Here is a 56319-nt window from a genome sequence, read left to right as displayed (position 1 = left end):
TGGCGTTGGCCGACAAGCTGGAAACGCTCGTGGGCATGTTCGGCATCGGCAACCTGCCCACCGGCGACAAGGACCCGTTCGCGCTTCGGCGACACGCGTTGGGCGTGGCGCGCATGCTCATCGAAGGCGCTTTGCCGCTGCAGTTCCATGAGCTCACGCGCCTGGCCTTCTCGGTGTTCCCGGCTGGCCGTCTGCAAGACACCGTCGTGCCGCTCGACGAATTCCTTGTCGAACGCCTCAAGGGATACCTCAAGGACGGCGGCTATTCCGCAGCCGAGGTCGATGCGGCGCTGTACGCGCAGCAACTGGGTCTGTGGTCCACGGTGCCGCGCCGACTGGCCGCCGTGCGCGAGTTCCAGGCCCTGCCCGAAGCCCCCGCGCTCGCCGCCGCCAACAAGCGCATCGGCAACATCCTCAAGAAGTCCGAGGGCGTCGGCGACTCCATCGACGCCGGCCTGCTCAAGGAGCCCGCCGAAAAGGCCCTGTTCGATGCCCTGCAGGCCACCGTGCCCGGCGCCGACGCGAAGTTCGAGGCCGGCGACTTCACCGCCAGCCTGCAGGCCCTGGCCGCGCTGCGCGCGCCGGTCGACGCCTTCTTCGACGGCGTGATGGTCAACGCCAACGACCCCGCCCTCAAGGCCAACCGCCTGGCCCTGCTGCGGCAACTGCACCGCGCGATGAACCGCGTGGCCGATCTCTCTCGACTCGCGGCATGATCGCGGCATGAAACTCCTCATCCTCGACCGCGACGGCACGCTCAACCGCGGCCGCGACGACAAGGTCGCGTCGCCGGACGAGTGGGAGCCCTTGCCCGGCGCGCTCGAGGCCGTCGCCCGGCTCAACCACGGCGGCTGGCGCGTGGTGCTGGCCACCAACCAGTCCGGCATCGGCCGGGGCCTGTTCGACATGGCCTCGCTCAACGCCATCCACCTCAAGATGCACCGGCTGATGGCCGCCGCTGGCGCGCGCGTGGAGGCCATCTTCATCTGCCCGCACGCCCCCGAGGACGCCTGCGGCTGCCGCAAGCCCGCGCCCGGACTGTTTCACCAGATCGGCGCGCGCTTCGGCGTGCCGATGACCGAGGTGCCCGCCGCCGGCAACTCGTTGCGCCACGTGCAGGCCGCCGCCGCGGCGGGCTGCAGCACGCACCTGCTGCTCACCGGCCTGTCGGCGTCGCTCAGTGGCCAATCTTCCGTGGCCATTCCCGGCCTGCCACCCGGCACCCAGGTGCACGCCGACCTGGGCGCCTTCGCCGACTGGCTGCTGGCCCAGGTTCCGCCCGCGTCCAAGCTTCCCGCCTGAGCACCCACCGCATGATCGCCGTCAACTTCCTGCGCTCCGTCCTGCATCTGCTGGTGATGGTGGTCACCGTGATTCCCTGGGCGCTCGCGGTCATCGCGGCCTCGCCCTTCGTGAGCAGCACCACGCTGTACTGGATGTGCGCGAACTGGCTGCGCGTGGCGGTGCACAGCGGCACGTTCATCCTGGGCATCCGCAACCGCGTCTCGGGGTGGGAGAACCTGCCCGTGGGCAGCACCGCCCCGGCCGTGCTGCTGCTCAAGCACCAGTCCACGTGGGAGACCTTTGCCATGCCCACGCTGATGCCGCATCCGCTGGCCTATGTCTTCAAGAAGGAACTGCTCTACGTGCCCTTCTTCGGCTGGGCCATGGGCCGGCTGGACATGATCCACATCGACCGCAGCAAACGGACGCAGGCCTTCAACAAGGTCGTCGAACAGGGCCAGCGTCTGCTCGACCAGGGCACCTGGGTGATCATGTTCCCCGAGGGCACGCGCATTCCGCGCGGCGAGAAGGGTGTGTACAAAACCGGTGGCACGCGCCTGGCCGTGGCCACGGGCGCGCCGGTGATCCCCATCGCCGTGAGCTCGGCCAAGTGCTGGCCGCGCAAGGCCTTCATCAAGCGCCCTGGCGTGGTCGACTTCGTCATCGGCAAGCCCATCCCCAGCCAAGGCCGCGAGGCCGACGAACTCATGCGCGAGGTCGAGGCCTGGATCGAAGCCGAGATGCGGCGCCTGGACCCCGAGGCCTATCGCTGAGATCACCATGAGGGGCTTCGTGCAACTCGCGTTCGATCTGTTCGGCGCCGCCGAACCGGAGCCGCCACTCCAGGCGCCCGTGGCACCGCCATCGGCCCCCGCCGTGTCGGTCGGCACCGATCACGCGCTGCCCCTGGCCGAGGTCTTCCAGCCCGGTACCTGGCATCACCCGCGCGCCAACCGTCTGGTGCGCCTGCGCGGCTGCGAGGTGGGCTACGAGTTCCTGCGCGGCAAACGCCGCACCATCGGCCTGAGCGTGGGCACCGACGGCCTGAGCGTGCGCGCGCCGCGCTGGAGCACGCTGGGCGACGTCGAGGCCGTGCTGCAGGAGAAGGCCGGCTGGGTGCTCGACAAGCTGGCCGAGGCGCGCGAGCGCGCCGAGCGTCAGGCCAGCTCGCGCATCCGCTGGGCCGACGGCGCCGAACTGCCGCTGCTGGGCGAGGCCGCGCGCCTGGTGCTCGACCCGGCGCATGGCTTCTCGGGTCGCGGCGGCGCTTTCGACGCGGCCACGCGCACGCTGAGCATCGGCCTGCCGCGCCACGCCAGCGAATCGCAGATCCGCGACGCCGCGCAGGCCTGGCTCATGCGCCACGCGCGCGCGGTGTTCACGCAGAGACTGGACCTCTTCGCGCCGCGCCTGGGCGTGCAATGGGCGAAGCTGAGCCTCTCCAACGCCGACACGCGCTGGGGCAGCGCCAGCGCCGACGGGCGCATCCGCCTCAACTGGCGGCTCATCCACCTGTCGATGGACATGATCGACTACGTGGTGGTGCACGAGCTGAGCCACCTGCACCACATGGACCACAGCCCGCGCTTCTGGGACGTGGTGGCCAGCGTGATGCCCGACCACGCCGAGCGCCGCCGCGCCCTCAAGGACGCGGCGCTGCCCTTCACCGAAGGCTGAAGCGCCAGACGCCGTCGTCGCCCCGCGTGCGCGCCAGCGTGCCCGCATGCCACAGCCGGTTCATGTGTGCCACCGCCTCACCCATGGCGAAGGTGGTCTGGTGCAAATCCAGCTGGCGCTGGAACAGCACGGGCAGCGCGTCGAAGGCGCTCAGCGGCTGCTCGCCGCAGGCCGCGGTCAGCTCGGCCAGGCGCTCCTCGTGGTGCGTGTGCAACTGCTGGATGCGCTCGTGCAGGCCGTTGAACGGCCGGCCGTGCGAGGGCAGCACCAGCGCGTCCGCCGGCAGCGGCAGGAACTTGTCGATCGAATCGAGAAAGAGCTTGAGGGAATCGGCCTCGGGCTCCTGCTCGTACACGCTCACGTTGGTGGAGATGCGCGGCAGGATCATGTCGCCGCTGATCAGCACGTTCAGTGCCTCGCACCACAGGGCGATGTGCTCCGGCGCGTGGCCATAGCCGCTGATGCAGCGCCAGTCGTGGTCGCCGATGCGAACGACCAGGCCATCGAGCAGCCGGCGCGATTGCGCGGGCACGGCCGGCACCAGGCTCGGGTAATAGCCCGCGCGCGCCCGCACCTTGCCCACGCTCTCGGGGTCCAGGAGGCCGTGGCTGGCGAAGTAGGCCGCCGCCGCGTCGCCGCCGAAGCCGGTGGTGGTTTGCGTGCCCAGGCGCGCCATCACGTAGTCGGTGGCGCTGATCCACAGCCGGCATTCATGCGCCCCCACGCTCGCGGCTTCGCCGTGTCGCTGCCCCCCGAGGGGGCTGGCCGTGGCTTGGGGCGGCCCGGCGCCACGGCCGCTCCACCTTTCGCACAGCCAGTGCGCCAGGCCGATGTGGTCCGGGTGCATGTGGGTCACGATCACGCGCAGCACGGGCAGGCCGTCGAGCTCGTTCTGGAACACCTGTTCCCACTGCGCCTTGGCCTCGTCACGCGCAATGCAGCAGTCCACCACCGTCCATCCCTCGCGACCGTCCAGCGTGTCGCGCAGCAACCAGAGGTTGATGTGGTCCAGCGCGAACGGCAGCACCATGCGGATCCACTTCACTCCCGGGGCCACTTCCAGGGCGCGCCCGGGCTCGGGCAGGGCGTTGCCCAGGGGATAGTGCAGACGGGCTTCGAGTTGATCGCGGGTAAGGCTCATGGGAACTACGTGGGGCGGAAGCCTGGATTAAGATGCGCGTCGAATTGACGTTGACGTAAACGTCAAGAAGAGGGCATTCTACGGAGTTGCCACCCGATTCCCTGTCCGCCACCCGACACCGGCACGCACTGGCACATGGCCACCAACCCCACCTACACCATCAGCGATCTGGCGCGCGAGTTCGACCTGACCACGCGCGCCATCCGCTTCTACGAGGACATGGGCTTGCTGCAACCGCTGCGCGAGGGCCCGGGCGGGCGCAATCGCGTCTACAGCGCGCGCGACCGCACCCGCCTCAAACTCACGCTGCGCGCCAAGCGCCTGGGCCTGTCGCTCACCGAGGCCAAGGACATCATCGACATGTACGACAGCCCGCGCGACACCGGGCCGCAGTTGCGCAAGTTCCTGGCCGTGCTCGCCGACCACCGCCGCCAGCTCGAGGAGCAGATGGCCGATCTCGTGGCCAACCTCGACGAGGTGAAGGTGCACGAGAAGGAAGCGCGCGCCCTGCTCACCCGCATCGACCGCAAGAGTGCCTGACCCCGTGACCTCCATGAGCACCAACTTTCAACCCCAGGACCCGAACTTCGAGTCGCGCGTGCGCGAGAGCTTCACGCGCCAGGCCGCCATGGACACGCTGGGCGCCACGCTGGCCGACGTGGCGCCGGGCCGCGTGGTCATCACGCTGCCCTGGGCTGCGCACCTCACCCAGCAGCACGGCTTCCTGCACGCGGGCATGGTGTCTACCGCGCTCGACTCGGCCTGCGGCTACGCGGGCTTCTCGCTCATGCCGGCCGACGCGGCCGTGCTCACCATCGAATTCAAGATCAACCTGCTGGCCCCCGCGCAGGGCGAAGGCTTCCGCATGGTCGGCACCGTGATCAAGCCCGGGCGCACCGTCACCGTGGCCGAAGGTCACGCCTATGCGTTGCACCAGGGCAAGGAAAAGCTCGTCGCCACCATGGGTTGCACCCTCATGGCCGTGCTCGGCCGCGAGAACGTGCGCGGCTGAACCCCCACACCATCGACACCAGGAGACACCCCATGACCTCATTGCCCGGCCTGAACTTCCAGCTCGGCGACGACATCGACGCCCTGCGCGACGCCGTGCGCGATTTCGCGCAGGCCGAGATCGCGCCGCGCGCGGCCGAAATCGACCGCAGCGACCAGTTCCCCATGGACCTGTGGCGCAAGATGGGCGAGCTCGGCGTGCTCGGTATCACCGTGCCCGAGGCCTACGGCGGCGCCAACATGGGCTATCTGGCGCACATGGTCGCCATGGAAGAGATCAGCCGCGCCAGCGCGTCGGTGGGCCTGAGCTACGGCGCGCACTCCAACCTCTGCGTCAACCAGATCAAGCGCAACGGCAACGACGCGCAGCGTCAGAAGTACCTGCCCAAGCTCATCAGCGGCGAGCACGTGGGCGCGCTCGCCATGAGCGAGCCCGGCGCGGGCTCCGACGTGATCAGCATGAAGCTCAAGGCCGAGGACAAGGGCGGCCACTACCTGCTCAACGGCAGCAAGATGTGGATCACCAACGGGCCCGACGCCGACACCTTGGTTGTCTACGCCAAGACCGAGCCCGAGATGGGCGCGCGCGGTGTCACCGCCTTCCTCATCGAAAAAGGCATGAAAGGCTTCAGCATCGCGCAGAAGCTCGACAAGCTGGGCATGCGCGGCAGTCACACCGGCGAGCTGGTATTCCAGAACGTCGAGGTGCCCGCCGAGAACATCCTGGGCGGCCTCAACCAGGGCGCCAAGGTGCTGATGAGCGGGCTGGACTACGAGCGCGCCGTGCTCACGGGTGGGCCGCTGGGCATCATGCAGTCCGTCATGGACAACGTGGTGCCCTACATCCACGATCGCAAGCAGTTCGGCCAGAGCATCGGCGAGTTCCAGCTCATCCAGGGCAAGGTGGCCGACATGTACACCGTGCTGCAGGCCGCGCGCAGCTTCGCCTACACCGTGGCCAAGAACCTGGACATGCTGGGCAGCGAACACGTACGCCAGGTGCGCAAGGACTGCGCGTCCGTCATCCTGTGGACGGCCGAGAAGGCCACCTGGATGGCCGGCGAGGGCGTGCAGATCTTCGGCGGCAACGGCTACATCAACGAATACCCGCTGGGTCGCCTCTGGCGTGACGCCAAGCTCTACGAGATCGGTGCCGGCACCAGCGAGATACGCCGCATGCTGATCGGCCGCGAGCTGTTCGCGGAAACCATGTAAGCCACCCGGTCCGCGAGGGCCACGACAATCTCTCCCCATGAGCGACGACCTTCAACACCTGCTGGAACACAACCGGCGCTGGGCGGCACAGATCGAGGCCGAACGCCCCGGCTTTTTCACCAAGCTCTCTCAGCAGCAGAGCCCCCGCTACATGTGGATCGGCTGCTCCGACAGCCGCGTGCCCGCCAACCAGATCACCGGCCTGGACCCGGGCGAGGTGTTCGTGCACCGCAACGTGGCCAACGTCGTGGTGCCGACCGACCTCAACTGCCTGTCCACTGTGCAGTACGCGGTGGACGTGCTCAAGGTCGAGCACCTCATGGTGGTGGGCCACTACGGCTGCGGCGGCGTGCTGGCCGCGCTGCGCGACACCCGCGTGGGCCTGGCCGACAACTGGCTGCGCCACATCAAGGACGTGCGCGACAAGCACATCGGCCTGCTGGGCGCCTTGCCCGAGGCGCAACGCCACGACGCGCTGTGCGAACTCAACGCCATCGAGCAGGTCGTCAACGTGGCGCAGACAACCGTCCTGCAGGCCGCCTGGGAGCGTGGCCAAGCGGTCGTCCTGCACGGCTGGGTCTACGGCCTGAAGGATGGCCTGGTCCAGGACCTCTTCATGACCGTGCGCGGCAACGACGACGTGGACCAGGCCTACCGCAAGGCCGTGGCCGAGGTCGGCACGCGCCAGCGCTGAACCCGAACCCTCTCAGAACCAGGAGCACTCCATGTCCGACCCCATTGTCATTCTCGGTGCCGCGCGCACGCCCATGGGCGCCTTCCAGGGCGACTTCACCGCGCTGGCCGCGCACGACCTCGGCGGCGCCGCCATCAAGGCCGCGGTTGAACGCAGCGGCGTCGATCCGAAAAGCGTCGACGAGGTGCTGTTCGGCAACTGCCTGATGGCGGGCCAGGGCCAGGCCCCCGCGCGCCAGGCCGCGCTCAAGGGCGGGCTGCCGCTGTCCACCGGCGCGGTCACGCTGTCCAAGATGTGCGGTTCTGGCATGAAGGCCACCATGCTGGCGCACGACATGCTCATGGCCGGCAGCGCGCAGGTGATGGTGTCCGGTGGCATGGAAAGCATGACCAACGCGCCCTACCTGCTGCAAAAGGGCCGCGGCGGCTACCGCATGGGCCACGACAAGATCTACGACCACATGATGCTCGACGGCCTGGAAGACGCCTACGAGCCCGGTCGCAGCATGGGCACCTTCGGCGAGGACTGCGCCGCGAAGTACCAGTTCACGCGTGAGCAGCAGGACGCCTTCGCCACCGCGTCGGTGTCGCGTGCCAAGGCCGCCACCGACAACGGTGCTTTCGCGAAAGAGATCACCCCCGTCACCGTGAAGGACCGCAGCGGCGAGCGCGTGGTCTCCATCGACGAAGGCCCGGGCAAGATCAAGCTCGACAAGATCCCGGCGCTCAAGCCCGCGTTCAAGAAGGACGGCACCATCACGGCGGCCTCCAGCTCCTCCATCAACGACGGCGCGGCCGCGCTGGTGCTGGCCAAGGAATCCACCGCGAAGAAGCTGGGTGCGAAGCCCATCGCGCGCATCGTGGGCCACACCATTCACGCGCAGGAACCCAACTGGTTCACCACCGCGCCCGTGTACGCCACGCAGAAGTTGCTGGCCAACATCGGCTGGAAAGTGGAGGACGTGGACCTGTGGGAGGTGAACGAGGCCTTCGCCGTGGTGCCCATGGCCCTGATGGCCGAGCTCAAGGTGTCGCACGACAAGCTCAACGTCAACGGCGGCGCCTGCGCCCTGGGTCACCCCATCGGCGCCAGCGGCGCGCGCATCCTGGTCACGCTCATCCACGCGCTGCAGGCGCGCGGCGGCAAGCGTGGCGTGGCCACGCTGTGCATTGGTGGTGGCGAAGCCACGGCGATGGCGATTGAACTGATCTGATCGACAGCACGTGGCCACGGTCCTCGTCATCGGCGCCTCGCGCGGCATCGGCCTCGAATTCGTGGGCCAGTACCGCGAAGCCGGTGACCGCGTCATCGCGACCGCACGGGACGACGCCGGCCTCGCGCGCCTGCGAGACCTTGGCGCCGAGGCGCTGCGCGTGGACGTGGCCGAGCCCGCCAGCGTGAGCGGCCTGGCCTGGCAACTCGACGGCGAGAAGCTCGACGTGGCCCTGTACGTGGCCGGTGTGTTCCCGCAGGGCAGCGCCGCGTCGCCACCCACACGCGAGGCCTTCGACCAGGCCATGCACGTCAACCTGCTGGGCGCCATGCAGGTGATTCCGCAGGTGGCCCCTCTGGTGGAGGCCGCGCGCGGGCGCTTTGCCTTCCTGTCCAGCGCCATGGCGCAGATCGCGGGCGTGTCCGACAGCCGCGGCTGGGTCTACCGCGCGAGCAAGGCCGCGTTGAACATGGCGGTGGCCTCGGCCCAGCACGACTACCCCGAGGCCATCCTCGTCGCCATCTCGCCCGGCTGGGTGCAGACCGACATGGGTGGGGCCTCGGCCCCGCTTTCGCCCGAGCGCAGCGTGGCGGACATGCGCCGCACTCTCGCGCGCCTCACGCCCCGGGAGGGCGGCACCTTCATCGACCACGACGGCCGGCCGTTCGACGGCTGGTGAGTCCGGAGCCATCCATGATCCAGACCCTCGAGCAGTTGCGCGATCTCTACGCCGCCCCGGGCGAACGCGCGCGCCGCAAGCAGCTGTCGCGCATCGACGCGCACGCCCGCCGCTTCATCGCGCTCTCGCCCTTCTGCGTGCTCGCCAGTGGCGGCGCCAACGGCCGCCTGCTCGACGCCTCGCCGCGCGGCGGCGAGGCGGGCTTCGTGAAGGTGCTCGACGAGCACACCCTGCTGCTGCCCGACTCGGGCGGCAACAACCGGCTCGACACGCTGGAGAACCTGATCGCCGATCCGCGCGTGTCGCTGATCTTCCTGGTGCCCGGCGTGGAAGAGACGCTGCGCATCAATGGCCGCGCGCGCCTGCGCGACGAGCCGGAGTTCGTGGACCGCTTCGCTCAGGAGCGCCAGCGGCCCCGACTGGTGATCGAGCTCCTGGCGAGCGAGGTTTACCTGCACTGCGCCAAGGCCTTCATGCGCTCGCGGTTGTGGGAGCCGGCGGGCTGGCCCGCGCGCGGCGCGCTGCCGACCATGAACCAGATGATCAGCGACCAGATGGGGCTCGCCGCGCCCACCGAAACCCAGGAGGCCATGCGCGCGCGTTACCTCGCGCAGCTCGCCCAGGAACGAAGCCCCGAGAAGGAATGACATGCTGTTGACCCCCGACCAGGAAGCCGTCCGCGAGGCCGTGCGCGCCTTCGCCCAGGCCGAGCTCTGGCCCCACGCCCCGAAGTGGGACAAGGAGCACCACTTCCCGAAAGACGTGCACCGCGGTCTGGCCGAACTCGGTGCCTACGGCATCTGCGTGCCCGAATCGCTGGGCGGTGCCGGCATGGACTATGTGACGCTGGCCGTTGTGCTGGAAGAGATCGCGGCCGGCGACGGCGGGACCAGCACGGCCATCAGCGTGACCAATTGCCCCGTCAACGCCATCCTCATGCGCTACGGCAGTCCGCAACAGCAAGAGCGCTGGTTGCGCCCGCTCGCGGCCGGGCAGATGCTGGGCGTGTTCTGCCTCACCGAACCGCACGTGGGCTCCGATGCCTCCGCTCTGCGCACCACCGCCGTGAAGCAGGGGGGCGACTACGTGCTCAACGGCGTCAAGCAGTTCATCACCAGCGGCAAAAACGGCCAGCTTGCCATCGTGATCGCGGTCACCGACAAGGCTGCGGGCAAGCGCGGCATGAGCGCCTTCGTGGTGCCCACCGACACGCCGGGCTATGTGGTCGCACGGCTGGAGGACAAGGTGGGCCAGCACAGCAGCGACACCGCTCAGATCAACTTCGAGAACTGCCGCATCCCGGCCGAAAACCTGATAGGCGCGGAGGGCGAGGGCTACAGGATCGCGTTGTCGGCACTGGAGGGTGGGCGCATCGGCATCGCCGCGCAAAGCATCGGCATGGCGCGCAGCGCTTTCGAATGCGCGCTCGCGTATGCGAAGCAGCGCGAGAGCTTCGGCCAGCCCATCTTCAACCACCAGGCGGTGGGTTTTCGCCTGGCCGAAATGGCGACGCAGGTCGAGGCGGCGCGAGCGCTCACCCACCACGCGGCGGCGCTGCGCGACGCCGGCCGGCCCTGCCTGAAGGAGGCCGCCATGGCCAAGCTGTTCGCCAGCGAGATGGCGGAGAAGGTGTGCAGCGACGCCATCCAGGTCCACGGCGGCTACGGCTACGTGAACGACTTCCCGGTCGAGCGCATCTGGCGCGACGTGCGCGTGTGCCAGATCTACGAGGGCACCTCGGACGTTCAGAAGATCCTGATCCAGCGCGCATTGGCTTGAGTCGACGATGCCTCCGGCGCACGGGCCCGATCGAGGATGCCGCGGATCCGGCTCCGCCGGTCCGCAGGCATCGCCCCCTGGGGGGTGACGCCGCAGGCGGCGCGGGGGGTACCATTTCCACATGAACATCATCGTCCTCGGGGCCGGCCGTGTGGGTGAGAGCGTGGCCGAGAGCCTGGTCTCCGAGCAAAACGACATCACCGTCATCGACCTGGACCCGGCCCGCCTGCGCGAGCTCGAGGACCGGCTCGATCTGCGCGGCGTGGTGGGCAACGGCATCCAGCCCTCGGTGTTGCGCGACGCTGGAGCCAAGGACGCCGACATGGTCATCGCCTGCGCCGCGATGGACGAGACCAATCTCGTGGTCTGCAAAGTGGCGCACGACGTTTTCAATGTGCCCACCACCATTGCGCGCCTTCGCTCGCCCGAGTTCGCCGAAGGCGACGAACTGCTCTCGCAGACCGGCTTCTCCGTCAGCCACGTGCTGTGCCCCGAAGAATCGGTCACGGGCTACATCCGCCAGCTCATCAGCTACCCCGAGGCCCTGCAGGTGCTGGAGTTCGCCGGCGGCCGCGCCAGTCTGATCGCGGTGCGTGCCAACCACGGCGGGTCGCTCGTGGGCCACACCATCGGCGAATTCCGCGAGCGCTACACCCGTTGCGAGATGCGCGTGGTCGCGCTCTACCGGCTCGACACCGAGATGGAGGCCACGCCCTCCACGCGCATCCTCGCGGGTGACGAGATCTTCGTGCTGGCCGACACCGACAAGATCCGCGAGGTGCTCTCGGCCATCCACAACATCGACAAGCCGGTGCAGCGTGTGATGATCGCGGGCGGCGGCAAGGTGGGGCTGCGTCTGGCGCGCAGCCTGGCGGGCCAGTGCGAGGTGAAGATCCTCGAGCGCGACAAGAAGCGCTGCGAGTACCTGGCGAGCCAACTGCCGTCCAGCATGCTGATCCTGCAGGGCGATGGCGCCGACGAGGACTTGCTGGAGGAGGAGAACGTCGGCCAGATGGACATGTTCCTGGCGCTCACCAGCGACGACGAGGACAACATCATGTCGGCCATGCTGGCCAAGCGCCTGGGTGCGGGGCGCGTCATGGCGCTCATCAACCGCCGCGCCTACGCCGACATGATGCAGGGCAGCACCATCGACATCGCGATCTCGCCCTCGCAGGCGGTCATCGGCGAGTTGCTCACCCACATCCGTCGCGGCGACGTGGCGGCCGTGCACAGCCTGCGCCGCGGCGCGGCCGAGGCGTTCGAGGGGATCGCGCGCGGCGACGTGAAGACCAGCAAACTGGTGGGGCGGCGCATCGAAGAGATCAAGCTGCCCAAGGGCGCGCGCATCGGCGCGCTGGTGCGAGGCGAAGGCCGCAACTCGGAGGTGCTGATGCCGCACCACGACCTGCTCGTCGAAGACGGTGACCATCTCATCCTCTTCATTCCGCACAAGCGCCTGGTGCGCGAGGTGGAAAAGCTCTTCCAGGTGAGTGCCACCTTCTTCGGCTGAGCGCCGGGTCCCATGCAATCCCTCTGGCTCCCCGTTCTCTCGGTCTTCTCGCGCGTGCTGCTGGCCTTCTCGCCGGCCTTCCTGGTGCCCATGGCCTGGGCCTGGTTTCTCGATCAGGAGCACCACGTGCTGATCTGGGCCTTCGGCTTCGCGGCGGCCGTGCTCAGTGGCTGGCTGCTGTCGCTGGCCACCCGCCATCACCGCCGCGAGCTGCTGCCGCGCGACGGCTTCCTGCTGGTGAACCTGGTGTGGCTGGTGCTGCCTGCCTACGCGGCGGCGCCGCTGTACTACGCGGTGCCCGAGCTGAGCCTGAGCAAAGCCTACTTCGAGGCCATGAGCGCACTCACCGCCACAGGCGCCACGGCCATCTCGGGGCTGGACTTGCTGCCCGTGTCCATCAACGTCTGGCGCTGCTTCCTGCAGCTCATTGGCGGCCTGGGCATCATGCTGCTGGTGGTGGCCGTGCTGCCGCTGCTGGGCCTGGGTGGCATGCAGCTCTACCGCGCCGAAACGCCGGGCCCGATGAAAGACACCAAATTCACCCCCCGCATCGCCGAGACGGCGCGCGGCCTGTGGGGCGTGTACGCGTTCTTCGCGGGGGCCTGCATGTTGGCGTACCGCTGGGCCGGCATGAGCTGGGCCGACGCATTCATGCACATGTGCACCACCATGGGCCTGGGCGGACTCTCGCCCTACGACGCCAGCATCGGACATTTCGATTCGGCGCGCGTGGAGTGGGTGGCCACCGCGTTCATGACCATGGCGGGCATCAGCTTCCTGCGCTACTTCGTGATGATCAAGCGCCGCTCGCTGCGCCCCATCATCGGCGACCGCGAGATCCGGACCTACCTGATGGTGCTGGCCTCGGCCATCGCCGTGGTGACCTTGCTGCTGCTGGTGCACGGGGTGTACACAGACGTGGGCACCGCCTTGCGCAGTGCGGCCTTTCACGTTGTGTCGGTGGCCACCACGACCGGATACGCGTCGGCCGACTACGCCCAATGGCCGGTGTTCGCGCCGGTGCTGCTCATCTTCCTGGGCTGCTTCGCATCCTGCGCGGGCTCCACGGGCGGTGGCATCAAGATGGTTCGCATGGTGCTTCTGATCAAGCAGGCGCGGCGCGAGCTGGTGCGCATCATCCACCCGCGTGTGGTCAATCCGGTCACACTGGCCGGCGGTGTGGTGCCACCGCAGGTGATGAACGCGGTGTTTGGCTTCATGCTGATCTACGGCGCGGCCACCGTCGGCCTGACCATGGCGCTGCTGCTGAGCGGCCTGGACGTCGTCACCGCGTTCTCGGCCGTCATCGCCACCGTCAACAACATCGGCCCCGGCCTGGGCCTGGTGGGGCCGTCGAGCAACTACGGCGTGTTGAACGACGGCCAGATCTGGGTGCTGAGCTTCGCGATGGTGCTGGGCCGGCTGGAGTTTTTGACCGTGCTCGTCCTCTTCACCGGCCAGTTCTGGAGAAAGTAGAGGACCCCCCTGCGCCGCTGCGCGGCTTCCCCCCTGGAAGGGGGGACGACACCTAAGGCCCGGCGAAGCCGGTTCCTTGGTGTCTCTGGGTCAAGTCATTTCAATCGCGGGCGGGGATGGTTAGGCCGCGTTGCACGGCGGGGCGCGCCACGAAGGCGTCGAGCACGCGCTGGACCTCGGGGAATTCGTCAAAGCCCACGATCTCGCGCGCGCCATAGAAGCCCACGAGGTTGCGCACCCAGGGGAAGGTGGCGATGTCGGCGATGGTGTACTGGTCACCCATGATCCAGCGTCGGCCCTTGAGGTGCTGGTTCAGCACGGCCAGCAGGCGCTTGCTCTCGTTCACGTAGCGCTCGCGCGGGCGCTTGTCCTCGTAGTCCTTGCCGGCGAACTTGTGGAAGAAGCCGAGCTGGCCGAACATGGGGCCGATGCCGCCCATCTGGAACATCAGCCACTGCAGGGTTTCGTAGCGCTCGCTGGTGCCGGTGGGCATCAGCTGGCCCGTCTTGCTGGCCAGATACACCAGCATCGCGCCCGATTCCCACAGCGCCAGCGGTTTGCCATCGGGGCCGTTCGGGTCGATGAGCGCGGGGATCTTGTTGTTCGGGTTGAGCGAGAGAAACTCGGGCGAGAACTGGTCGTTGGTGTCGAAGCGGACCAGGTGCGCCTCGTAGGGCAGGCCGGTTTCCTCCAGGGCAATGGAGGCTTTCACGCCGTTGGGCGTGGGCAGCGAATAGAGCTGCAGGCGGTCGGGGTAGCGGGCGGGCCACTTCTTCGTGATGGGGAAGCTGTCGAGAGCGCTCATGGTTTCTCCTGCGGTGTGGCGCGCATTGTGCGGCCACGCCCCGCGTGGCCCCAGGGTTTGCAGGGACATCGATAATCCGCTCTCCCTTGCGAGCACCGATGCCCACCTCCACCAGCGCGCCCTGCCCCTGCGGGCGCGGCCCCGCCTTTGACGCCTGCTGTGGCCGCTTCCTTGGCACTGGCGCCCCCGCCCCCGACGCCGAATCGCTCATGCGCTCGCGCTACAGCGCCTTCGTGCGTGGGGACGCGTCGCACCTGCTGGCCACCTGGCACGCCAGCACGCGGCCGGCGTCGCTGGATCTGGAGCCCGGTGTGAAGTGGCTGGGCCTGGACGTGCGCGCGCACCGCGCGATCGACGCCGACCACGCCGAGGTGGAGTTCGTCGCTCGCTCGCGCGTGGCGGGGCGCGCGACCCGCCTGCACGAACGCAGCCGTTTCGTGCGCGAGGGCGGGCACTGGTTCTATGTGGACGGCGACTTCATCACAAAGGATCGCGCATGAATTTCGAGGCCGTCTTGTTTGACTGCGACGGCGTGCTCGTCGACAGCGAGCCCATCACCAACGGCGTGCTGCGCGAATCGCTCATCGAGGCCGGCTGGGCGATCAGCCGCGAAGACTGCGAGCGTCTCTTCATCGGCCGCGCCGTGCGCGACCTGCGCGAACGCATCGAGACCGAGACCGGCAAGCCCTTCACCGATGCCTGGCTGCAGGCGTTCTATGCGCGCCGCAACACCCGCCTCATGGCCGAGCTGAATGCCATCGAAGGCGTGCACGACGCGGTGGCGCACCTGCACGCACACACCAAGGGGCGCATCGCCTGTGCCTCGGGCGCGGACCGGGCCAAGGTGGTGATGCAGCTCGACAAGGTGGGCCTGTCCCGCTTCTTCGGCGACGCCATCTTCAGCGGCCACGACCTGCCGCGCTCCAAACCCGCGCCCGACGTCTACCTGGCCGCTGCCGCGCACCTGGGGGTGGACCCGACGCGTTGCCTGGTGATCGAAGACACCGCGCCCGGCGCGCAGGCCGGGCTGGCCGCGGGTGCCACGGTGTGGGGCTTCTGCACGCAGGGCCATGGGCGCGCGTTCGACGGCCTGCCGGTGGCGCGCGTGTTCCACCACATGCGCGAGTTGCGGCTCTGAGGCTCGCGGCTCAGCCCCCGCGCCAGATGCGGCTCTGATCGATCTCCGCCAGCGTGCGGCAGCCCGTCAGCGCCATCGCCATCTCCAGCTCCGCGCGCAGCAACTGCAGCACGTGCGCCACGCCCGGCGCGCCGGCGGCGGCCAGGGCGTGCACCACGGGCCGGCCCACCAGCACGGCCGAGGCGCCCAGGGCCAGGGCCTTGAACACGTCGGTGCCGCGGCGGATGCCGCCGTCGAGCAGCAGCGGCAGGCGACCGCTCACGGCGCGCGCGATGGCGGGCAGGGCGTCGATGGTGGCGGGCACGGTGTCGAGCACGCGACCGCCGTGGTTGGAGACGACCACGCCCGCCAGGCCTTCATCGGCCGCGCGCACGGCGTCCTCGGGCGCAAGCACGCCCTTGAGCACGATGGGCAGCACGGTCTGCTGGCGCAGCCAGGCGATGTCGCGCCAGGTGAGGGCGGTCTCCACCAGCGGGCTGCCGAACAGGGGCGGCGTGCCCGGCGGCGCGGTGTGCGGCGGCAGTTGTGCCGCGCCGCGCAGGTTCACCGCGCTCAGCCCCGACGGCAGCGCGAAGCCGGCGCGCTGCTCGCGATTGCGCGCGCCGCTCACCGGGGCGTCCACCGTCACCACCAGGGCGCGGTAGCCGGCCGCTTCCACGCGGTGCACCAGTTCGCGGGTGAAGCCGCGGTCGTGCTGCACGTAAAGCTGGAACCACAGCGGCGCCTTCGCCTGGCGCGCCAGGCCTTCCAGCGGCAGGCCGGCCTGGGTGCTCACCACCATCCCCGCCCCCAGGGCCGAGGCCGCGAGCACGGTGGCCATCTCGCCGTCGGGGTGCGCCAACTGCTGGTAGGCCACGGGGGCCACGAAGACCGGGTGGTCGAAGGACTGGCCGAGCAGCGTGAGCCGCGTGTGGCCGCCGGCCAGGTCGGCCAGGACCCGCGGGGCCAGGCGCAGGCGCTGGAAAGCGGCCTGGTTCTCGCGCACCGTGATCTCGTCGGCCGCGCCGCCCTGCAGCCAGGACCAGGCGGCCTGTGTCATGCGCTCGCGCGCCAGCGGCTCGTAGTCGCTGACGGCGGCCACCTCGGGCGGGATGCGCGCCAGCGGCGGCTTGTGCTCGTTCGGCATCAGGTGTTCGCCCATTGCCGCAGCAGGTTGTGGTACACGCCGGTGAGTTTGTCCAGCGACGGGTGCCCGGGTGCGTCGCGCGCGAGTTGCTGGATCGCGGTGTCGAGCTCGAGCATCAGCGCGCGCTGGCTGTCGTCGCGCACCAGGCTCTGGATCCAGAAAAACGACGCCAGCCGCACGCCGCGCGTGACCGGCGTGACGTGGTGCAGGCTGGTGCCGGGGTAGAGCACCAGGTCGCCCGCCGCCAGCTTGGCGCTGTGCTGGCCGAAGCTGTCCTGCACGGTCAGCTCGCCGCCTTCGTACTCGTTCGGCTCGCTGAAGAACAGGGTGGCCGACAGGTCGCTGCGGATGCGGTGCGGCGTGCCCGGCACGCTGAAGATGGCCGCGTCCACGTGCGCGCCGTACTGGCCGCCCCCCTGGTATCGGTTGAAGCGCGGGGGCAAGACCTTCAGCGGCAGCGCGGCCGACATGAAGAGTGGGTGCTGACCCAGGGCCTGCAGGATCAGGTCGCCCACCTGCCGCGCGGCGGGCTGGTCGTCACCGAGCTGCTGGTTGTCCTTGACCTTGGCGGCCAGGTGGCCAGCGGTGGCGCGGCCATCGCTCCAGTCGGCGGCCTCCAGCAACTGACGGCACTGGCGCACCTGCTCGGGCGACAGCACCTGGGGAACGCGCAGCATCATGGGTCGGCAGTTAAATGAGAACGATTCCCGATTGTGACCGGCTTTGGCGGCGGTCTCGCTAGCGCCGCCGCCACTCCCCGGGGGACTGCCCGGTCCACGCCCGGAACGCGCGGATGAAGCTCTTCTCGTTGCGGAACCCCGCGGCCTCGGCCACCTGCTTGATCGGTCGGTCGGTGCGCAGCAGCCACTGGCTCGCGCGCTCGCGCCGCACCTCGTCCTTCAGCGCTTGCAGGCTGGCGCCTTCTTCCTTCAGTTGCCGGTGCAGCGTGCGGGCCGAGGTGTGCAGCAGGGCCGCCAGGTCGTCGGCGTTGTGGGTGTCCAGCGGTTGGCTGGCCAGCAGTTGGCGCACGCGCTGCACCAGCAGGCGGTCGCGCCGGTAGGAGCGCACCGTGAGCGGCAGCGCGCGCTGCAGCAACTGCGTCATGGCCGTTTCGTCGCGGCGCAGCGGCAGCGCCAGGTAGCGCGCGTCGAAGGCGATGGCGCCCTCGTCGGCGTCGAAGCGCGCGGGCGCGTCGAACAGCACCGGGTAGGCCTCGACGTGCGTCGGCGGCGCGTAGGGAAAGCGCGCCTCCAGCAGCGGAATGCGCGAATCCACGAACCAGGCTGCCAGGCCATGTATGTTGCGCAGCACCGAGACCACGCACAACTCGGTGAGCGGGCCCGGGTCGCGGCGCAGGCGCAGCACGATCTCGGCACGCTCGCCGCTCGTCTCCACGCCCAAGGCGATGGCGTTGGCGAGCAGCCCGTGGTGGCGGCACCAGCGCTTGAGCGCCACGCCCAGCGTGGGCGCGGACAGCGAGGCGCGCGCCAGCAGCCCGTAGCTGCCCCAGGGCAGGGCGCGTTCGAAGCAGCCCAGCGCTTCGTCGTCGAGCTCGCGCATGGCCGCATAGGACACGGCCTCCATCTGCGCGGCGGTGATGCGCGCTCGGGGATCGTTCAGACGAGCTGGCGGAATTTGTGCCTGCGCGAGCGCGTGCGACGGGTCCATGCCGCGCGCCCGATAGGCCAGCGCCATGGCCTTGATCAGCGCCATGGGCGTGAGGGCGGGGCCTTGCAGCAGATCGGGGTGGTCGATGGGCACCGGTGGAGTGTGCCACCGCGCTCCCGGCGTGGCGCGATTTGCAACCGCCATGGCGCCCGGCCCGGTACATCCCGGGTGTACCCTCCCCCCTCGTTCGCCCACACAAGACGAGACCGGCCATGACCATCCTGGAGACCAAGCTCAACCCCCGATCGGCCGATTTCCAGGCCAACGCCGAGGCCATGCGCGCCCAGGTGGAGGACCTGAAGGTCCAGCTCGCCAAGGCCGCGCAAGGCGGTGGCGAGGCCGCTCGCGCCAAGCACGTCAAGCGCGGCAAGCTGCTGCCGCGCGACCGCGTGCAGATGCTGCTGGACCCCGGCACCCCCTTCCTGGAACTCGCGCCCCTGGCTGCGCACGGCATGTACCACGGCGACGCGCCCTGCGCGGGCCTGATCGCCGGCGTTGGCCGCGTGAGCGGGGTCGACTGCCTGATCGTCTGCAACGACGCCACCGTGAAGGGCGGCACCTACTACCCCATGACGGTGAAGAAGCACCTGCGCGCGCAGGAGGTGGCGATGCAGAACCAGCTGCCGTGCATCTACCTGGTGGACTCGGGCGGCGCCAACCTGCCCAACCAGGACGAGGTCTTCCCCGACCGCGATCACTTCGGCCGCATCTTCTACAACCAGGCCAACATGAGCGCGCAGGGCATCGCGCAGATCGCGGTGGTCATGGGCTCGTGCACCGCCGGTGGCGCCTACGTGCCCGCCATGAGCGACGAGACCATCATCGTCAAGAACCAGGGCACCATCTTCCTGGGCGGCCCGCCGCTGGTGAAGGCCGCCATCGGCGAGATCGTGAGCGCCGAGGACCTGGGCGGCGGCGACGTGCACACGCGCCTCTCTGGCGTGGCCGATCACCTGGCGCAGAACGACGCGCACGCCATCGCGCTGGCGCGCCAGGCCGTGGCCACGCTCAACCACCGCAAGGCAGTGGCGCAGGCGCTCATCGAGCCGCGCGCGCCGAAGTACGCCGCCGAAGAGATGTACGGCGTCATCCCCACCGACGTGCGCAAACCCTACGATGTGCGCGAGATCATCGCGCGCCTGGTGGACGGCTCCGAGTTCCACGAGTTCAAGGCGCGCTTCGGCGCCACCCTGGTCTGCGGCTTCGCGCACATCGAAGGCATGCCCATCGGCATCGTCGCCAACAACGGCGTGCTGTTCTCCGAAAGCGCGCAGAAGGGCGCGCACTTCATCGAGCTGTGCGGTCAGCGCAAGGTGCCTCTGCTGTTCCTGCAGAACATCACCGGCTTCATGGTGGGCCGCAAGTACGAGAGCGAAGGCATCGCGCGCCACGGCGCCAAGATGGTGACGGCCGTGGCCACCGTGCAGGTGCCCAAGTTCACCATCATCATCGGCGGCAGCTACGGCGCGGGCAACTACGGCATGTGCGGCCGCGCCTACAGCCCGCGCTTCCTCTGGATGTGGCCCAACGCGCGCATCAGCGTCATGGGTGGCGAGCAGGCGGCGAGCGTGCTGGCCACCGTCAAGCGCGACGGCATCGAGGCCAAGGGTGGTTCGTGGAGCGCGGAGGAGGAAGCGAAGTTCAAGCAGCCGCTGCTCGACCAGTTCGCGCACCAGTCGCACCCGTATTTTTCCAGCGCGCGCCTGTGGGACGACGGCGTCATCGACCCCGCCGACACGCGCCGCGTGCTGGCGCTGGCGATGTCGGCCACGCTCAACGCGCCGATCGGCGAGCCGAAGTTTGGTGTGTTCCGCATGTGATGTGTATGATTTGAGCGTTTCATACACATTCAGGGGTGGTTCTCATGCGAACGAACATCGACATCGACGACGACTTGATGGCCGCGGCCATGGAGGCGGGCGGTTTCAAGACCAAGAAGGAGGCGGTTGAAGAAGGCTTGCGTCTCGTGCGCCGCCGCAAGGTGTACGACGGCTTGTTGGCCTTGCGCGGCAAGCTCCAATGGGACGACTCCGACGAGGGCTGGGCGCAGGCCCGTGAAGAGGGCGCAACCACGCTCATGGTGCAGGAGCCGGTGGCGCCCTATGCCACACCTGGCAAGGCCGCCTCTGCAGGCAAGGCCCAACCGGCGAAGCCAGGCAAGGCCTCGGCCCGCGCACGGAGCAAGCGCTCATGATCCTGGTGGATTCCAGCGTCTGGATCGACTTCTTCCGGGGCGGGCACAGCGCGCCGTCACTGGTGCTGACGCAATGCCTGGGGGATTCCAGCCGCGAAGTCGGCATGCCTGACCTCGTCCTGTTCGAAGTGATGCGCGGGTTCCGCGAAGGCCGCCTGATGCGGGAGGCCCAGGCGCTGATGGGCGCCTTGCCACAGGTGGAGATCGGCGGTGCGCAGAACGCGCTGCAGGCCGCCGAACGCTACCGCCGCCTGCGTGCGGCCGGCCGCACCGTGCGCAGCCCCATCGACATCCTGCTGGCGAGCTACTGCATGACGCACGGTCACGTGCTGCTGCACCGAGACGCCGACTTCGAGTCGCTCAAGGACCTGGGAGGCCTGGACACATGGCCGCAATGAGCCCCTGGCGCGGACACTTCCTCACGTTCGCGCGCTACCACGCCTGGGCCACGCGGCGCCTGCTGGACGCAGTGGCGCCCTTGAGCGACGAGGCCTACCGCCGCGACGTCGGCCTGTTCTTCAAAAGCGTGCACGGCACGCTGAACCACCTGCTGGTGGGCGAGACCTTGCTGTGGTTCCGCCGCTTCGCGCACGGCGAATCGCCCGCGCTCAAGCTGGACATGGAGGCCGAGCCCGACCGCGCGCGGCTCGCGCAGGCGGTGCTGGATGGCGCGATGGCCTGGGAAGCCGCCATCTCGGCCTGGCCCGCCGAGCGCTTCGATGGCCGCATCCGCTACACCCGAATGACGGGCGCCGTGGTGGACCTGCCGTTCGCGCCGACCCTGGCCCATGTGTTCAACCACGCCACGCACCACCGCGGGCAGATCACCGCGGCGCTCACCTTGCTCGGGCAACCTGGCCCTGAACTGGACCTCGTGTACTTCCTGCAGATGCAGGAAGCCCAGACCGGCTGAAGCCGGCACCCTCAACGGAGACAAGCCCTTGGACACCACGATCTACGACACCCCCGAGCACCAGACCCTGCGCGAGCAGGTGGCGCGTTTCGTCGCGCGCGAGGTGGAGCCGCACGCCCAGGCCTGGGAAGAACGCGGCATGGTGCCGCGCGAGGTGCTGCGCCGCATGGGCCAGGCCGGCCTGCTGGGCATCGCCTTCGAAGGCGAATACGGCGGCGGCGACGCCGACGCGCTGACCAACCTGGTGTTTGCCGAGGCGCTGTCGCAGAGCACCTTTGCGGGCTTCGTCATCACCGTGCTCGTGCACACCGACATGGCCGGCCCGCACCTGCACCACGCGGGCAACGCCGCGCAGAAGGCGAAGCACCTGCCCAAGGTCTGTGCGGGCGAATCGATCTGCGCGGTGGCCATCACCGAGCCCGGCGCGGGCTCCGACGTCGCGGGCATCCGCACCACCGCGAAGCGCGACGGCGATGACTGGGTCATCAACGGCACCAAGATGTTCATCACCAACGGCGTGCACGCCGACCTCTACTTCGTCGCGGCCAAGACCGGCCCCGGCAAGCGCGAGGTCTCGATGTTCATCGTCGAGAAGGGAACGCCCGGCTTCAGCGTGGGCCGCGCCCTGCACAAGACGGGCTGGCTCAGCTCCGACACCGCCGAGCTGGTGTTCGACAAGGTGCGCGTGCCCGCTGCCAACCTGTTGGGCGAGGAGGGCAAGGGCTTCTACGCCGTCATGAAGAACTTCCAGACCGAACGCATCGCCCTGGGCGCCATGGCCGTGGGCCACTGTCAGCGCGCACTGCAGCTCACACTGGACCACGTGCGCCAGCGCCAGGCCTTCGGCGGGCCGCTGTGGGACCAGCAGGTCATTCGCCAGCGCCTGTCCATGCTCGACGCCAAGGTGCGCGCGGCGCGCCAGTTCATGTACCACTGTGCCTGGGCCGTCACGCAGGGGCGTGACATCGTGCAGGACGTGTCCATGCTCAAAGCCCTCACGGGTGAGCTGGTGAACGAGGTGGTGCAGACCTGCCAGCAGTTCCACGGGGGCATGGGCTTCATCCGCGAGACGGCGATCGAACGCCTGTGGCGCGACGCGCGCGTGCTGGCCATCGGCGGCGGCGCGACGGAAGTGATGCTGGAAGAAGTAGCGAAGAGGTATTGAGATGAGTGACGTGATCGATGTGTCCCGCCCCAGCGCCCACGTGGCGCGCGTGTGGCTCAACCGCCCCGACGTGCGCAACGCCTTCAACGACGAGGTGATTGCCGCGCTCACGCGAACCTTCGAATCCCTGTCGCAGGACAAGGACCTGCGCGTGGTCGTGCTCGGCGCGCACGGCAAGGCCTTCTGCGCCGGCGCCGACCTGAACTGGATGAAGGCCATGGCTGGCTATTCCTGGGATGAGAACCGCGCCGACGCCCAGCGCCTGGCCGACATGCTCTGGACCCTGGACCAGTGCCCCGTCCCCGTCGTGGGGCGTGTGCAGGGCGACTGCTACGCCGGCGGCATGGGCCTGGCGGCCATCTGCGACGTGCTCGTGGCCGTGGAGGGCGCGACCTTCTGCCTGTCCGAGGCGCGCCTGGGCCTGCTGCCCGCCACGATCAGCCCCTATGTCATCCGCGCCATGGGCGCGCAGGCCGCGCGCCGCTACATGGTCACGGCCGAGCGCTTCAGCGCCGCGCAGGCCCGGGCGCTGGGCCTGGTGCACGAACTCACCACCCCCGACACGCTGGACGCCAAGGTCGACGAGATCGTCACCACGCTGGTGAACAACGGCCCCGCCGCCGCCCGCGCCTGCAAGGCCCTGGTGCGCGACGTGGCGGGCCAGCCGCTCACGGCCGAACTGCGCGCCGACACCGCGCGCCGCATCGCCGACATCCGCGCCAGCGACGAAGGCCGCGAGGGGCTGGCTTCGTTTCTCAACAAGCGCTCGCCGACCTGGCTGCCGGCGCAGGGCTGATCCAGCATGCAGGACGCGCTGAACCATCTGGGCACCCCCGAGCTGCTGGCGCTGGCCGCCGCGCTCGGCTGGGCCAGTGGCCTGCGCCTGTACCTCGTGGTTTTCCTCACCGGCCTGGCGGGCTGGCTTGGCTGGTTGCCGCTGCCCCCGGGCCTGCAGGTGCTGCAGCACCCGGCGCTGCTGGGCGCCAGCGGCTTCATGCTCTTCATCGAGTTCTTCGCCGACAAGATCCCCTGGGTCGATTCGATCTGGGACCTGATCAACAGCGTCATCCGCGTGCCCGCGGGTGCCGCGCTCGCGGCCGGCGCGCTGGGCGCCGACAGCGCCACCATGGCGTTGATGGCAGCGCTGCTGGGCGGCACCCTGGCCGCCACCAGCCAGGCCGCCAAGACCAGCACGCGCGCGGCGGCCAACGCCTCGCCCGAGCCCTTCTCCAACGTCGGCCTAAGCCTGCTCGAGGACGGATTGGTCGTCGGCGCCCTGTGGCTGGCCACGCAGCACCCGCTGGTGTTCGCCGTGCTGCTGGTGATGGCCGTGCTGGCCATGTGGGCCATCACCTGGCTGCTGTTCAAGTTCTTCCGCGCGGCCTGGCGCCGCGTGTTCCCCGCGCTCCCGAAGGAAAGCTGAGATGTTCAACAAGATCCTGATCGCCAACCGCGGCGAAATCGCCTGCCGCGTCGCCGCCACCGCGCGCCGCCTCGGCGTGAAGACCGTCGCCGTCTACTCCGACGCCGACGCGCGCGCCCGGCACGTGGCGGCCTGCGACGAGGCCGTGCACATCGGCGGCTCCGCGCCCAAGGAGAGCTACCTGCAGTGGGAGCGCATCATCGCGGCCGCCCAGGCCACGGGCGCGCAGGCCATCCACCCCGGCTATGGCTTCCTCAGCGAGAACGAGGACTTCGCCGACGCCTGCGCGAAAGCGGGCCTCGTCTTTATTGGCCCGCCCTCGTCGGCCATCGAGGCCATGGGCCTCAAGGCCGAATCCAAGCGCCTGATGGAGAAGGCCGGCGTGCCCCTGGTGCCCGGCTACCACGGCACCGACCAGGACCCGGCCCTGCTGCAGCGCGAGGCCGACCGCATCGGCTACCCCGCGCTCATCAAGGCCAGCGCGGGCGGCGGTGGCAAGGGCATGCGCGTGGTGGAGAAGAGCGAGGATTTCGCCGCCGCGCTGGCCAGTTGCCAGCGCGAGGCGCGCAACAGCTTCGGCAGCGACGCGGTGCTGATCGAGAAGTACGTGCAGCGCCCGCGCCACATCGAGATCCAGGTGTTCGGCGATGCGCACGGCAACTGCGTCTACCTCTTCGAGCGCGACTGCTCGGTGCAGCGGCGCCACCAGAAGGTGCTGGAGGAAGCGCCCGCGCCCGGCATGACGCCCGAGTTGCGCCAGCGCATGGGCGAGGCCGCCGTGGCGGCGGCCAAGGCCGTGAACTACGTGGGCGCCGGCACGGTGGAATTCATCGTCGAGCAGCCAGAGGGCTACGACCACCCCGAGGCCATGCGCTTCTACTTCATGGAAATGAACACGCGCCTGCAGGTGGAGCACCCGGTGACGGAAGCCATCACCGGCCTCGACCTCGTGGAGTGGCAGTTGCGCGTGGCCGGCGGCGAGCCGCTGCCGCTGCAACAGCACGAGCTGCGCATGACCGGCCACGCCATCGAGGCCCGCATCTGCGCCGAGAACCCCGACAACCAGTTCCTGCCCGCCACCGGCACGCTGCGGGTCTACCGCAAGCCGGCGCACGCGGCCTTCGCGCGTGGTGCGGTCCGTTTCGACGACGGCGTGCGCGAGGGCGACGCCATCAGCCCCTTCTACGACTCCATGATCGCCAAGCTCATCGTGCACGGCGACACCCGCGAGCAGGCGCTGGCGCGCCTCGACGCCGCGCTGGCCGAGACGCGCATCGTGGGCCTGGCCACCAACGTGCAGTTCCTGCGGCACGTGGTGGGCAGCGAGTCCTTCGCCAAGGCGCGCCTGGACACCGCGCTCATCCCGCGCGAGTCGGCCGTGCTCTTCCAGCAGGACCGCGTGGGCACGCCCACGGCCGTGGCCGCCGCCGTGGCGCAGACCCTGCTGGGTGAGCGCGCGCTCGAAGGCGCCGACCCGTTCTCGCGCCGCGATGGCTTCCGCTCGCACGGCCTTACCACGCGCCGCTTCGACTTCGACGTGGCCGGTGCCACGCTGCAGGCCATGCTCACCTACGGCCGCGACGGGGCCCTCACGCTCGCCCTGGGCGACGTGCAGGGCCCGCTGCTGATCGAGCCACTGGACGACGGCCGCTTCGACCTGCAATTCGCCGGCCGCCGTGACACCGTGCAGACCTGGGTCACGGGCGAAACCGTGCACGTGTTCACCGCGCGCGGCGCCACCAGCCTGGTCGAGATCGACCTGCTGGCCCACGCGGGCGAAGGCGAGGGCGAGGGCGGCCGCCTTACCGCCCCCATGCCGGGCAAGGTCGTGTCCTTCGCCGTGAAGGCGGGTGACGCGGTGAAGAAGGGCCAGGCGCTGGCGGTGATGGAGGCCATGAAGATGGAGCACACCATCGCCGCGCCGGCCGACGGCACCGTGGCCGAACTGCTGTATGCGCCCGGCGACCAGGTGGCCGAAGGCGCGGAGCTGCTGACGCTGGCCGCCGCGAACTGACGCCCCCACGCTCCGCACTTCGTGTCGTCGCTGCCCCCCGAGGGGGTGCGAGTCGCCTTGGGGCGGCCCGGCGGCGACTCTGCTCGTTAGCATCCCCCCATGCACATCACCATCTGCGTCAGCCAACAGAAGCCCGAACCCTGGCAGCAGGGTTTTCAGACCGCGTTCCCCGACGCCACCGTCAGCGTGTGGCAACCCGGCGCGCCCGCCGCCGACTACGCCGTGGTCTGGGCGCCGCCCCAGCAATTCTTTGATGAACAGCCGGCGCTCAAGGCCGCCTTCAACACCGGCGCCGGCGTGGACGCGTTGCTCAAGCTGCGCATCGCGCCGGGCACGCGCATCGTGCGGCTCGACGACGCCGGCATGTCGGTGCAGATGGCCGAGTTCGCCTGCCACGCGGTGATTCGCCACTTCCGCGAACTCGACGGCTACGAGGCCGACGTGCGCGAAGGCCGCTGGAGCTACCGCAAGCCGCGCGCCCGCGCCGACTACCCGGTGGGCGTAATGGGCCTGGGCGTGCTCGGCGAGCGCGTGGCGCGCGCGCTCACGGTGTTCGATTTCCCGGTGCATGGCTGGAGCCGTTCGCCCAAGGCCATCGACGGCGTCACTTGCCACTCGGGCGAGGCGCAACTCGACGCCTTCCTGTCGAGCTGTCGCGTGCTGATCAACCTGCTGCCGCTCACGCCCGAAACGGAAAACATCCTGAACCGCCGCACCCTGGGCCTGCTCAAGCCCGGCGGCTACCTCGTCAACCTCGCGCGCGGCGCCCACGTGGTGGACGAGGACCTGCTCGCCCTGCTGGACAGCGGCCACCTGGCCGGCGCCACGCTCGACGTCTTTCGCACCGAACCCCTGCCCGCCGCGCATGGTTTCTGGAACCACCTGAAAATCACGGTCACGCCGCACACCTCGGCCCGCACCCTGCGCGAGGAAAGCATCGACCAGATCGCCCGCAAGATCGCCGCGCTCGGCCGCGGCGAATCCGTGGTGGGCGAGGTGGACCGCCAGCGCGGCTATTGAAAAGGACACCCCATGAACCCGCTCCCCCATCGCGTCAAGCTCGTCGACGTCGGCCCGCGCGACGGCCTGCAGAACGAGAAGCAGCCCGTGCCCGCCGCGGTCAAGATCGAACTGGTGCACCGCCTGCAGGACGCCGGCCTGAAGGAGATCGAGGTCACCAGCTACGTGAGCCCCAAGTGGGTGCCGCAGATGGCCGACAACCACGAAGTGATGCAGGGCATTCAGCGGCGCCAGGGCGTGCGCTACTCGGTGCTCACGCCCAACCTGAAGGGCTTCGAGGCCTCCCTGGCCGACCGGCCCGACGAGATCGTCGTCTTCGGCGCCGCCAGCGAGGCCTTCAGCCAGAAGAACATCAATTGCAGCATCGCCGAAAGCATCGAGCGCTTCGCGCCGGTGGTGGAAGCGGCCAAGGCCAAAGGCATCGCCGTGCGTGGCGCCATGAGCTGCACCGTGGGCTGCCCCTATGAGGGCGATGTGCCGCCTTCGCGCGTGGAGTACCTCGCGGGCCTCATGAAGGGCATTGGCGTGGAGCACGTGGGCGTGGCCGACACCATCGGCGTGGGCACGCCGAAGAAGGTGCAGGCAGCCTTCGACGCCACGCTCAAGCACTACGACATCGACTCGGTATCGGGCCACTTCCATGACACTTACGGCCAGGCCGTGGGCAACACCCTGGCCGCGCTGGAAATGGGCGTGTGGCAGTTCGACGCCTCCGTCGCCGGCCTGGGCGGCTGCCCCTATGCCAAGGGCGCCACCGGCAACGTGGCCACCGAAGACGTGGTCTACCTGCTGCACGGCATGGGCATCGACACCGGTATCGACCTCGACGCGCTGATCGACGCCGGCGCCTACATCAGCGAACAGCTCGGCCGGCCCACCAACTCGCGCGTGGCGCGCGCGGTGTTGGCCAAGCGCAAGGCTTGAGGCCGCGGCGGGGCTGGTCTAGAATCCTTACCAACTGACAGTTTGTAAGGAATGCGACATGTACAACGCCACCCTGACCTCCAAAGGCCAGACCACGATCCCCAAGGAAGTGCGCGAGGGCCTGGGCCTGCAGCCGCACGACCAGCTCAACTTCACGTTGATGGACGACGGCACGGTGATCATGCGGGCCAAGCGCCGCGGCCTGAAGGATCTCGTGGGCATCGCCGGGTACAAGGGCAAACCCATCCCGGCCGAGCAGCTCAAGGCACCGCGCGGTGGCTGAGGTGGCTGATGGTCCGGTCGGGCTCGACACCAACGTCATCGCGCGCCTCGTGCTGGCCGACGACGCCGAGCAGACGCGCCGCGTGCAGCGGATGCTGGCCAAGGCGGCCACGCGCGGGCAGCTCGTCATGGTCGCGCTGGGCGTGCTGCTCGAACTCGAGTGGGTACTGCGCAGCCGCGCGGGACTGGACAAGGCAGCCGTGCTGCGCGTGTTCAAAGGCCTGCTCGAAACCCGCGACCTGCGCATCGAGCACGAGGCCAGTGTGGAGCGCGCCGTGTACGCCTGGGAGCAGGGATCGGCCGACTTCGCCGATTGCCTGCACCTCGCCCGTTACCGCGACATGGGTTGCGACACCATGCTCACCTTTGACCGCGCCGCCGCCCGCCTGAGCGGCGCCACCGCCTTATGACCACCCTTTCGACGCCGGTGTCCGAACTGCAGACCTCCTCCGCCATCCGCCGCGTGGCCGAGCGCCTGGCCGCGCTGGGTCACGCGCACGCGCCCGTCATGCTCGACGACGCCGCGCGCACCGCGCAGCAGGCGGCCGACGCGCTGGGCGTGGCGCTGGGCCAGATCGCCAAGAGCATCATCTTCCGCCGCAAGGGAGACGAGCGCGCGGTGCTGGTCATCACCTCGGGCGACCGCCGCGTGAACGAGAAACTGGTGCAGGCCCTGGTCTGCGGCGAGGGCCACAAGCTCGGCCGCGCCGACGCCGATTTCGTGAAGGCGCAGACGGGTTTCTCCATCGGCGGCGTGTCGCCACTGGCGCACGCGAACGAACCCGTCACGCTGATCGACCGCGAGCTGTTCCGCTTCGACGTGGTCTGGGCTGCGGCGGGGCATCCGCACGCGGTCTTCCCGCTCACGCCGCAGGAGCTGGAGCGCTACACCGGTGCGCCGGTGGCGGACGTGGTGCAGACCCTGGCCGAATGACATGAACACCCCCGAACGCCCCAGCCTCAAGCGTGCCCGCATGCGCCAGCCTGCCGTGGCCGTGCCCTCACCCTGCCTGAGCGTGTGCCGGCTCGACGAGCGCCGCAACGTGTGCGTGGGCTGCCTGCGCACGCTCGCCGAGATCGGCGCCTGGAGCCGCATGAGCGACGAGGACAAGCTGGCCGTGTGGGCGCAGCTCGAAACGCGCGAGGTGATCGTCGAATGACGGATATTCATTTCTTCTACGACCCCATCTCCCCCTACGCGCACCTGGCCTTCGCGGCGCTGCCGCAGGCGCTGATGGGCCACAGCGTGGTGCTGCATTACCGCCCGGTGCTGTTCGCCGGCTTGCTCAAGGCGCATGGCCAGTTGGGCCCGGCCGAGATCCCGGCCAAGCGCGACTGGACCTATCGCCAGATCCAGTGGCTCGCGCACTCGCACGGCATTCGGCTCGAGCTGCCCGCCACGCACCCCTTCAACCCGCTGCCCCTGTTGCGCCTGGGCCTGGCCACCGCCACCGACGAGGCGCCCGGCGCGACCAACCGCTACGTCACCGAGCTGCTGTTCCACCATGTCTGGCACGGCGGAGCCGACGCGGCCGACCCCGCGCGCCTGGCCGAGCTGCAGGCGCGCTTGCAGGACCATATGGCGCAGCGTGGCCGGCCCTGGACCGAACCCGACAGCGACGCCGTGAAGCAGCGCCTGCGCGCCAACACCGACGAGGCCCTGGCCCTGGGGCTGTTCGGTGTGCCCGCGCTGGTGATGGACGGACGGATCTTCTGGGGCTTCGATGCCCTGCCCATGGTCAAGGCCTGGCTCGATGGCGACGCCTGGTTCGACAGCGGCGCCTGGGAAGCCGCGGCGCGCACCGCGGTGGGCGTGCAGCGGCGCTGACGCTCAGGGCCGCGCCATCAGGTGCCGCGCGAGCGCGTGGTACGCCGGCAGCGAGGTCGGGTCGTTCGCCGCGTTGCCCGCCGTGGGGTGCGAGGCCAGTCGAGCGATCACCATCTCCGCCTTCGGGTCGATGTACAGCGCCTGCCCATGCACGCCACGGGCCATGTAGGCGCCGTGTTCGTTGTGCGTCACCCACCACATGTTGCGGTAGCTCCAGCCCCTGAGCAGGGCGTAGCCGGCTTTCTCGAAATCGGCCTTCGAGCCACCACGCCGGATGTCGTCCACCGCCGCGCGCGGAATGATCTGCTGGCCGCCGAGCCGGCCGCCGTTGCGCAGCAACTCCCCCATGCGCGCAAGGTCGCGCAGGCCGGCGTTGAGCCCGCCGCCCGCGAAGGGCGTGCCGATCGAATCGACGGTGAAGTAGGCGTCCTGTTCGGCGCCGATGCGCCGCCACAGGCGTTGCGACAGCAGCTCGGCGACCGACTGGCCGCTGGCCCGCGCGATCACCCAGCCCAGTGCGTCGCTGTTGGCGGTCTTGTAGCCGAAGGCCTCGCCGTGGCGGCCCTGGGCCTGCACCGTGCGCAGGAACTCGAAGTAGCTGCGCGGGCCCTGGTAGTCGGCGGGCTTGGGCAAGGGGTTGCCGGCCTGCGCGTGTTGCCACACATCGGCCTTCGGGTCGGCGTAGTCCTCGCTGAAGCGGATGCCGGTGGTCATGTCCAGCAGTTGCCGCACGGTGGCGTCACCGAAAGCGGATGAAGCGAGTTCGGGCACGTAGTGGTCTACCCGCCGGGCTGGGTCGAGCGTGCCCTCGGCCACCAGCACCGCGCCCAGCAGGCCGGTGAACGATTTGGTGACCGACATGAGGCCGTGCTGGCCTTCTTCGGTCAGCGCGCCGGCGTAGCGCTCGTAGACGATGCGGCCGCGGTGCAGCACCACGATGCCGTCGGTGTAGTTGAGCGCCAGAGACTGCGCCCAGGTGATGGGCTCGCCGCCACCCAGGGGCGTGAAGCGCAGGCCGTCGATGTCCCGGCGTTCGGTGCGTGGCAAGGCACGCGGCGCACCCAGGCCGCGCGACACCTGCACGGTGGGCATCAGCTCGCGGAAGTGCGACACGCTCCAGCGCCAGGCCGGGAAGTCGGCGTAGCTCCCGTCGGCGAAGCGGATGGTGCGCTCGGCCGGCGGTGGGGCGCCTTTCATCCAGCCCAGCCGGGCCGGGTCGCTGGCCTCGGCATCGGGGGGCGCGGCGGGCGCGGGCAGGGCCGTCAGCAAGGCCAGGGACAGCAACAGTGATCGCATGGTTGTTCCTCCCGGATGGGGCAGTAGACGGCGGTGGTCCGCGAGCGTCAAGCGGCCCGCTCAGTCGCCAAAGGTTTCGCCCAGCGTCAGCACGCGCCCGGTCTGCGCGGCCTCGTAACCCTTGAGCGCCGCCACCCGCGCGCGAAACACCGGCGAGCGCAGCACCGTGAGCACGGGGCGCAGCTCCGGTCGCTGCAGCGCGTCGGCCGGCACGGCGAAGAAGTAGCGCTCGCGCAGCAGCGGAATGAAGTGCAGGCCGAAGCGGTGCGCGGCCGTCTGCACGCCGATGCCCGCGTCGGCCATGCCGCTGGCCACGTAGGCCGCCACGGCCGCGTGCGTGAACTCGGTGTTGTCGTAGCCCAGGAGCGCACGCGGCGCGATGCCCTGGCGCTGCAGCAGCAGTTCGATCAGCACGCGCGTGCCCGAGCCCTCGGGTCGGTTCACGAAGCGCAGGCCGGGCCGCGCCAGGTCTTGCAGCCCCTGCAGCCCCAAGGGGTTGCCAGGCGCCAGGAACAGGCCCTGCGTGCGCACCGCCAGGTGGACCAGCCGGTGCTGATCGGGCCGCAGCCAGGCCAGGTAGCGCTGAGCGGCTGCCGCCTCGAACTCGCCCAGCGGCACGTGAAAGCCCGCCAGATCGCACTCGCCGTGCGCCAGCGCCGACACCGCCTCCAGGCTGGAGCGGTAGCGCAACTCCACCGGCACCTGGCGCGCCGCGAGTTGCTCGCGCAGCGCCGCCACGGCGAAGCCATGGCTGGCGTGCAGGCGGGCCATGGGGGCCGTGGGCGCGACAGCGGGCGCGCGGCGCTGCACGCGGCCGAGTTCACCTTCCAGTTCCGAGGCCAGCGATTCCAGCAGCGGCTGCAGGCGCGCGGCCACGCGCGCGTCGGCCCACACCAGCTTGTCGCCCAGTGCGGTGAGCGCCGAGCCGCGCCCGCGCCCACGCACCAGCAGCGGCTCGCCGAACAGCGCCTCGGCCTGGCGCAACAGGCCCCAGGCGTGGCGGTACGACAGCCCCGCCTCGCGACCGGCTTGCGCGATGCTGCCGGTGGCCTGCACGGTGGCCAGCAGGTCGAGCAGGGCGGTCGCGTCCAGCGGCTCGCCGTCCGCACGGGCCACGCGCCAGTGCGGCTGCAGGCTCACGCGCAGCGGATCGGGTGGGGAGCGGCTGGCCATGTGCGGTTCATATGTGCAAGAGAAAACATATTAAGCCCTGTTCATGGTGCTAGCCTGCAGCGTCCTACAAACCGGCCCGCAGAGGCGCGATGAATTCCACCCACGACACCCCCCGGGTCATCCCCATCCGCCCGCTGGACCGGCAGGCCCGCGGGCCCGCCCGCCGCACGCCCAAGGGCCGCCAGGTGGCGCCCGCCGCGCGCGAGCGCGTGGCCGCCTTGTGCGCCGATCTGGCGGCGCGCGCCGACCTGCTGATCGAGCACCTGCACCGCCTCAACGACGCCGAGGGCGCGCTGCGCCGGGGCCACTTGGCCGCGCTGGCCGAGCGCCTGCGCCTGAGCCAGGTCGAGGTCTACGAAGTCGCGAGCTTCTACCACCACTTCCATGTGGTGGACGACGACGCGGCCGTGGCCACCACCACCGTGCGCGTGTGCACCAGCCTGGCCTGCGCCATGGCCGGTGGTGAGGAGTTGTTGGCCCGCACGCGCGATGCCTTGGCCGGTCGCGCCGACGTGGCGGTGGAAGAAGCCCCTTGCATCGGCCAGTGCCACCAGGCGCCCGCCGCCTGCGTGGGCCAGCGCCAGTTGCCCCGGGCCACGGTCGAATCCATCGCGGACCATGTGGCGCGCGGCGACACGGGCCCCCGCCAGTTGCCGCCCCCATTGCCGAACGGTCTGGCGCAACTGCAGCGCCTGCTGGCGGGCGATGTCACGCCCGACGGGGTCATCGCCGAACTGAAGGCCGCCAACCTGCGCGGCCTGGGCGGCGCGGGCTTCCCCGCCTGGCGCAAATGGGACACGGTGCGCGCCCAACCCGGCCCGCGCCACGGCGTGGTCAACATCGACGAAGGCGAGGTCGGCACGTTCAAGGACTGGCAGGTGCTCAGCACCGGCGCGCCGCAGGTGCTCGAGGGCCTGCTGATCGCGGCCGAGGTGGTGGGCCTGGACCACGTGTGGCTCTACCTGCGCGACGAGTACCACGACGCGCGGCCCCTGCTGCAGCGTGAAATCGACGCGCTGGCGCCGCGCCTGCGCGCGCTGAGCGAGCGCTTCCCGCACTACCAGCCGCCGCGCATCGAACTGCGGCGCGGCGCGGGTGCCTACATCTGCGGCGAGGAATCCGCGCTCATCGAGTCCATTGAAGGCAAGCGCGGCCTGCCGCGCCTGAAGCCGCCCATCGTCGCCATGAACGGCGTGTTCGGCCGGCCCACGCTGGCGCACAACCTGGAGACGCTGTGGTGGGTGCCCGCGCTGCTGGAGCAGGGCGGGGCGGCCTGGGCCGCGCTGGGCCGGCGCGGGCGCCACGGGCTGCGGCGCTTCTCGGTGTCGGGCCGTGTGAACCAGCCTGGCGTGCACCTGGCGCCCGCGGGCATCACGCTGCGAGAACTCATCGACGAACACTGCGGCGGCATGGTCGAGGGTCACACGCTGCACGCGTACCTGCCCGGTGGCGCCTCGGGCGGCATCCTGCCGGCCGCGCTGGCCGACGTGCCGCTGGACTTCGACATGCTCGCCGAACACGGCGCCTTCGTCGGCTCCATGGCCGTGGTGGTGATGAGCCAGCACGACAGCACGCGCGACGCCGCGCTCAACCTCATGCGCTTCTTCGAGATGGAGTCCTGCGGCCAGTGCACGCCCTGCCGCGCCGGCACGGGCCAACTGGTGCGCCTGATGCAGGCGCCGCGCTGGGACGCCGAGCGCATGGACGAACTCTCGGCCGTGATGCGCGAGGCCAGCATCTGCGGCCTGGGCCAGGCCGCGCCCAACCCGGTGGACAGCGTGCGCCGTTTCTTCGCGCAGGAGGTGGGGCTGTGAACACGAACGACCTGCCGCGCGAGGCCGCGCCCATTCCCTTCACGCTCGACGGCCGCGCGGTGGAAGCCGCGCCCGGCGAGACCTTGCTGACCGCCGCCGAGCGCGCCGGCGTGGTGCTGCCGCGCCTGTGCGCCAGCGACGGCCTGCGCCCGGCGGGCAATTGCCGCGCCTGCGTGGTCGAGATCGAGGGCGAGCGCGTGCTCGCGCCCTCGTGCTGCCGCGCGCCGACGGCGGGCATGGTGGTCAGGAGCGACACGCCGCGCGCCGCGAACGCGCGCCGCACGGTGCTCGAGCTCCTGGTCGCCGACGCGCCCACCAGCGCCGAACTCAAACACGACAGCGAACTCGCGCACTGGGCGCGCGTGAGCGGCGCGCGCGATGGCCACTTCGCGCTGCGCCAGGTGGTGGGCGAGGACCACAGCCATCCCGCCATGACCGTCAACCGCGACGCCTGCATCCAGTGCACGCGCTGCATCCGCGCCTGCCGCGAGACGCAGGGCAACGACGTGCTGGGCCTGGCCTTTCGCGGTGGCCACGCGCAGATCGTGTTCGACCAGAACGACCCCATGGGCGCGAGCACCTGCGTGGCCTGCGGCGAGTGCGTGCAGGCCTGCCCCACGGGCGCCATCGCACCGGCCAACGGGGCCTTCGCCCAGGCATCGCTCAAGCAGGTCGATTCGGTCTGCCCGTTCTGCGGCGTGGGCTGCCAGTTGCGCTACCACGTCGATCAGAACGACCGCATCGCGCACGTCGAAGGCATCGACGGCCCGGCCAACGAAGGCCGGCTGTGCGTCAAGGGCCGCTTCGGCTTCGATTACGCGCACAGCCCCGAGCGCCTCACGCGCCCGCTGATCCGCCGCGCCGACGCACCCAAGGACCCGACGGCCATCGAACGGCGCGACTGGAAAGAACTGTTTCGCGAGGCCAGTTGGGACGAAGCCCTGGACGCCGCCGCCGCCGGCTTCCGCGCCGCGCTCACGGCCACCGCCGCGCGCGGCCGTGCGAGCCCGGTCGCGGGTTTCGGCTCGGCCAAGGGCACCAACGAAGAGGCCTACCTGTTCCAGAAGCTGGTGCGCACGGCGTTCGGCACGCACAACGTGGACCACTGCACCCGCCTGTGCCACGCCTCCAGCGTGGCTGCCCTCATGGAAGGCCTGGGCTCGGCCGTGGTGAGCAACCCGCTGCGCGACGTGGCGCACGCGGATCTCGTCCTGCTGATCGGCGCCAACCCCGCGCAGAACCACCCGGTGGGCGCCACCTGGATCAAGAACGCCGTGCGCGCCGGCACCCGCCTGGTGCTGGCCGACCCGCGCCGCACCGAGCTCGCGCGCCACGCCTGGCGCTACCTCGGCTTTGCGCCCGGCAGCGACGTGGCCCTGCTCAACGCCATGCTGCAGGTGATCGTGAGCGAAGGCCTGACCGACCCGGCCTACGTCGCCGCGCACACGCGCGACTTCGACACGATCAAGGCCCACGTGGCGGCCTTCACGCCCGAGGCCATGGCGCCCGTCTGCGGCATCGAACCCGAGGTCATCCGTGAGGTCGCGCGCGCCTTCGCCACCGCCAAGAGCGCCATGATCCTGTGGGGCATGGGTGTGAGCCAGCACGCGCACGGCACCGAGAACGCGCGCGCACTGATCGCGCTCTCGCTCATCACCGGGCAGATCGGCCGCCCCGGCACCGGCCTGCACCCCCTGCGCGGCCAGAACAACGTGCAGGGCGCCAGCGACGCCGGCCTCATCCCGATGGTGCTGCCCGACTACGCGCGCGTGGGCGACGTGGCCGCGCGCGAACGCGCCGAGGCCTTGTGGCACCTGGCGCCCGGCACCCTGGGCACCGAGCCCGGCCTCACCGTGGTCGAGATCATCGACGCGGCGTACCGCGGCGACATCACCGCCATGCTGATCCAGGGCGAGAACCCCGCCATGAGCGACCCCGACGCGACGCACGCGCGCGAGGCGCTCGCGGGGCTCGGCCACCTGGTGGTGCAGGACATCTTCCTCACCGAAACCGCGGCATTGGCCGACGTGGTATTGCCCGCCACCGCCTGGCCCGAGAAGACCGGCAGCGTGACCAACACCGACCGCTGCGTGCAGTTGGGCCGCAAGGCTGTGGGCTCGCCCGGCGAGGCGCGGGCTGACGCCTGGATCACCGAGCAGCTGGCCGTGCGCCTCGGCCTGGGTTGGGGCTACGGCATCGCGGCCGATGGCTCGGGCAGCGGCGACGGCGCGCAAGGCATCGGCGCCGTGTACGAGGAAATGCGTGCGCTCATGCCCAGCATCAGCGGCCTGAGCTGGCCACGCCTGTGGCGCGAGGGCGCCGTGACCTACCCCGTGCGCGACGAGCAGGACCCTGGCCAGCCGGTGGTCTTCACCGACGGCTTCCCCATGCCCGAGGGCCGTGCGCGCCTGGTGCCCGCGGCCCTGGTGCCGCCGGCCGAAGAGCCCGACGCCCAGTACCCACTGGTGCTCATCACCGGGCGGCAACTGGAGCACTGGCACACCGGCAGCATGACGCGGCGCAGCCAGGTGCTCGACGCCATCGAGCCCAGCCCCGTGGTGAGCCTGCACCCGGCCACGGCCGAGCGCCTGGGACTGCGCGCGGGCGCGCTCGCGCGAGTGAGTTCGCGGCGTGGCGCCATCGCACTGCCGGTGCGCATCGACGACGGCATGCCGCCCGACACGGCCTTCATCCCCTTCGCCTACGCCGAGGCCGCGGCCAACCTGCTCACCAACCCGGCGCTGGATCCGCTGGGCAAGATCGCCGAACTCAAGTACTGTGCGGTCGACGTGCGGCCCGCGGCCGCGGAGGTGGCATCCGCTTGAGCCGCCTCAAGCCGCGGGTCGTGACCCTGACCCATCATGGGTCATCGTTCACACGGCAAAGGAGGCCACCATGTTCAAAAAAATCCTCGTTCCCACCGACGGCTCCGACGTCGGCAAGGAAGCCGCCGCCACCGCGGCCCAGATGGCCAGGGAGTCGGGCGGCCAGGTCGTCGGCGTGTACGTCATCGATCCCTTCCCCTACATCGGCATCGGCGACGCCTCCGCCGTGGGCCTGCAGGCCTACCTGAGCGATGCCAAGCGCGTGGCGGGCGAAGCGCTGGAGGGCGTGGGCAGCGCCTGCCGCGCGCAGAACGTGCCCTTCGCGGGCGACACCATCGAGCGCAACCTGGTGTGGGAAGGCATCCTGGAAACCGCCAAGGCCGAGGGTTGCGACCTGATCGTGATGGGCTCCCACGGCCGCCAGGGCGTCAAGGCGCTCATCCTGGGCAGCGTGGCGCAGAAGGTGCTGACGCACGCGCACATACCGGTGCTGATCGTCAAGGGCTGAGGCCGATCGCGGCCTTCGGCGGCCACACCCGGCGCGGTGGGCGCCGTCGGAACTAGTGCCTTTGGGTGGGTTACGTAGTGGGCGCCTTCGACTGGAGGCGGCTCACTGCGTTCGTGGTGCATGGATCCCGCGCCACGGACGTCCCGAAGCGTAATCGCACCGAGCAAAGGCCTTGACCCATGGACGAGCCCACCGCCCACGAGCTTCTCTCCCGCCTGCTGAGCGCGCTGTCCGAAGCGCTGCCCGCCAACCAGCCCCTCGTACCGCCCGACGGCAACGCGCCCTTCTTCCACGAGTTCCGGTGGGAGTCGTACCCGGTGCAACTGCTGTGCCCCCTGGCCATCGCGCCCGTGCACGTCACGGTGGCTTGCCCCTTGGGGCCGGTGCCCGAACGTGACGCCGAGACCGCGCTGCGCCAACTGCTGCGCGTCAACCACCTGATCGCCACCTCGGGCTCCACCACCGCGTATGAGCCTGCGGACGGCACGCTGTACGTGTTGCACACCAGGCCGCTGACCGCGGTCAGCGCGGTGATGCTCATCGAGACGATGGCGAGCCTGGTCACGGTGGCCCGTGGCTGGCGCGACGCCGGCTTCCTCGACGGGACCGGCAAGTTCCTGCTTCAGTCGAAGCCGATGGACATGGCCTTCGCGGGCCTGCGCGCCTGAGGTTCTTCCTCCTCACCCGGCTGTTCTTTTCCTGCTCGCGCGCCCACGCCCGGGCACGCGATTCCTTGTCCTTCATCGCCGTTCATTCGCAACGGCAGGGAGTTTTCATGCGTGTTGATACCTTGGCGCCAGTCGCCCTCGACGATCCCCAGGAAACCCTTGCCCGGTGGCTCACTGCTGCGGGTTGTTTCTGGTACCCCGTTGACCTCGACCTCCCCGGGCCGGCGATGTTCATCGACGCCGACGTGGACGGTGAAACCGTGCGCTTGTCGAGTGATCCGCGTGATGACGATATCCACCACGTTCGCGCGAGCTGCCGCCTTGGTGAACTGCCGCGGGGCGTGGCCGTGCCCACGCTGCTGCAACTGCTGCAGACCAACCTGGTGATGGCCTTGCGGGGGCAGAGCCAGGTCCTGAGCCTGGACGTCGGTGAAGACGACGCCGTTTACCTGTCCGACGCGCTGTCCGTGGCACCGGGGGGCGATGCGGCCTTTCGCCTGGGCCTCTTTCACCTGGCGAGCCAGGCCGCGGCCTGGCGCGAGGGCCGCGTCTTTCCCCATCGACCGAACTGACCCCACGGCCCGGTCGCCCCACCCCCATTCGTCCCACGGAACCCGACATGGCTGAGCGCAGACTCTCTGGCAACTACGTTCCCACCACCCGCAGCTTCTCGCGGCCGGTCTCGCCGGGCGGCAGTCCCCGTGCGTCGCACCGCGACGACGAGCACCTGAGCGGCAACGACCCCTCTGTGCAGGCCGCCGACCAGTTCGTCGCGCCCCGGCTCGACAAGGCGGACATCCTGCAGCGGATCCAGCTAGGCAACTACACCGATCCCATCGACCTGTTCCGCAGCGTGCAGAACCCGCAACTCAGCGAGCAGGCCAATGCAATCCTGCTGAGCGCTGCCGCGGCGGACGTTCTGCAGTACGCCTTCGAGGAGGTGCATTCCAGCGCCTTCCCCGCCATCGAGGCCTTGCTGCGTCCATTGATCGGTGGTGGCGCTCGACAGCCGGCTCAGCCCGAGCACGGCGGGCCCGTGGTGGAGCCCGCCGACGCCACCGGCCCGCTTCCAACGGTCGGTCGCGGCCCGGCGTTCAATGTGAAAAGGGCGGTCGACCTGTTGTCTCAGGGCCGCTACGACGGCTCGCGGCGGGTGATGAAGGTGATCTTCGGTCGCCGGGAGGGCGCGACGCTGATCCGTGCGCTCAACCAGATCGAGGAACACCTGGCGTCCACGGACCACAGCGAACTCTCCGCCGAGCAACGTCAGCGGGTGGTGGATGCCATCAAGGACATCCGGGCGAAGGACCCGTCCCTCGGTCGACGACAGTCGGTGGCGTTGCCCGCCTTGAGGCAGTCGACGAAGGGAGGGGCATTGAGCAACCGGTACAGCACCGATGTGCAGCGAGAGCTCGTGCACAAGCTCACCTTCGACAGGCAGAACCTCGTCATCGATCAGGCGCGCAATGAGGCGCTCGACGCGGTGCTCGACTGGCACCTCAACGGTGGCTCGTGCCCTCCCTTGCTGAATCCGGACGATCCCGAAGGGTCGGTGAACCAGCTCAGGCTGCAAGCCGCCAAACGCCGCCCGGACATGGACTCTGACCGGCAGCGGGAGCTGACCCAGGCGATCGATCACTACAAGGCGGTGCACGGCATCATGACGCCCCGGGACCGCGCCGACCTCGCCTGGGTGAAACGGGTCGCGGGCAAGGACAACGCTTCTCCCGGCGCCGCGCTTGAAGACCTGCTGGTGCAAATGAGGTCCGCGGGCCACGCGATTCCGCTACCGCCCGCCGCTTGGGACCCGACGGTGCCGGACGAGGCTCGCGAAGCCATGCAAACCGAGGCAGCAGTGGCGCAAGCGCTCAGCACGGCCTTGGCCCGGGCCAGCGAACTGAGCGAAGCCGAGCGGCGCTTCCTGTACCAGATGACCGCCTTGCTGGTGGGCAAGGCCAACAAGCCGCTGTGGGCCATCGCCCATCCCACGCGCGAGCCGGGCGAGCCCCACAAGCTCAACCCGGTCAAGCCGTACCTGCCCGCCCATCCGGACAACGCGCAGCGCGCGCGCTTCAACCAGGGCGTCGACCGCGCCGCCGCCCACCAACGCAAGGCGAAAGAGGATGTCCGGCACGTTCTGGTCCTGCTGTCGAAACTGGACCGCACCAAGCGCAAGCCCGGCGCGGGAAACCTGTTCGTCGAAACCACGCTCATCGAGCAATGCACCCAATTGCTGGCGACGGCCAACTGCTCGCCCTCGCGCTTGCGCTACGCCCTGTACCTGATCTCCAAGGGTGGTGGTTCCAAGGGGCGGGCGGCCGCCCGACTCCTCGACGAGATGCGCTACTCGCTGCGCGAAGCCACGGGCAGCAACCTGCCCATGACGAATGGCGAGATATTCCAGCACTTCCTTCAGGGCCTCGGCAACTGCTTCATGGAAGGCGGATCCCACTACGCCGCGTCCGTCGTCATTGGCCTCACGTCCCACGCCATGGGTCCCTTCTCCAGCTTGCTGGTGGTGGGCTCACTCGGCCTGCAGATGTACAGCCTGGGTTGGCTGGAATCGCAAAAGACCGAGGAATACAACCAACAGCCCAGCCGCACCGCCGAACTGCTGCTGGCGACGCCCTATCTGGTGGCGCCCGCGGCTGCGCTCTGCGGGATCGTGAAGCTGATTGACAACATCGGCTACTTTCCCGTCGCGCTGCCCGCCACGTTCGGACGATCACTGGAGTTTTTCGTCATCATCCGGTTCCTGCGGCAGTTGCCCCAGAGCTGGTTGCGCAACCGCCATTTCGCCGGGTTCCAGGTGCGCCACGCCGACGGCTCGGGCCTGACCGCCGGTGAGCAGTTCCAGCTCAACATCTGCCGGGACATCGGCTACCTCGTTTTTGGGGGAATCTGCCTGTACTTCGGGCCCACGCTCACCGCGCAGGTGCTGGAGGCCCTGGGCGTGGTGGGCGAGGCGGCCGCGACGGCGGGGGGGAAGGTCATCACCATCCTGGTGACCTACCTGTGGGCCGCCCTCGCCGAGTTCCTGGACGGTGGCATTCCCGACTGGTTCAAGCTCCTCTACCGGGCCGTCAAGGGGAACGCGTACATGCTGCAACCCGGGACGCAGGCCAACCCGGGCCTGGACCCCACGCACTACCTGAAGAACGCGACCTCGCGCGGCGTGGCCAACGGCTTGAGTGATTTCTTCAATGGCTTGGCCGACATGTTCAAAGCCCTGGGGCTGGATGAGCTTGCCGAGCTGTGCCGGGTGTTCGCGATCATCTGGAACGGCCTGGCCGGCAGCCTGCGGACACGATTTGCCGACTACTTGACCACAGGCGAAACTCTGGCCGACAACGGCAGCAAAAACCCGGCGGGCCTGATGACCGCGCTGGGCATGCTGGCGGTGGACATGGGGCAGTGCGTGGCGGGCGCGGCCAGCGGCGTTGCCAACAATGTGGCCACGGCCGTCGCCGGGCTGGGCACCGCGCCGGTGGCGGTCCAGCCAGAGGGGACGAATGAGCGGCAGCCGATGGGTGAAGGAGACATCGAACTCCAGCCCGTTCTGGAGCGGCGCACGCCATCGGACGACGAACCGGTGGACAACGACTCGGTCGAAGACGAGCCCTCGGGCAACGACGAGGAGTTCTTCGATATGGTGAAGAAGCTCTGACCCCGATGGGCCGCGCGCCCTGAGCCCACGTCCGCCGCCTCAGCGCCGGAACCGCCCGCTCGCGTCGATGATCGACAGGTCCGCGAAGTCCAGCCCCGTGTGGTTGGTGGGGCTGTAGCTCACCGTCAATCCGCCCAGGTCGAAGCGCGTCACGCCCTCCAGCGCATCGCGCAGCTTCTGCGGCGTGGGATTGGGGCCGGCGCGGCGCAGGCCCTCCACCACCACCTTCGCGCCCGCGAAGCCTTCCATCATGGCGGGCGACACGCCCGGCAGGCCCTTGGCCTTGGCCAGGTCCTGCGCTTCCTTTATGAGCGCGTAGCTCACCGAACGCTCGTTGGGGAACACCTGCGTCACTATCACGCCGCGTGCGTGTTCACCCAGCAGCTTGATGAAGCCGTCCGAGGCGTTGTTCGACAAGGTGACCACCTGCGCGCGCGAGCCCGCCGCGCGCAGCGCCTTCACCGCATTGGCCGTGTTGCCGGCCGAGGCGATCACCATCACCGCGTGGGCGTTCAGCTTGGCGATCTCGGCCGCCACCGCGCTGTAGTCGGGTTTGTCGCGTGGCGTCTTCTGGCGCAACACCGGTTCCAGCTTCGCCTTGGCGAAGCCCTGCATGGCACCGGCCGCGCTGTCGGCGCCAAAGGAGTCGTCCGTCTCGATGATGGCGATGCGGTTCTGGCCGATGCTGGCGAGGTGCTCGATGGCGCGCGCGGCCTCGCGCTGGTAGGTGGCGCGCACGTTGAACACCCAGGGGTTGACCGGCTCGTGCAGCACCATGGCCCCGGTGCTGGGCGCGATCAGCGGCACCTTGTATTCGGCGAGCAAGGGCAGCAGGGCTTGCGAATGCGGCGTGCCCCGGTTGAGGAAGAGGGCCAGCACGCCCTGCTTCGTGATCAGCTCACGCGAGACCTCCACCGTCACCTTGGGGTCGAACCTGTCGTCCACCGACACCAGTTCGACCTTTTCGCCGTGCACGCCGCCGCGCGCGTTCACGGCATCGAAGTACAGCCGGGCGCCGTCGGTGTTTTCCTTGACCCCGGCGGCCACCGATCCGGTGAAGCCGGACGGCTGGCCAATGCGCAGCTGGGCCGGGACGTTGGTGGCCATGACGGCCAGGACCAGACCCACGCTGGCAAGCGAACGGAAGCGCATCTTTGTCTCCTTTTGTAAGGGCGCGCGATTCTGTCTGAATGCTCCCCCGGGGTACCAGTGTGGAAATGACGTAGGGCGCGGCAGCGGACACGGACGGTCCCTAGAATCTTCCGCTTCCCGCTCAGGAGCCCCCCGCATGTCCGACGATCACCGCCCCGACCACGCCCACCAGGCCGAACCCGATGAACGGGCGGCCGACGACGGGGGCGCCGAGGGCCTGATCCGCATCCGCGGTGCGCGCCAGCACAACCTAAAGGGCCTGGACCTGGACATCCGCACCGGCGAGTTGACCGTGGTGACGGGGCCCAGCGGCTCGGGCAAGTCCAGCCTGGTGTTCGACACCCTGTTCGCCGAGGGCCAGCGGCGCTACGTCGAGACCTTCAGCGCTTACGCACGGCAGTTCCTGGACCGCATGGACAAGCCGGCCGTGGACCGTGTGGAGGGCGTGCCGCCCGCGATCGCCATCGACCAGACCAACCCGGTGCGGTCCTCGCGCTCCACCGTGGGCACCATGACGGAGCTCAACGACCACCTGAAGCTGCTGTTCGCGCGCGGTGCCGAGCTGTTCGACCGCGAGACCGCGCTGCCGGTGCGGCACGACTCGCCCGAGACCATCGCGGCCGAGCTGCGGCGGCGCAGTGAAGCGCAAGGCGATCCGCGCCTTGTGTTGACCTTCCCGGTGGAATTGCCCGCCAACACCACGCCCGAGGAAATCGAGCAATGGCTCTCGGCCAGCGGCTACACCCGCGTGCAGGCCGAGCGCACGGTGCAGCGCGAGGTGAAAGACGAGGCGCCCGCCAAGGGCAAAAAGGCCAAGCCCGCGATCGAGGCCGTGAAGCTGCTCGACGTGGTGGCCGACCGCTTCCGCATCGCCGGTGCCGAGCCGGCGCGCGTGATGGAGGCCATCGAGACCGGCCTCAAGCGTGGCGGTGGCCGGCTCACGGTGTACGCCTTGAAGGAGGAGGGCGAGCCGGAGATCTGGAAGTTTTCCACCGGCCTGCACTGCCCCGAGAGCGACATCCGCTACACCGAGCCCACGCCCTCGATGTTCTCGTTCAACTCGCCGGTGGGCGCCTGCGACACCTGCCGTGGCTTCGGCCGCGTGATCGGCGTCGACTACGGCCTGGTGATCCCGAACGAGAAGCTCACGCTGCGCAACGGTGCCATCAAGGTGTTCCAGACGCCCGCGTGGAAGGAGTGCCAGGACGACCTGATGCGCCACGCCGAAGCGGCGGGCATTCCGCGCGACACGCCCTGGGCCAAGCTCACGCCCGAGCAGCAGGCCTGGGTGAAGAACGGCTCGCCGCAGTGGAACGGCAAGTGGAACCAGCACTGGTACGGCGTGGGCCGCTTCTTCGAGTACCTGGAGAGCAAGGCCTACAAGATGCACATCCGCGTGCTCTTGTCCAAGTACCGCAGCTACACCGAATGCCCGGTGTGCCGGGGCGCGCGCCTGAAGACCGACAGCCTGCTGTGGCGCGTGGGCACCCGCGCGCAGGCCGACGCGGTGCTGGAACCCGCGCAGCGCTACCTGCCGGCGGGCGTGCAGTGGTCGCGCGCGCAACTCGAGGCGCTGCCCGGCCTGTGCCTGCACGACCTGATGCTCATGCCGCTGACGGACCTGCGGCGCTTCTTCGACTCCATCGCGCCCGCGCAGGCGGGCAGCTCGGGCGAGCAGCAGGCGCTCAAGCTGCTGCTCGAAGAAATCAACACCCGCATCCGCTACCTCTGCGAGGTCGGCATCGGCTACCTCACGCTCGACCGACAGAGCCGCACGCTCAGCGGCGGTGAGGTGCAGCGCATCAACCTCACCACGGCGCTGGGCACCTCGCTGGTGAACACGCTGTTCGTGCTCGACGAGCCCAGCATCGGCCTGCACCCGCGCGACATGGCGCGCATCGTGGACGCGATGAAGCGCTTGCGCGACGCCGGCAACACCCTGGTGGTGGTGGAGCACGACCCGGCCGTGATGCTCGCCGCCGACCGGCTCATCGACATGGGCCCGGGCCCTGGCGAGCGCGGCGGGCAGATCGTGTTCGACGGCACGCCCGAGCAGATCCGCGCGGCCGACACGCTCACCGGCGCCTACCTCGGCGCGCGCAAGACCATCGGCATGGGCTTCAAGCGGGCGGTGACGGACAGCACGCCGCGCCTGATCCTCGAAGGCGCGAGCGAGCACAACCTCAAGCACGTGTCGGTGGAGTTCCCGCTGCAGCGCCTGGTGGTGGTCACCGGCGTGTCGGGCTCGGGCAAGTCCACGCTCATCCAGGACGTGCTGGCGCCGGCGCTCATGCGCCACTTCGGCCAGAGCACCGAATCGCCCGGCGCGCACGACCGGCTGCTGGGCGCCGAACAACTCGCCGACGTGGTCTTCGTCGACCAGTCGCCCATCGGCAAGACGGCGCGCTCCAACCCCGTCAGCTACGTGGGCGCCTGGGACGCCATCCGCGCGCTCTTCGCCGACGCGCCGCTGTCGCGCCAGCGCAGCTACACGCCGGCCAAATTCAGCTTCAACAGCGGCGACGGGCGTTGCCCGACCTGCGGTGGCTCGGGCTTCGAGCACGTGGAGATGCAGTTCCTCTCCGACGTCTACCTGCGCTGCCCGGATTGCGACGGCAAGCGCTACCGGCCCGAGATCCTGGAGGTGAAGATCGACCGCGGCCAGCGGATGCTCAACGTGGCCGACGTGCTCGAACTCACGGTCAACGAAGCGGCGCAGCTCTTCGCGCACGATCGCGAAGTCATCCGCGCGCTGCAACCCATCGTGGACGTGGGCCTGGAGTATGTGAAGCTCGGTCAGCCCGTGCCTACCCTCTCGGGTGGTGAGGCGCAGCGCCTCAAGCTCGCGGGCTTCCTGGCCGAGGCCGCCAAGTCCGCCAGCTCGAGCCGCCAGCCCCTGTCGCGCAAGGGCACGCTGTTCCTGTTCGACGAGCCCACCACCGGCCTGCACTTCGACGACATCGCCAAGCTCATGCGCTCGCTGCGCAAGCTGCTGGACGCAGGCCATTCGCTGGTGGTGATCGAGCACAACCTCGACGTGATCCGCGCGGCCGACTGGCTCATCGACCTGGGCCCAGAAGGCGGCGCGGGCGGCGGCACGGTGGTGGCCGAAGGCCCGCCAGAGCAGGTGCGTGAACACCCCACCAGCCACACCGCGCTGGCCCTGCGCGACTACGCGGTGGCCATGGACCGGGTGTACGCGGTGAACGAGCGGCCGGCGGCGCCGTACCGTGCGCGCGCCGCGCGGCGCGGCCCGCACGACGAGGCCATCCGCATCGTCAACGCCAAGGAACACAACCTCAAGCAACTCAGCGTGAACATCCCGCGCGGCAAGTTCAACGTCATCTCGGGCGTCAGTGGCTCGGGCAAGAGCACGCTGGCCTTCGACATCCTGTTCAACGAAGGTCAGCGCCGCTACCTGGAGAGCCTCAACGCCTACGCGCGCAGCATCGTGCAGCCGGCCGGCCGGCCCGAGGTGGACGCGGTCTACGGCATCCCGCCCACGGTGGCGATCGAGCAGCGCCTCTCGCGCGGCGGACGCAAGAGCACGGTGGGCACCACCACCGAGGTCTGGCACTTCCTTCGTTTGCTCTACGTGAAGCTGGGCACGCAGCACTGCGTGCACGACGGCGCGGCCGTGAAGCCGCAGAGCGCCGACAGCATCGCGGCCGCCATCCTGCGCAAGCACGCGGGCCGGCACGTGGGCCTCCTGGCACCGCTGGTGGTCAACCGCAAGGGCGTATACACCGAACTGGCCGACTGGGCGCGCCCGCGCGGCCACAGCCACCTGCGCGTGGACGGCGAGTTCCTGCCCACCACGGGCTTTCCGCGCATCGACCGCTTCAAGGAACACACCATCGAACTGCCGGTGGCCGACTTCGTGGTCGACCCGGCCAACGAGGGCCAGCTGCGCAGCGAACTGGCGAAGGCACTGGAGCACGGCAAGGGCATCCTGCACCTGCTGCACCCGCTCGACGGGCTGAAGGACGCCATCGCCGACGGCCGCTCGACGCGCGAGATCGGCGCGGTGGAGGTGTTCAGCACCGCGCGCGCCTGCCCGGTGTGCAGCACCAGCTACCCCGAGCTGGACCCGCGCCTGTTCTCCTACAACAGCAAGCACGGCTGGTGCCCCGACTGCGTGGGCACCGGCACCCAGCTCTCGCGCGAGCAGCGCAAGGCGCTGGACGATTCGGTGCGCGACGACGACCAGAAAGGCCGCGAGCAGAGCTTCGCCGAGCCCGAGGTGGAGGGCGTGGGCGACGAGATCTGCCCGACCTGCGAAGGCACGCGACTGAACGCGCAGGCGCGCGCCGTGCGCTTCGGTGGCGTGGCCATCACCGACATCGCGCGCCTCTCGGTGAGCGAGGTGCGCCAATGGGTTCGTGGCCTGATGGCCAGCGAAGGCCTGACCGGTCGCGAGGCCGACATCGCGCGCGACCTGCTGCCGGAGATCGAAAGCCGCCTGGCCTTCCTGGAACAGGTCGGCCTGAACTACCTCACGCTCGACCGCGGCGCGCCCACACTCAGTGGCGGCGAGGCGCAGCGCATCCGCCTCGCGGCGCAACTGGGCAGCCACCTGCAGGGCGTGTGCTACGTGCTTGACGAGCCCACCATCGGCCTGCACCCGCGCGACAACCAGATCCTGCTCGATGCCCTGCACCAGCTCGGCGCGCAGGGCAACACCCTGGTGGTGGTGGAGCACGACGAGGACACCATCCGCCGCGCCGATCACATCATCGACATCGGCCCCAGTGCGGGCAAGCGCGGCGGACGCGTGGTGGCGCAGGGCTCGGTGGCTGACCTGTCGGCCAACGCCGAGTCGGTGACGGGCCGTTACCTGCTGCACGCCATGAAGCACCCGCTGCAGGCGCGCCGCACCGTGCGGGCCGACGAACCCGAACTCGAGTTGCGCGGAGCGGCCCTGCACAACCTGCAGCAGCTGGACGTGAAGGTGCCGCTCAAGCGCCTGGTGGTCGTCACCGGCGTGAGCGGCTCGGGCAAGAGCACGCTGGCGCGCGACGTGCTGCTCACCAACGTGGCCGAGGCCGTGTCCATGCGCAGCACCGCTGCCGGCAAGAAGGCCTGGGACAAGGGCGAGCGGCCCGCCTGGTCCGGCTGCGAGCGCCTGATTGGCAGCGAGGTGGTGGACCGCGTGCTCGAGGTCGACCAGACGCCCATCGGCAAAACGCCGCGCTCCTGCCCGGCCACCTACATCGGCTTCTGGGACACGGTGCGCAAGCTCTTTGCCGACACGCTGGAGGCCAAGGCGCGCGGCTACGGCCCGGGCCGCTTCAGCTTCAACACCGGCGAAGGCCGCTGCCCGAGCTGCGAAGGCCAGGGCGTGCGCACCATCGAGATGAGCTTCCTGCCCGACGTGAAGGTGCCCTGCGAAACCTGCCACGGCGCGCGCTTCAACCCCGAGACGCTGGCCGTGACCTGGAAAGGCAAGAGCATCGGCGACGTGCTGCAGATGGAGGTGGACGAAGCGGTGGACTTCTTCGCCTCCATGCCCGCCATCAGCCACCCGCTGCAACTGCTCAAGGACGTGGGCCTGGGCTACCTCACGCTGGGCCAGCCCTCGCCCACCTTGAGCGGCGGCGAGGCGCAGCGCATCAAGCTCGTCACCGAGCTCAGCAAGGTGCGCGACGAGGTGGGCCGGCGCGGCCAGAAGGCGCCGCACACGCTCTACGTGCTGGACGAACCCACGGTGGGCCTGCACATGGCCGATGTGGAGAAGCTCATCCGCGTGCTGCACCGCCTGGTGGACGGCGGCCACAGCGTGGTGGTGATCGAGCACGACCTGGACGTGATGGCCGAGGCCGACTGGATCATCGACCTGGGACCCGAGGGCGGATCGGGCGGCGGGCGCGTGGTCGCCGCGGCGGCGCCCGAGGCGGTGGTGGCCGCGGGCACGCACACGGGGCGCGTGCTGGCGCCGGTGCTGGCGCGGCGGTGAGGCGGCGGTGCGCGCGGGCCAGGTGATCCACATCGAGCCCGCCGCGCCGGCCAAGCCGGCGCTGGGCGCGCCGTGCAATGGTTGCGGCGTGTGTTGCCTGGCCGAGCCCTGTCCGTTGGGGCGCGTGATCTCGCGCAAGCGCGTGGGCGCGTGCGACGCGCTGCGCTGGGACGGTGAGTCGAAGATCTACCGTTGCGGCGCGATCACCGACGCGGCGGGCGTGCTCGGCGCGCGCTGGGCGTTTGCGGCGCCGCTGCTGCGCCGGCTGGCGCGGCGGTGGATCGCGGCCGGGGTCGGTTGCGACGCGGACATCGACGTGGCGTCGCCGCGCGCGTGACGCCCCGCCATCGGCGCCTCAACCGCGCGGCAAGGGCAGCGCGGTCTTGTAGCGCACCTGCTTGAGCGCAAAGCCCGATCGGATCTTCTCCACCTCGGGCAAGGGCGATAGCCGGTCGAGGATGAAGCGCTCCAGCGCGCCGATGTCGGGCACCACCACGCGCAGCAGGTAGTCGGAGTCGCCCGTCATCAGGTAGCACTCCATCACCTCGTCGAGGTCGGCGATGCGCTGCTCGAAGCGCGCGAGCGCCTCCTTGCTCTGCGTGGTGAGGCTGATGTTGATGAACACGTTGAGCCCCAGGCCCAGGCGCGCCGCGTCGGCCAGGGCCACGTACTGGCGGATCACGCCCGATTGTTCGAGCGCCTTCACGCGCGCCAGGCAGGGCGAAGGCGACAGCCCCACACGCTGGGCCAGGGCCACGTTGGACAGGGAGCCGTCGCGCTGCAGCTCGTCGAGGATCCGGCGGTCGATCGCGTCCATGGTGATTTGTGCTGCCGATGATTCGATTGATGGAATTATCTGCCGCATGCGGCGGGCTCGTCGGCCAATTCGGCAGCACATGCCGTCCGTGCCGAACTAGAGTGCCCCGCCATGAACCCGCACGACCTCATCGCCCCCGACCCCGACCCGCAGGAAACCGCCGAGTGGCACGAGGCCTTCCTGTCGCTGTTGCGAACGGAAGGCCCCACGCGCGCCCGGCAGATGCTCGATGGCCTGGTGGCGCTGGCGGGGCAGCAGCGCGTGGGCTGGCGGCCGAACCTGAACACGCCGTACGTGAACACCATCGCGGCCGATCGCCAACCGCCGTTTCCGGGCGACCTCGCCATCGAGGAGCGACTGGCCTCGCTGATGCGCTGGAACGCGCTGGCCATGGTGGTGCGCGCCAACCAGGCCTACGGGGAGCTCGGCGGGCACATCGCCAGTTACGCCAGCGCGGCCGACCTGTTCGAGACCGGCTTCAACCACTTCTTCCGCGCGCGCAGCGACGCGCACGGCGGCGATCTGGTGTTCTTCCAGCCGCACAGCGCGCCCGGCGTGTACGCGCGCGCCTTCCTGGAAGGCCGTTTCAGCGAAGACGACCTGCGCCACTACCGGCAGGAAATCGTCGCGCCCGAGCACGGCGCGCGTGGGCTGTCGAGCTACCCGCATCCGTGGTTGATGCCCGACTTCTGGCAGTTCCCCACGGGGTCCATGGGCATCGGGCCCATCAGCTCGATCTACCACGCGCGCTTCATGCGCTACCTCACGCACCGCGGCCTGCTCGACGCCAGCCAACGCACCGTGTGGGGCGTGTTCGGCGACGGCGAGATGGACGAGCCCGAGAGCATGAGCGCGCTCACGCTGGCGGCGCGCGAGAAGCTCGACAACCTCGTGTGGGTGGTCAACTGCAACCTGCAGCGGCTGGACGGCCCGGTGCGCGGCAACGACCGCATCATCGACGAGCTGGAGCGCCTGTTCGCGGGCGCGGGCTGGAACGTCATCAAGCTGCTGTGGGGCAGCGATTGGGACGGCCTGTTCGCCAGCGACACCGGCGGCGCGCTCGCGCGGGCGTTGGGCGACACGGTGGACGGCCAGATGCAGACCTTCGCCGCCAAGGACGGCCGCTTCAACCGCGAGAACTTCTTCGGCCAGAACCCCGCGCTCGCCGCGTTGGTGCAGGGGCTGAGCGACGAGCAGATCGACCGCCTCAAGCGCGGCGGGCACGACCTGGTGAAGATCCACGCCGCCTACGCCGCCGCCGTGGCGCACCGGGGGCAGCCCACGGTGATCCTGGCGCACACCAAGAAGGGCTATGGCATGGGCACGGCCGGGCAGGGCCGCATGACCACGCACAGCCAGAAGAAGCTCGACGCCGAGGACCTGTTGGCCTTCCGCGACCGCTTCGCGCTGCCGCTGAGCGACGAGCAGGCCACGGGCCTGGCCTTCTACAAACCCGCCGAGGACAGCGCCGAGCTGCGTTATCTGCGCGAGAAGCGCGCCGCCCTGGGCGGTGCGATGCCGCGCCGCGAGACCGCGTGTGAGGTGGTGCCCGTGCCGGCCGTGGATGCCTACGCCGGCTTCGCGCTGAACGCGGCCGGCAAGGAGATGAGCACCACCATGGCCTTCGTGCGCCTGCTGGGCAACCTGCTCAAGGACGGCGCGCTGGGCCCGCGCATCGTGCCCATCGTGGCCGACGAGGCGCGCACCTTCGGCATGGCCAACCTGTTCAAGCAGGTGGGCATCTACAGCAGCGTGGGGCAGCGCTACGCGCCGGAGGACATCGGCTCGGTGCTGAGCTACCGCGAGGCGCTGGATGGGCAGATTCTGGAAGAGGGCATCAGCGAGGCTGGCGCCATCGCGAGCTGGACGGCTGCGGCCACCAGCTACAGCGTGCACGGCCTGGCCATGCTGCCCTTCTACATCTACTACTCCATGTTCGGCTTCCAGCGTGTGGGCGACGCCATCTGGGCCGCGGCCGACCAGCGCGCGCGGGGCTTCCTGCTGGGCGCCACCTCGGGCCGCACCACGCTGGGCGGCGAGGGCCTGCAGCACCAGGACGGCAGCAGCCACCTGGTGGCCGCGACCATTCCCAACTGCAAGGCCTATGACCCGGCCTTCGCGGGCGAGCTCGCGCTCATCGTCGATGCGGGCATGCGCGAGATGCTGGTGGAGCAGCGGGACGTTTTCTACTACGTCACCTTGATGAACGAGAACTACGCGCAGCCCGATCTGCCGGCGTCAGCGCGCGAGGGCGTGCTCAAGGGTGGGTACGTGTTCGGCCGCTTCGGGCCGGCGGATGGCGCGCCGATCACGCTGCTGGGGTCGGGCGCCATCCTCACCGAGGTGCTGCGCGCGGCCGAGGCGCTCGCGCGGGAGGGGCGCACGGTGCACGTGTGCAGCGTCACGAGCTGGAGCGAACTGGCGCGCGATGCGCAGGCCGCCGAGGCCGAGGGCCGCACGCCCTGGCTGCGCTCACTGCTGGCCGGGACAGCCGGCCCGGTGCTGGCCGCCAGCGATTACGTGCGCGCCGTGCCCGAGGCGCTGCGCGCCTGGCTGCCGCCGGGCCGCGCTTACCGAACGCTGGGCACCGATGGCTTTGGCCGCAGCGACACGCGTGCGGCACTGCGGGCCTTCTTCCGGGTGGACGCGGCGAGCATCGTCCACGCGGCGCGGGCTTACTTCCTGGGCAGGAAGTAATTAGGCGGAAGATCGACCTCCAGCCGGATTTCGGTCATCGGGTTCCAGTCGTTGGTGGTCTGTGGTGACCGGGCCGCCTGCACTTCCCTCGCCACGAACAGCCGCTCCAGTTCGTCGCGGTCAAGGGGTGTTCCTTGCCTGGCCTTCTCAACCAGCCTGCGTTCGGTGTCCTGGCTCAGGGTGAGCAGGAAATTGCTTGTCATGTAACCCCCCAAGGCCTTGTCGACATGAACGGTCGAATCGGACGCAGGTTGTCGGGTTTGACGGCGGTCCCGCAGCTTTCTTCCTCCTTGGGCTTGCGGCGCGGAGGTGGTGCCCTCATTGAAATGCGAGGGGACGTCCGGTTTGTGTGCCTCCAATTCGACACCACCGTCCTCAAACGGCAAGGGCTTGCGAAACGTCTCCAGCGTGGCTTTCCTTTTGTCATGGCGCGCTTCGGGCGTCGGCTTCGTCGTCTGCTGTTCCCGCTCGCGGTTCTGTGCTTTGCGGGCCTTGTCCAACGCGATTAATTTCTGACGAAATAGGGGTGTGTCGTCGACGGTGCGCTGCGCGCCGCGCTTGGGCTGCGTGTTGTGGATGTGCAGGGCGAGTTCGTCGGAAGCTTTCACCACTTGGTCGCTGTTGTGGGTGTCTCCGCTGATGACATCACACATCGCCTTGAGGAAGTCATGTGCCATGTCCCTGTCTTTGCCGGCGGCGCTGGCCGTGTAGGCGCTGGGGGCTTGACGCTTGTCGACGAGCTTGGATGACAGGAACAGGAACCCGTTGCCATCCTCTTTCACGCGGAATGGGCCATAGGTCGGTGTCTTGCTGTTCGCTTCCACGGCCGCCCGGACGTTGCCTACGTCGTCGAGCGAAGGAGCGTTCAGGTTCTGTACGGCCAGATACTTGGCGTCTGCCTTTGAGGTGTTTTTGATCATGGAATTCGATGCACGGAGGGTTGAGCGGATGCGCGACCTCGCCGCGCCCGCCTGAGTTGCGGGCCCTGCGACCCGGTTCCTGCATCGGCCCACCGGCCGGGGCGTGACAGCGCCCCCCAGGGCTCCTCAGCGCGCCAGCAGCACTGCCACGCCCACCACCAGCAGCACCACCACCACGATCAGCACCCGCGTGCGCACGCGCAGCAACTGCACCGCTTCCACCAGCCGCGCGTTCTGCTCGGCCAGTTCGCTCAGGGTCTGCGCCATCTGCTGTTGCGCGGCGGCCTGCTGGTCGATGAGCTGACGCGCTTCGATCAGGCGGTTGCGCAGTTCGCCCAGGGTGGGCGGCTCGGCGGCCGGGTCCATGGGCGGCGTGGCGGGCACGGGCACGCTCGGGGCCTTCTGCTTGTCGAGCAGCTTGCGCGCGGCGTTGAGCACCTTGGGCGCGTGCTCGATCACGTCGCCCCAGGGAATGATCTTCAGCGCGGCGATCCAGGGGATGGCCATAGGTCGTGTCCTCGTTGCGGTGTGCGGGTGGGAGCGCGGCGCGGGCCTCAGGGTTCCCGGCGCAGCAACCATACCCCCAATGCCGCCACGCCCACCAGCAGCACCGGAAAGCCCAGTGCGGGCGACCACTGCAACGCCGCCGCGCCGAGCGCGGGCGCCAGCACGCCGCCCAGGGTGTAGCTCATCACCAGCACGGCCGTGCTGTTCACCAGGGTGATGCCTTGCTCGCGCGAGCCGATGTCGATCATGGCGAGCGTGTAGAGGCAGCCACCCGCGCCGCCCCAGACGAAGGCCACGGGTGCGGCCAGCCAGGGCGTGCCGGCGACGAAGGGGATCAGCAGCGTGCCGAGCAGCGTGATCCACGCGCAGGCGCGCATGAGCGTGAGCCGTGCGGCGCGCTGGTCGCCCCAACGCTGTTGCGAGTGGTGGGCCATGCGGTCGGCCAGCACGCCCGCGGGCAACATCATCAGCGCGCTGCCCAGGCCGCTGGCCGACACCAGCAGGGCCGAGACCACCGCGCCCAGGCCCAGCGCCAGGCCGTAGAGCGGCAGGATGGAGGTGAGCCCGCTTTCGAAGAAGCCACCCACGAAGCCCACCGTCATGATCAGCGGGTGCGCGGCCAGCGCGTGCCACACGCCGCCCAGGCCCACGCGGGCCTCGTGCGCGTCGGCCGCGGGCGGCACGCGAGGGATCAGCAGGCTCCAGCCCAGGCCGATGGCCATGCAGCCGAAGGCGAGCCAGATCGCGGCGTCGCTCTGCGGCCCTACCCAGGCCAGCAGCAGCGGACCCACCACGAAGGTGACGCCCACCAGGGTTTCGAACAGGCCCACATAACGTCCGCGCTGCGCGGGCGGCGCGAACTCGGCCACGATCGCCTCGGCCAGCACCCAGCGCAGGCCCGAGGCCATGCCGGCGATGAGCTTGAGCCCGAACCACAGCGGCAGCCAGGACGAGAGCGCGAAGCCCATGGTGGCGAGCGTGGGGATGAGCGCCGACAGCCACAGCGTGGGCCGCCGCCCCAGCGCGCGCGTGACGGCGGAGGCGAAGGGCACCATGAGGAAGATGCCGAACCAGCCACTGGCCGCGAACACGCCGGCCAGTGCGGTGGACTCGCCGCTGTCCTTCAGGCGCAGCAGCAGCAGGGGCGTGAGCATGAAGTAGCCCACGAGCTCGAAGAAGGTGGCGCCGAAGATGGCGACCAGGCCCAGGCGGGCGTGGGCGGGTGGCGCCGCGGTGAGGCCGCTGGCGGGCAGCGGGTGTTCGCTCATATGTCCGCCCGCGCCGCGAGCACCGCCTCGGCCACGTCGGCGAAGCCCTGGCCGCGTTCGCGCGGCGCCACGTAGCGCGGGTGGTGCGCGAGCTGGTGCCAGAAGCGCGCGATGTTGGCCACGCCCACGCTGTGCGGGAAGCGCGCGAACATGGCGGCGTCATTGGTGGAGTCGCCCACGTAGACCCAGTGGTGAATCTCGGCGTCGAGGTCGCGCCCCAGGCGCTCGCGCACGATCCAGCGCGCGCCGCTGAGTTTGTCGTGCGCGCCGATCCAGCCGTTGATGTGGATGGAGCTCACGGTGGCGGTGAGGCCTTCGTCGCGCAGGATGGCCACGACCCGCGCGATGTCGGCGTCGCTCAGGTGCGCGTGTTCGCTGTGGTCGATGGCGATGTCGGTCTCGCGGCCGGCGCTGTCGGTGGCCAGGCGCGCGTGCGGCAGTTCGCGCAGCGCGCGCGCGGCGGCGGCCTGCAGGCGCGTGAAGTTCGCGGCGCGCGTGGGTGCGTCCTGTGCGTAGGCCTTGCGCAGTTGGCCGCCCTCGTTCCACAGCGCCACGGCCCCGTTCTCGGCCACGATGGCGTCGATCGGCCAGGCCAGGGCGAAGGGCGCGCTCCAGCCCGCGGGCCTGCCGGTGACGGCGAACACCGGCAGGCCGGCAGCGCGCAGTCGGCGCAGCGCGGCCCCGGCCTCGGGCGCGATCGCGCCATCGGCCGTGAGGGTGTCGTCGATGTCGGTGAGCACGCCGTGGATGCGCGCGCGGTCGGGCAGGGGCCAGTCGGCCAGTGGGGTGGGGTGCATGGCGGGGCGGGCGGGGGGGGGGCTCAGACGGCGCGCAACACCATCATTTCCTTGATCTTGCCGATGGCTTTG

At 69.8% G+C, this 56319-nt stretch carries 54 protein-coding genes (1 of these 54 only partly in view); 40 read left to right on the top strand and 14 right to left on the bottom strand.

All coding sequences use genetic code 11. The annotated features are described in order from the left end of the window. The 4 genes in view from glyS to BN948_RS05940 are tightly spaced (at most 11 nt apart) and all read left to right on the top strand, a layout consistent with a single transcriptional unit that may run on beyond the window. Positions 1 to 716, top strand: the end of a protein-coding gene (glyS, locus tag BN948_RS05955; protein WP_009516614.1) for a glycine--tRNA ligase subunit beta. The gene continues 1411 nt to the left of window position 1, outside the view; 716 of the gene's 2127 nt are visible here — the last part of the coding sequence; its start codon lies off the left edge, out of view; it ends in the stop codon at positions 714 to 716. Positions 717 to 723: 7 nt separating this feature from the next. Then, positions 724 to 1302, top strand: a complete 579-nt coding sequence (gene gmhB / locus BN948_RS05950; RefSeq protein ID WP_009516615.1) for a D-glycero-beta-D-manno-heptose 1,7-bisphosphate 7-phosphatase — start codon at positions 724 to 726, stop codon at positions 1300 to 1302. Between the two features lie 11 nt (positions 1303 to 1313). Then, positions 1314 to 2057, top strand: a complete 744-nt coding sequence (locus BN948_RS05945; protein ID WP_009516616.1) for a lysophospholipid acyltransferase family protein — start codon at positions 1314 to 1316, stop codon at positions 2055 to 2057. Positions 2058 to 2064: 7 nt separating this feature from the next. Then, the gene (locus BN948_RS05940) at positions 2065 to 2961 is read left to right on the top strand and encodes a M48 family metallopeptidase (protein WP_009516617.1); all 897 of its coding nucleotides are present in this window, start codon (positions 2065 to 2067) and stop codon (positions 2959 to 2961) included. Here the strand turns inward: BN948_RS05940 and BN948_RS05935 are convergent. Beyond that, positions 2948 to 4102, bottom strand: coding sequence for an MBL fold metallo-hydrolase (locus BN948_RS05935; RefSeq protein WP_009516618.1), 1155 nt, complete (start codon positions 4100 to 4102; stop codon positions 2948 to 2950). The genes BN948_RS05940 and BN948_RS05935 overlap by 14 nt on opposite strands. A gap of 135 nt (positions 4103 to 4237) precedes the next feature. Here BN948_RS05935 and BN948_RS05930 point away from each other — a divergent pair, with 135 nt between their 5' ends. From BN948_RS05930 to BN948_RS05885, 10 genes are all read left to right on the top strand, one after another. Continuing rightward, on the top strand, positions 4238 to 4642 hold the full coding sequence (locus BN948_RS05930; RefSeq protein ID WP_009516620.1) for a MerR family transcriptional regulator: 405 nt from the start codon (positions 4238 to 4240) through the stop codon (positions 4640 to 4642). Positions 4643 to 4655: 13 nt separating this feature from the next. Beyond that, complete coding sequence (locus BN948_RS05925; protein ID WP_009516621.1) at positions 4656 to 5114, top strand: PaaI family thioesterase; 459 nt, start codon at positions 4656 to 4658, stop codon at positions 5112 to 5114. A 32-nt stretch (positions 5115 to 5146) separates the two neighbouring features. Beyond that, positions 5147 to 6328: an isovaleryl-CoA dehydrogenase gene (locus BN948_RS05920; protein ID WP_009516622.1), complete on the top strand. Its 1182-nt coding sequence runs from the start codon at positions 5147 to 5149 to the stop codon at positions 6326 to 6328. Between the two features lie 37 nt (positions 6329 to 6365). Continuing rightward, entirely contained in the window at positions 6366 to 7022 is a 657-nt protein-coding gene (can, locus tag BN948_RS05915) for a carbonate dehydratase (protein ID WP_009516623.1), read from the top strand. Positions 7023 to 7053: 31 nt separating this feature from the next. After that, entirely contained in the window at positions 7054 to 8235 is a 1182-nt protein-coding gene (locus BN948_RS05910; protein ID WP_009516624.1) for an acetyl-CoA C-acyltransferase, read from the top strand. Positions 8236 to 8245: 10 nt separating this feature from the next. Then, the gene (locus tag BN948_RS05905) at positions 8246 to 8914 is read left to right on the top strand and encodes an SDR family oxidoreductase (protein WP_009516625.1); all 669 of its coding nucleotides are present in this window, start codon (positions 8246 to 8248) and stop codon (positions 8912 to 8914) included. A 14-nt stretch (positions 8915 to 8928) separates the two neighbouring features. Continuing rightward, positions 8929 to 9561, top strand: a complete 633-nt coding sequence (locus BN948_RS05900) for a pyridoxamine 5'-phosphate oxidase family protein (RefSeq protein ID WP_009516626.1) — start codon at positions 8929 to 8931, stop codon at positions 9559 to 9561. Between the two features lies 1 nt (position 9562). After that, on the top strand, positions 9563 to 10693 hold the full coding sequence (locus BN948_RS05895) for an acyl-CoA dehydrogenase family protein (RefSeq protein WP_009516627.1): 1131 nt from the start codon (positions 9563 to 9565) through the stop codon (positions 10691 to 10693). Positions 10694 to 10814: 121 nt separating this feature from the next. Beyond that, positions 10815 to 12206: a Trk system potassium transporter TrkA gene (gene trkA, locus BN948_RS05890; protein ID WP_009516628.1), complete on the top strand. Its 1392-nt coding sequence runs from the start codon at positions 10815 to 10817 to the stop codon at positions 12204 to 12206. Positions 12207 to 12218: 12 nt separating this feature from the next. Further along, on the top strand, positions 12219 to 13682 hold the full coding sequence (locus tag BN948_RS05885) for a TrkH family potassium uptake protein (protein ID WP_009516630.1): 1464 nt from the start codon (positions 12219 to 12221) through the stop codon (positions 13680 to 13682). Positions 13683 to 13782: 100 nt separating this feature from the next. On the opposite strand, the gene BN948_RS05880 is transcribed toward BN948_RS05885, so the two are convergent. Continuing rightward, a complete protein-coding gene (locus BN948_RS05880; RefSeq protein WP_009516631.1) occupies positions 13783 to 14487 on the bottom strand; it encodes a glutathione binding-like protein in 705 nt (234 codons plus the stop codon). 98 nt (positions 14488 to 14585) lie between these two features. On the opposite strand from BN948_RS05880, the gene BN948_RS05875 reads away from it, so the two are divergent. Both BN948_RS05875 and BN948_RS05870 read left to right on the top strand, forming a co-directional pair. Continuing rightward, entirely contained in the window at positions 14586 to 14987 is a 402-nt protein-coding gene (locus BN948_RS05875) for a YchJ family protein (RefSeq protein ID WP_009516632.1), read from the top strand. Further along, positions 14984 to 15625 carry an HAD family hydrolase gene (locus BN948_RS05870; protein WP_009516633.1) on the top strand — a complete coding sequence of 214 codons (642 nt, stop codon included), beginning with the start codon at positions 14984 to 14986 and terminating at the stop codon, positions 15623 to 15625. The genes BN948_RS05875 and BN948_RS05870 overlap by 4 nt, the downstream gene beginning before the upstream one ends. 10 nt (positions 15626 to 15635) lie before the next feature. On the opposite strand, the gene BN948_RS05865 is transcribed toward BN948_RS05870, so the two are convergent. From BN948_RS05865 to BN948_RS05855, 3 genes are read right to left on the bottom strand one after another with little or no spacing between them, the layout of a single operon-like run. Further along, positions 15636 to 16751 carry an alpha-hydroxy acid oxidase gene (locus BN948_RS05865; RefSeq protein ID WP_035620840.1) on the bottom strand — a complete coding sequence of 372 codons (1116 nt, stop codon included), beginning with the start codon at positions 16749 to 16751 and terminating at the stop codon, positions 15636 to 15638. After that, positions 16751 to 17431 (bottom strand): Fe2+-dependent dioxygenase, encoded by a 681-nt coding sequence (locus BN948_RS05860; RefSeq protein WP_009516635.1) that lies wholly within the window; start codon positions 17429 to 17431, stop codon positions 16751 to 16753. Before BN948_RS05860 ends, BN948_RS05865 begins: the two co-directional genes overlap by 1 nt. A gap of 58 nt (positions 17432 to 17489) precedes the next feature. After that, a complete protein-coding gene (locus tag BN948_RS05855) occupies positions 17490 to 18563 on the bottom strand; it encodes an AraC family transcriptional regulator (protein ID WP_009516636.1) in 1074 nt (357 codons plus the stop codon). A 68-nt stretch (positions 18564 to 18631) separates the two neighbouring features. On the opposite strand from BN948_RS05855, the gene BN948_RS05850 reads away from it, so the two are divergent. The 15 genes from BN948_RS05850 to BN948_RS05780 all read left to right on the top strand — a co-directional run bounded on the left by BN948_RS05850 (position 18632) and on the right by BN948_RS05780 (position 30182). Next, on the top strand, positions 18632 to 20239 hold the full coding sequence (locus tag BN948_RS05850; protein WP_009516637.1) for a carboxyl transferase domain-containing protein: 1608 nt from the start codon (positions 18632 to 18634) through the stop codon (positions 20237 to 20239). Positions 20240 to 20283: 44 nt separating this feature from the next. Further along, entirely contained in the window at positions 20284 to 20613 is a 330-nt protein-coding gene (locus tag BN948_RS05845; protein WP_009516638.1) for a type II toxin-antitoxin system VapB family antitoxin, read from the top strand. Next, on the top strand, positions 20610 to 21011 hold the full coding sequence (gene vapC / locus BN948_RS05840; RefSeq protein WP_009516639.1) for a type II toxin-antitoxin system VapC family toxin: 402 nt from the start codon (positions 20610 to 20612) through the stop codon (positions 21009 to 21011). The genes BN948_RS05845 and vapC overlap by 4 nt, the downstream gene beginning before the upstream one ends. Then, positions 20999 to 21526: a DinB family protein gene (locus BN948_RS05835; protein WP_009516640.1), complete on the top strand. Its 528-nt coding sequence runs from the start codon at positions 20999 to 21001 to the stop codon at positions 21524 to 21526. Before vapC ends, BN948_RS05835 begins: the two co-directional genes overlap by 13 nt. A gap of 28 nt (positions 21527 to 21554) precedes the next feature. Continuing rightward, positions 21555 to 22691, top strand: coding sequence for an acyl-CoA dehydrogenase family protein (locus BN948_RS05830; RefSeq protein WP_009516641.1), 1137 nt, complete (start codon positions 21555 to 21557; stop codon positions 22689 to 22691). 1 nt (position 22692) lies between these two features. Continuing rightward, positions 22693 to 23487: an enoyl-CoA hydratase/isomerase family protein gene (locus tag BN948_RS05825; protein ID WP_009516642.1), complete on the top strand. Its 795-nt coding sequence runs from the start codon at positions 22693 to 22695 to the stop codon at positions 23485 to 23487. Positions 23488 to 23493: 6 nt separating this feature from the next. Beyond that, positions 23494 to 24114, top strand: a complete 621-nt coding sequence (locus tag BN948_RS05820) for a DUF4126 domain-containing protein (protein WP_009516643.1) — start codon at positions 23494 to 23496, stop codon at positions 24112 to 24114. Between the two features lies 1 nt (position 24115). Beyond that, the gene (locus BN948_RS27550) at positions 24116 to 26128 is read left to right on the top strand and encodes an acetyl/propionyl/methylcrotonyl-CoA carboxylase subunit alpha (RefSeq protein WP_009516644.1); all 2013 of its coding nucleotides are present in this window, start codon (positions 24116 to 24118) and stop codon (positions 26126 to 26128) included. Positions 26129 to 26227: 99 nt separating this feature from the next. After that, positions 26228 to 27148, top strand: a complete 921-nt coding sequence (locus BN948_RS05810) for a 2-hydroxyacid dehydrogenase (RefSeq protein ID WP_009516645.1) — start codon at positions 26228 to 26230, stop codon at positions 27146 to 27148. 12 nt (positions 27149 to 27160) lie between these two features. After that, entirely contained in the window at positions 27161 to 28072 is a 912-nt protein-coding gene (locus BN948_RS05805) for a hydroxymethylglutaryl-CoA lyase (protein ID WP_009516646.1), read from the top strand. A gap of 58 nt (positions 28073 to 28130) precedes the next feature. Further along, on the top strand, positions 28131 to 28355 hold the full coding sequence (locus BN948_RS05800) for an AbrB/MazE/SpoVT family DNA-binding domain-containing protein (protein ID WP_009516647.1): 225 nt from the start codon (positions 28131 to 28133) through the stop codon (positions 28353 to 28355). Then, entirely contained in the window at positions 28348 to 28764 is a 417-nt protein-coding gene (locus tag BN948_RS05795; RefSeq protein WP_009516648.1) for a PIN domain-containing protein, read from the top strand. The genes BN948_RS05800 and BN948_RS05795 overlap by 8 nt, the downstream gene beginning before the upstream one ends. Then, complete coding sequence (locus BN948_RS05790; protein ID WP_009516649.1) at positions 28761 to 29288, top strand: YbaK/EbsC family protein; 528 nt, start codon at positions 28761 to 28763, stop codon at positions 29286 to 29288. The genes BN948_RS05795 and BN948_RS05790 overlap by 4 nt, the downstream gene beginning before the upstream one ends. Position 29289: 1 nt before the next feature. Beyond that, entirely contained in the window at positions 29290 to 29514 is a 225-nt protein-coding gene (locus tag BN948_RS05785; RefSeq protein WP_009516650.1) for a DUF1289 domain-containing protein, read from the top strand. Next, on the top strand, positions 29511 to 30182 hold the full coding sequence (locus BN948_RS05780; protein ID WP_009516651.1) for a 2-hydroxychromene-2-carboxylate isomerase: 672 nt from the start codon (positions 29511 to 29513) through the stop codon (positions 30180 to 30182). The genes BN948_RS05785 and BN948_RS05780 overlap by 4 nt, the downstream gene beginning before the upstream one ends. Before the next feature lie 3 nt (positions 30183 to 30185). On the opposite strand, the gene BN948_RS05775 is transcribed toward BN948_RS05780, so the two are convergent. Then, positions 30186 to 31478, bottom strand: a complete 1293-nt coding sequence (locus BN948_RS05775; protein ID WP_009516652.1) for a serine hydrolase domain-containing protein — start codon at positions 31476 to 31478, stop codon at positions 30186 to 30188. Positions 31479 to 31538: 60 nt separating this feature from the next. Then, positions 31539 to 32651, bottom strand: coding sequence for a substrate-binding domain-containing protein (locus BN948_RS05770; RefSeq protein ID WP_009516653.1), 1113 nt, complete (start codon positions 32649 to 32651; stop codon positions 31539 to 31541). Positions 32652 to 32740: 89 nt separating this feature from the next. Between BN948_RS05770 and BN948_RS05765 the strand changes: the two genes are divergently transcribed. The 4 genes from BN948_RS05765 to BN948_RS05750 all read left to right on the top strand — a co-directional run bounded on the left by BN948_RS05765 (position 32741) and on the right by BN948_RS05750 (position 38466). After that, the gene (locus BN948_RS05765; RefSeq protein ID WP_009516654.1) at positions 32741 to 34465 is read left to right on the top strand and encodes an NAD(P)H-dependent oxidoreductase subunit E; all 1725 of its coding nucleotides are present in this window, start codon (positions 32741 to 32743) and stop codon (positions 34463 to 34465) included. Then, a complete protein-coding gene (locus BN948_RS05760) occupies positions 34462 to 37290 on the top strand; it encodes a molybdopterin-dependent oxidoreductase (protein WP_081921884.1) in 2829 nt (942 codons plus the stop codon). The genes BN948_RS05765 and BN948_RS05760 overlap by 4 nt, the downstream gene beginning before the upstream one ends. Before the next feature lie 70 nt (positions 37291 to 37360). Further along, positions 37361 to 37798, top strand: coding sequence for a universal stress protein (locus tag BN948_RS05755; protein WP_009516656.1), 438 nt, complete (start codon positions 37361 to 37363; stop codon positions 37796 to 37798). 179 nt (positions 37799 to 37977) lie between these two features. Beyond that, complete coding sequence (locus tag BN948_RS05750) at positions 37978 to 38466, top strand: type III secretion system chaperone family protein (protein ID WP_009516657.1); 489 nt, start codon at positions 37978 to 37980, stop codon at positions 38464 to 38466. Here BN948_RS05750 and BN948_RS26555 read toward each other — a convergent pair. Then, positions 38421 to 38765: a hypothetical protein gene (locus tag BN948_RS26555; protein WP_138820144.1), complete on the bottom strand. Its 345-nt coding sequence runs from the start codon at positions 38763 to 38765 to the stop codon at positions 38421 to 38423. The genes BN948_RS05750 and BN948_RS26555 overlap by 46 nt on opposite strands. Positions 38766 to 38807: 42 nt before the next feature. Between BN948_RS26555 and BN948_RS05745 the strand changes: the two genes are divergently transcribed. Both BN948_RS05745 and BN948_RS05740 read left to right on the top strand, forming a co-directional pair. Continuing rightward, positions 38808 to 39038, top strand: coding sequence for a hypothetical protein (locus BN948_RS05745; protein WP_138820146.1), 231 nt, complete (start codon positions 38808 to 38810; stop codon positions 39036 to 39038). Positions 39039 to 39085: 47 nt separating this feature from the next. Continuing rightward, a complete protein-coding gene (locus tag BN948_RS05740; RefSeq protein ID WP_009516659.1) occupies positions 39086 to 42133 on the top strand; it encodes a hypothetical protein in 3048 nt (1015 codons plus the stop codon). 39 nt (positions 42134 to 42172) lie between these two features. Here the strand turns inward: BN948_RS05740 and BN948_RS05735 are convergent, their stop codons facing one another. After that, positions 42173 to 43285: an ABC transporter substrate-binding protein gene (locus BN948_RS05735; RefSeq protein ID WP_009516660.1), complete on the bottom strand. Its 1113-nt coding sequence runs from the start codon at positions 43283 to 43285 to the stop codon at positions 42173 to 42175. 136 nt (positions 43286 to 43421) lie between these two features. Here BN948_RS05735 and uvrA point away from each other — a divergent pair, with 136 nt between their 5' ends. Continuing rightward, a complete protein-coding gene (uvrA, locus tag BN948_RS05730) occupies positions 43422 to 49241 on the top strand; it encodes an excinuclease ABC subunit UvrA (protein ID WP_009516661.1) in 5820 nt (1939 codons plus the stop codon). Between the two features lie 7 nt (positions 49242 to 49248). Further along, positions 49249 to 49578 carry a hypothetical protein gene (locus BN948_RS05725; RefSeq protein WP_009516662.1) on the top strand — a complete coding sequence of 110 codons (330 nt, stop codon included), beginning with the start codon at positions 49249 to 49251 and terminating at the stop codon, positions 49576 to 49578. Between the two features lie 18 nt (positions 49579 to 49596). Here BN948_RS05725 and BN948_RS05720 read toward each other — a convergent pair whose 3' ends face one another. After that, positions 49597 to 50064, bottom strand: coding sequence for an Lrp/AsnC family transcriptional regulator (locus tag BN948_RS05720; protein ID WP_035620829.1), 468 nt, complete (start codon positions 50062 to 50064; stop codon positions 49597 to 49599). Between the two features lie 105 nt (positions 50065 to 50169). Between BN948_RS05720 and mdeB the strand changes: the two genes are divergently transcribed. Beyond that, complete coding sequence (gene mdeB / locus BN948_RS05715) at positions 50170 to 52755, top strand: alpha-ketoglutarate dehydrogenase (RefSeq protein WP_009516664.1); 2586 nt, start codon at positions 50170 to 50172, stop codon at positions 52753 to 52755. Here the strand turns inward: mdeB and BN948_RS05710 are convergent. The 4 genes from BN948_RS05710 to BN948_RS05695 all read right to left on the bottom strand — a co-directional run bounded on the left by BN948_RS05710 (position 52734) and on the right by BN948_RS05695 (position 56247). Next, positions 52734 to 53675, bottom strand: a complete 942-nt coding sequence (locus BN948_RS05710) for a hypothetical protein (RefSeq protein WP_009516665.1) — start codon at positions 53673 to 53675, stop codon at positions 52734 to 52736. The two genes, mdeB and BN948_RS05710, sit on opposite strands and share 22 nt — an antisense overlap. A gap of 126 nt (positions 53676 to 53801) precedes the next feature. Beyond that, entirely contained in the window at positions 53802 to 54182 is a 381-nt protein-coding gene (locus BN948_RS05705) for a hypothetical protein (RefSeq protein WP_009516666.1), read from the bottom strand. 47 nt (positions 54183 to 54229) lie between these two features. After that, a complete protein-coding gene (locus tag BN948_RS05700; RefSeq protein WP_009516667.1) occupies positions 54230 to 55450 on the bottom strand; it encodes an MFS transporter in 1221 nt (406 codons plus the stop codon). Further along, entirely contained in the window at positions 55447 to 56247 is an 801-nt protein-coding gene (locus tag BN948_RS05695) for an HAD-IIB family hydrolase (protein ID WP_035620797.1), read from the bottom strand. Before BN948_RS05695 ends, BN948_RS05700 begins: the two co-directional genes overlap by 4 nt. Positions 56248 to 56319 lie beyond the last annotated feature (72 nt).

Source organism: Hydrogenophaga intermedia (genome assembly GCF_000723405.1).
GTDB lineage: Bacteria > Pseudomonadota > Gammaproteobacteria > Burkholderiales > Burkholderiaceae_C > Hydrogenophaga > Hydrogenophaga intermedia.
This window is presented reverse-complemented; position numbering and strand designations above follow the sequence as displayed.

What these genes read in the sequence shown, in the direction of transcription:
- gmhB (WP_009516615.1), top strand. Translation starts at nt 724, where the DNA reads ATGAAACTCCTCATCCTCGACCGCGACGGCACGCTCAACCGCGGCCGC.
- BN948_RS05945 (WP_009516616.1), top strand. Translation starts at nt 1,314, where the DNA reads ATGATCGCCGTCAACTTCCTGCGCTCCGTCCTGCATCTGCTGGTGATG.
- BN948_RS05940 (WP_009516617.1), top strand. Translation starts at nt 2,065, where the DNA reads ATGAGGGGCTTCGTGCAACTCGCGTTCGATCTGTTCGGCGCCGCCGAA.
- BN948_RS05935 (WP_009516618.1), bottom strand. Translation starts at nt 4,102, where the DNA reads ATGAGCCTTACCCGCGATCAACTCGAAGCCCGTCTGCACTATCCCCTG.
- BN948_RS05930 (WP_009516620.1), top strand. Translation starts at nt 4,238, where the DNA reads ATGGCCACCAACCCCACCTACACCATCAGCGATCTGGCGCGCGAGTTC.
- BN948_RS05925 (WP_009516621.1), top strand. Translation starts at nt 4,656, where the DNA reads ATGAGCACCAACTTTCAACCCCAGGACCCGAACTTCGAGTCGCGCGTG.
- BN948_RS05920 (WP_009516622.1), top strand. Translation starts at nt 5,147, where the DNA reads ATGACCTCATTGCCCGGCCTGAACTTCCAGCTCGGCGACGACATCGAC.
- can (WP_009516623.1), top strand. Translation starts at nt 6,366, where the DNA reads ATGAGCGACGACCTTCAACACCTGCTGGAACACAACCGGCGCTGGGCG.
- BN948_RS05910 (WP_009516624.1), top strand. Translation starts at nt 7,054, where the DNA reads ATGTCCGACCCCATTGTCATTCTCGGTGCCGCGCGCACGCCCATGGGC.
- BN948_RS05900 (WP_009516626.1), top strand. Translation starts at nt 8,929, where the DNA reads ATGATCCAGACCCTCGAGCAGTTGCGCGATCTCTACGCCGCCCCGGGC.
- BN948_RS05895 (WP_009516627.1), top strand. Translation starts at nt 9,563, where the DNA reads ATGCTGTTGACCCCCGACCAGGAAGCCGTCCGCGAGGCCGTGCGCGCC.
- trkA (WP_009516628.1), top strand. Translation starts at nt 10,815, where the DNA reads ATGAACATCATCGTCCTCGGGGCCGGCCGTGTGGGTGAGAGCGTGGCC.
- BN948_RS05885 (WP_009516630.1), top strand. Translation starts at nt 12,219, where the DNA reads ATGCAATCCCTCTGGCTCCCCGTTCTCTCGGTCTTCTCGCGCGTGCTG.
- BN948_RS05880 (WP_009516631.1), bottom strand. Translation starts at nt 14,487, where the DNA reads ATGAGCGCTCTCGACAGCTTCCCCATCACGAAGAAGTGGCCCGCCCGC.
- BN948_RS05875 (WP_009516632.1), top strand. Translation starts at nt 14,586, where the DNA reads ATGCCCACCTCCACCAGCGCGCCCTGCCCCTGCGGGCGCGGCCCCGCC.
- BN948_RS05870 (WP_009516633.1), top strand. Translation starts at nt 14,984, where the DNA reads ATGAATTTCGAGGCCGTCTTGTTTGACTGCGACGGCGTGCTCGTCGAC.
- BN948_RS05865 (WP_035620840.1), bottom strand. Translation starts at nt 16,751, where the DNA reads ATGCCGAACGAGCACAAGCCGCCGCTGGCGCGCATCCCGCCCGAGGTG.
- BN948_RS05860 (WP_009516635.1), bottom strand. Translation starts at nt 17,431, where the DNA reads ATGATGCTGCGCGTTCCCCAGGTGCTGTCGCCCGAGCAGGTGCGCCAG.
- BN948_RS05855 (WP_009516636.1), bottom strand. Translation starts at nt 18,563, where the DNA reads ATGGCGGTTGCAAATCGCGCCACGCCGGGAGCGCGGTGGCACACTCCA.
- BN948_RS05850 (WP_009516637.1), top strand. Translation starts at nt 18,632, where the DNA reads ATGACCATCCTGGAGACCAAGCTCAACCCCCGATCGGCCGATTTCCAG.
- BN948_RS05845 (WP_009516638.1), top strand. Translation starts at nt 20,284, where the DNA reads ATGCGAACGAACATCGACATCGACGACGACTTGATGGCCGCGGCCATG.
- vapC (WP_009516639.1), top strand. Translation starts at nt 20,610, where the DNA reads ATGATCCTGGTGGATTCCAGCGTCTGGATCGACTTCTTCCGGGGCGGG.
- BN948_RS05835 (WP_009516640.1), top strand. Translation starts at nt 20,999, where the DNA reads ATGGCCGCAATGAGCCCCTGGCGCGGACACTTCCTCACGTTCGCGCGC.
- BN948_RS05825 (WP_009516642.1), top strand. Translation starts at nt 22,693, where the DNA reads ATGAGTGACGTGATCGATGTGTCCCGCCCCAGCGCCCACGTGGCGCGC.
- BN948_RS05820 (WP_009516643.1), top strand. Translation starts at nt 23,494, where the DNA reads ATGCAGGACGCGCTGAACCATCTGGGCACCCCCGAGCTGCTGGCGCTG.
- BN948_RS27550 (WP_009516644.1), top strand. Translation starts at nt 24,116, where the DNA reads ATGTTCAACAAGATCCTGATCGCCAACCGCGGCGAAATCGCCTGCCGC.
- BN948_RS05810 (WP_009516645.1), top strand. Translation starts at nt 26,228, where the DNA reads ATGCACATCACCATCTGCGTCAGCCAACAGAAGCCCGAACCCTGGCAG.
- BN948_RS05805 (WP_009516646.1), top strand. Translation starts at nt 27,161, where the DNA reads ATGAACCCGCTCCCCCATCGCGTCAAGCTCGTCGACGTCGGCCCGCGC.
- BN948_RS05800 (WP_009516647.1), top strand. Translation starts at nt 28,131, where the DNA reads ATGTACAACGCCACCCTGACCTCCAAAGGCCAGACCACGATCCCCAAG.
- BN948_RS05790 (WP_009516649.1), top strand. Translation starts at nt 28,761, where the DNA reads ATGACCACCCTTTCGACGCCGGTGTCCGAACTGCAGACCTCCTCCGCC.
- BN948_RS05785 (WP_009516650.1), top strand. Translation starts at nt 29,290, where the DNA reads ATGAACACCCCCGAACGCCCCAGCCTCAAGCGTGCCCGCATGCGCCAG.
- BN948_RS05780 (WP_009516651.1), top strand. Translation starts at nt 29,511, where the DNA reads ATGACGGATATTCATTTCTTCTACGACCCCATCTCCCCCTACGCGCAC.
- BN948_RS05775 (WP_009516652.1), bottom strand. Translation starts at nt 31,478, where the DNA reads ATGCGATCACTGTTGCTGTCCCTGGCCTTGCTGACGGCCCTGCCCGCG.
- BN948_RS05770 (WP_009516653.1), bottom strand. Translation starts at nt 32,651, where the DNA reads ATGGCCAGCCGCTCCCCACCCGATCCGCTGCGCGTGAGCCTGCAGCCG.
- BN948_RS05765 (WP_009516654.1), top strand. Translation starts at nt 32,741, where the DNA reads ATGAATTCCACCCACGACACCCCCCGGGTCATCCCCATCCGCCCGCTG.
- BN948_RS05755 (WP_009516656.1), top strand. Translation starts at nt 37,361, where the DNA reads ATGTTCAAAAAAATCCTCGTTCCCACCGACGGCTCCGACGTCGGCAAG.
- BN948_RS05750 (WP_009516657.1), top strand. Translation starts at nt 37,978, where the DNA reads ATGGACGAGCCCACCGCCCACGAGCTTCTCTCCCGCCTGCTGAGCGCG.
- BN948_RS05740 (WP_009516659.1), top strand. Translation starts at nt 39,086, where the DNA reads ATGGCTGAGCGCAGACTCTCTGGCAACTACGTTCCCACCACCCGCAGC.
- BN948_RS05735 (WP_009516660.1), bottom strand. Translation starts at nt 43,285, where the DNA reads ATGCGCTTCCGTTCGCTTGCCAGCGTGGGTCTGGTCCTGGCCGTCATG.
- uvrA (WP_009516661.1), top strand. Translation starts at nt 43,422, where the DNA reads ATGTCCGACGATCACCGCCCCGACCACGCCCACCAGGCCGAACCCGAT.
- mdeB (WP_009516664.1), top strand. Translation starts at nt 50,170, where the DNA reads ATGAACCCGCACGACCTCATCGCCCCCGACCCCGACCCGCAGGAAACC.
- BN948_RS05710 (WP_009516665.1), bottom strand. Translation starts at nt 53,675, where the DNA reads ATGATCAAAAACACCTCAAAGGCAGACGCCAAGTATCTGGCCGTACAG.
- BN948_RS05705 (WP_009516666.1), bottom strand. Translation starts at nt 54,182, where the DNA reads ATGGCCATCCCCTGGATCGCCGCGCTGAAGATCATTCCCTGGGGCGAC.
- BN948_RS05700 (WP_009516667.1), bottom strand. Translation starts at nt 55,450, where the DNA reads ATGAGCGAACACCCGCTGCCCGCCAGCGGCCTCACCGCGGCGCCACCC.
- BN948_RS05695 (WP_035620797.1), bottom strand. Translation starts at nt 56,247, where the DNA reads ATGCACCCCACCCCACTGGCCGACTGGCCCCTGCCCGACCGCGCGCGC.